We start from the raw sequence: 56,806 nt of genomic DNA on the forward strand, positions 1-56,806 counted from the left end.
CAGAAGAAGCCTCCGTGTCTGATAAGGATACGGAGGCTTTGTTCGTTTTATATACCTCTCCTCTAACATTCCGTTTCTACCGCTAATCACTATACCTTATTATATATAATTATTCATCATATATTCATCAGATTAATTCCCGAATTAAGGTGCTAAATGAATGATTAAAAACGTTTAAATCAGTATTTTATATCCTATTTCCACTTTCGTATTTCATATATTCTTCGTACCTTTACAGTGTATTAAAAGGTATAGTAAATCCTTTAATCAGTGAACAATTTAATCTTTTTACAAAAGAAAGTAACATAGCTGTAAAACAAATAAGAGAGACATCTGTTATTTATTGTAGAATCATTAGACGACATGAAAACAACTGTAAAGACATTCTGGATATGCATGCTAGTGATGTTGACTTGCAGCATTAGCGGTAAAGCCATTGACCTGGTGCAGGTGGATGACAGAATGGCCGGAACTGCTGAAGTTTCCGCTTCTTTATCTTCATGTTCTTCTACTTCCGACAATAGTATTGACAAGAAGAATTCATTGTTCACGAATACCAAGTTCGCATGGACTACGGATGTCGAACTGGGAAACAAACCGGTTTCCGAAACTTACTCTTCTCATCAACAGCGTTTGCGCAGGGTGATTGAAGACAATCTTTTCCTCAGAAACATTCTTTTGATGTTATCCAACCACGAGAATCTACTCGTGCAAGGCCGCTCTAAATTATACTACTCAGATAAAGACCCGTACTATGCATTGACGGGCAGTGATTACTATATTTATACGCTTCGGCGGATTTTGATTTAGCCAACTTTTCTTCTTATTGATTTCCCCCTTTTTCTCCTTATTGTCTTGAAGAGACTGAAGGCAGGTGACCTTTAGTGTACATATATGTTAGTTAAGGTTGCAAGGATGATTACGCCCTATCGGTTCGTAAGCGGGAAGTCGTATCCCTATGCTTTATTTTCAAAACTCTATTTAAATACCAACAATTAAACTTTTCATCATGGAAACTACTCAAAAAAAAGCAGCCTCTTTTAAAGGCATCAGATCCGCCGGTTGGGTAATCGTAATCTGTTTTATCATCGCCGTGCTTATTTTTCACTTTGTGTTGGGAAATCCCTCCAACTTTATGAACAACGACCCGAACAACCATCCGTTGCCGGGTAACTTCCTCGGTACCATCTATAAAGGTGGATTCATTGTTCCTGTAATTCAAACGCTTTTGCTGACTGTCATCGCACTGAGTATTGAACGTTATATTGCCATTGGCGCTGCCTTTGGTAAGGGGTCATTGGTGAAATTCGTAGCTAACATCAAAGCAGCCTTGGCTGAAGGTGATATGAAGAAGGCACAACAAATCTGCGATTCACAACGTGGTTCTGTAGCCAATGTGGTAAATGCCACTTTGAAGAAGTATGCCGAGATGGAGAATGACACAGAGCTGTCCAAAGACCAGAAACTGCTTGCCATCCAGAAGGAATTGGAAGAAGCCACTGCGCTGGAACTGCCGATGATGGAGCAGAATCTTCCTATTATTGGTACCATCACGACTTTAGGTACATTGATGGGATTGCTTGGTACGGTTATCGGTATGATCCGTTCATTTGCCGCTCTTGCAGCCGGAGGTTCAGCCGACTCCATGGCTCTGTCGCAAGGTATTTCCGAGGCTTTGATTAATACTGCCTTCGGTATCTTGACCGGTGCATTGGCCGTTATCTCCTACAACTATTATACAAACAAGATTGACAAGTTGACTTACAGCCTCGATGAGGTTGGTTTCTCCATCGTGCAGACTTTTGCAGCTACCCATAAATAGTTGACTGCTGATAGTTGGAGCTGCGCTGTGACGTAGGCTTCTATTATCTATTCAACGAATGAATTCTCAATTTTAATTTTCAATGAAACGATTATGGGCAGAGCGAAAATAAAAAAGAAAAGTACGTTCATCGATATGACGGCGATGAGTGACGTAACTGTACTGCTGCTGACCTTCTTCATGCTGACTTCTACGTTCGTGAAGAAAGAGCCGGTACAAGTAACGACTCCCGCCTCTGTATCCGAGATTAAGATTCCGGAGACAAATGTACTCCAGATATTGGTCGATCCGAGCGGAAAAGTATTTATGAGTCTGGACAAGCAGTCCGACTTGCGCGAAGTGCTGGAAGCTATGGGGCAGGAGTATGGAGTGACTTTCACTCCGGAGGAAACTAAAAAATTCATGCTGGCGTCTACCTTTGGTGTGCCGATGAAGAGTATGAAGAAATACCTCGACTTGCCGCAAGACCAGCAAGATGCTGTATTGAAGAATGAGGGGATACCGACAGACAGTATTGACAATCAGTTCAAGGCCTGGGTGCGCAACGCCCGTGCAGTGAACAGTGATTTGCGCATTGCCATCAAGGCAGATGCCAATACTCCTTATTCCGTAATAAAAAATGTGATGAACTCACTTCAGGACCTCAGAGAGAACCGGTACAACCTGATTACTTCTCTGAAGACCACAAGTGAGGAGTGACAAGCTACGAGTTACAAGTAGAACAAGAAAGGAAACATTATGGCTGAAATACAAGAAAGCGGCAACAAGAAAGGTGGAAAAAGCAAGCAGAAGAAAATGACTGTCAGGGTGGACTTTACACCTATGGTGGACATGAACATGTTGCTGATTACCTTCTTTATGCTTTGTACCTCACTGAGCAAACCTCAGACCATGGAGATAAGCATGCCGAGCAATGACAAGACCATCACCGAGGAGCAGCAGACCAAAGTCAAGGCTTCCCAAGCCATCACGCTGTTGCTGGGGGATGACAACAAGTTGTATTATTACGAAGGGGAGCCCAACTACAAGGACTATACTTCACTGAAGGAAACTACCTATCAGGCGGATGGTCTGCGGGCAATGCTTCTGCAACGTAATAGAGTTGCTGTGAACGAGGTGAACAGACTGAAGCAGCAGAAACTGGATCTTAAGATATCAGAGGATGACTACCGGAAACAGCTTTCCGGGATAAAAAGCGGAAAGGATACGCCGACAGTCATCATCAAGGCTACCGACAAGTCTTCGTACAAGAATCTGATTGATGCTCTCGATGAAATGCAGATATGTAATATAGGTAAGTATGTGATAACGGATATTGCCGAAGCCGACGAGTTTTTGATGAAGAACTACGAAAGCAAGGGCGAATTGTCCCAGAACATTGCTGAATGATGTGTAACACCCAAAGAAAGGAAAGAATATGGCTAAAGTAGATTTAAGCTCCCAAGCATGGTGTGACCTCGTGTTCAGTGGTAAGAACAAAGCATATGGAGCCTATAAGATGCGTGAGACCTCTCCCAGACGGCACAACATTGCCGTGATACTGGTAATTGTAATTGCATTGATAGGTTTCAGTATCCCTACGCTGATAAAGATGGCTACCCCCAAACAGAAAGAGGTGATGACCGAAGTGACTACCCTTTCGCAGCTGGAAGAACCGGAAGTGAAGCAGGAAGAGATGAAGCGGATAGAGCCCGTGGCCCCACCGCCGCCTGCATTGAAAAGCTCCATTAAGTTTACCGCTCCCGTCATCAAAAAGGATGAGGAAGTGAGGGACGAGGATGAAATAAAAAGCCAGACAGAACTGACGGAAACGAAAGTTGCCATCTCCATTGCCGACGTGAAAGGTAATGACGAGGAACACGGCAAGGACATCGCCGACTTGAAACAAGTGGTGACGCAGGCCGAACCGGAACCTGAAAAGGTTTTCGATATGGTAGAGCAGATGCCCCAGTTCCCCGGTGGTCAGGCCGAGATGATGCAGTTCATCAGCAAGAATATGAAGTATCCGACCATTGCCCAGGAAAACGGTACGCAAGGGCGTGTAACCTGCCAGTTTGTGGTAGGTGCCGACGGCAAGGTGCGTGATGTGAAAGTGCTGAGAGGTGTAGACCCCTATCTGGATAAAGAAGCTGTCCGTGTGATTATGTCCATGCCCAAATGGATTCCCGGCAAGCAGAATGGTAAGGCCGTATCGGTGAAATATACGATACCGGTGATGTTTAGATTACAATAAGTGTGTGTGTTATGAAAACGGTGAAACAACTTCAGCTTTCAGGCTTGCTGGTGCTGCTGACTCTGCTGTCTGCCTGCCAAAGCAAGCCCAAGGACGGACAAACGGATACGTATACCTCCGGTGTGATTGCAATTGCTGCGGACGAAAGTTTCCAGCCTATTGTGCAGGAAGAAATTGACGTGTTCGAAGGACTGTTCCCCTTGGCAGGAATTGTGCCCCGTTATGTGACGGAAGTCGATGCCGTCAACCTCTTGCTCAAGGACAGTCTGCGGTTGGCAATAACCAGTCGCAGACTGACTCCCGAAGAGATGAATTCCTTCAATAGCCGGAAGTTTTTTCCGCAGGAGATAAAGATTGCTACGGATGGGCTGGCATTGATAACCCATCTTGGCAATCCAGATTCATTGATTAGTGTGAAGGACATCCGCCGCATCCTGACGGGTGATGCGAAGCAGTGGAAAGATATCTATCCGGCTTCCCGTCTGGGGGATATCAGTCTTGTGTTTGACAACAAGAACTCCAGTACCGTACGTTTTGCTGTCGATTCCATCTGTAAGGGTGTACCGCTTTCCAGTCAGTTGAAAGCGTTGAAAACCAATAGGGAGGTGATTGACTACGTGGCCCGCACGCCTGATGCCATCGGTATTATCGGCGTGAACTGGCTGAGCGACCGGAATGACAGTACGGGGCTCTCTTTCAGTAAAGAGGTGCGGCTGATGTCCGTCAGTGCTGCTGACAAGGCCATGCCGGACAACAGTTACAAACCCTATCAGGCGTATTTGTATTACGGTGATTATCCGTTGGCACGCAGCATCTATGCCTTGTTGAATGATCCGCGGAGCGCACTTCCGTGGGGATTTGCCTCTTTCCTCGCTTCCGACCGGGGACAGCGGATTATATTGAAGTCGGGATTGGTCCCCGCCACCCAACCGGTGCGCGTGGTGAACGTCAAGGATGAATAACTAAAATGAATGCTAACATGAAACGTAGATTTGTATTTTGTTTGGGAGCGATGCTGTTTGCAGGTACGCTCGCCGCACAAACGCCGGTGCCCGAATGGCAGGCGGGGGTGGATAAAGTAAAAAGTCTGATAAAGACGAATCCGGAGCAGGCTTCCGACGCAGCCGGAGAACTGCTGAAGGGCAAGAACAAGAAAAATGTGGAGCTTGTGACTTCCGTGGCCCGTGCCTATCTGGATGTAGGACAGCTGAAAGAGGCGGAAACCTATCTGGAGATGGCAAGAAAGGCCGACAACAAGGCTCCGGCAGTTTCTGTACTCGAGGGTGACATCGCTTTTGCCCGAAAAGATATCGGAAAGGCATGCCAGCTTTATGAGCAAGCCATCTATTTTGATTCGAATTATAAGGATGCGTATCTGAAATATGCGCAGGCATACAAGTCTGCCAGTCCTTCGCAGGCCATAGAGAAGCTGAACCAGCTGAAGGCCATAGCTCCGGATTGCCTGGAAGCAGACAAGGAGCTGGCGGAAGTGTATTACGCCACCAACCGTTTTGGCAAGGCTGCCGACACCTATGCCAAGTTCATCGATACTCCCGTGGCTACGGAAGATGACATCCTGAAATATGCTTTTGCACTATTCCTGAACCACGACTTCGAGAAATCCTTGGCGGTGGCGCAGAAAGGTTTGCAGAAGAATGCCCGCCATGCCGCATTCAACCGGCTTGTGATGTACAACAATGTCGACCTCAAGCGTTATGACGAGGCAGAGAAGGCTGCCGATGCTTTCTTCAATGCTTCGGATAATGCCGATTATTCATGCTTGGATTACCGCTATCACGGTGCTCTGTTGAGTGCTCTGAAGAAATATGACCAGGCCATTGAGGAATATGGTAAGGCATTGGAGAAGGATGAGAGTCAGGTGGATTTGTGGCGTGAGATTGCCGATGCTTATGAATTGAAAAACGACTATACCCAAGCCATTGCTGCTTATAAAAAGTACTATGACTCGCTGGCACAAGATAAAAAGACGTCCGAAAACTTATTCCAGTTAGGGCGTCTGTACTACGGAGAGGGTACGTCCTCGGACACTCTCTCCGTTCAGTCTGCCGACCGCATGGCGGCATTGCAGGCTGCCGACTCTGTGTTCGCACTTGTTGCCGAACAAGCTCCCGACAGTTATTTGGGAGATATGTGGCGCGCCCGCACACACTCTGCCATGGACCCCGAAACTACAGAGGGATTGGCGAAACCTTATTACGAGAAGGTGGTGGACGTACTGCTTGCCAAAAACGAACCGAGGTACAACTCTGCATTGATAGAGTGTTACAGTTATCTGGGCTACTACTATCTGTTGAAGAGTGACTATGCTACTTCGAAAGAGTACTGGAATAAAATTCTGGCTATCGACCCCACCAATGCCACAGCAAACAAGGCATTGGACGGCATCAAATAGCAATAATTTTAGTTGTTTGTCGTGTCGGGAGGAGTGGAGAGTGATTCTTAGCTCCTCCTTTTTTGTTGCAGGGTCCCCCTTGGAGGCAGTGATTGCTTGCGGTAGTCCGTGGGTGAAGTGCCTAAGTGTGTCTTCACATACTTCCCGAAAAAGGAGATGTTGGGGAAATCCTGATGCTCGGAAATCTCCTTGATAGACTTATTGGAATACTTCAGAAAATATTTGATGTCTTCGACCACATAATCGTTTATCCACTCGAAGGCTGTCTTTCCGCTGACCTTTTTGCAGACGGTGGAAAGATATTTGGGAGTAACACACAGCTTACCCGCATAATAGGAAATAGAACGTTTTTTCACCTCGGTGCAGGCCAGCAGGTCGAGGAATCTCTTGAATAGAATGTTGCTCCGCTTCACCATTTGGCTTTCGGGAGGGGTGCTCAACTGGTTTAAATCTGCCAGCAGCTCATACAGCATGGTGCGTATCAGCGACCTGATGACTTCTTTGTAGTAGGGCTGCTCCGCTTGTTTCATTCGGGCACGTATCACCTTATAGTATAAATCGAACAGTTGCACTCTGTCCTTGTCAATGCGTACTACCGGATTCTGGCTGATATAGAAAGCCTTGTTCCATATGTCACTACTTTTATGAAGGTACTTCTGTGTAATCTGGGTCGACAGACAGAACATGGCGCCCTTGAAGTCGGAACTGGTTGTGCAATTGCTCAGAATCATATTGGGCATACAAATCAGCATCTCACCGGGGTAGATAGCATATTTTTGGGTATTGATGTTTATCTGCAGTCTTCCTTTTACACAGACCACATAGATGTTTGCATTCAACTTGAAATACTTGTTGAAAAGCAAGTTCTTGAAATCTCCAAGTATAGCAATATCGTTGTCGGTATAGTCCGTACTTGTATATTCTGCTATATTGTATGTGTTAAGTTGGTAAATCTTTTCTTCGTTTTTCATATTCATGTCTTTAGCTCCTTTGCAAATGTAAAGCAAGTGGCAGGAAATATAGAGTCCTAAATGGATACAGAAGTGTCCTAATCTTCTTGCGTGTGAGGCTAATTTCGAACCAAAGAATAGAATTGTTCCTTTTTCTGAGCATTTTTTTTCTTGAAACGCTTGTCGTATTGAAAAGAATGTCTACTTTTGCGGTGTACTATTATACTAATACACATAAACAATAAGATATTTAATTCATCCAAGCGTATGTTACAAGTAGAAAACATTTCATTTAGTTATCGCAAGGGGCGGAAAGAAGTCCTGAGCGATTTTTCACTTTCGCTGGAAGCCGGCCGGGTTTACGGTCTGTTGGGTAAGAACGGAGCCGGCAAGTCTACGTTGCTCTATCTGATGAGCGGTTTGTTGGCTCCCAAACGTGGGAGAGTGATGTATCATGATACCGACATGCGCCGCCGGTTGCCCGTCACGTTGCAGGACATGTTTCTGGTACCCGAGGAGTTCGAGCTGCCTCCTATTTCCTTGGTCAGCTATATTGAACTGAACAGTAAGTTCTATCCCCGTTTCAGCAAGGAAGACATGGTGAAGTACCTACATTTCTTCGAGATGGATATGGATGCTGATTTGGGAGCCTTGTCCATGGGGCAGAAAAAGAAAATCTTCATGAGTTTTGCGCTGGCCACCAATACTTCCCTGCTGCTGATGGATGAGCCTACCAATGGACTGGATATTCCGGGAAAGAGCCAGTTCCGCAAATTTCTGGCTTCGGGTATGTCGGACGACAAGACGATTGTCATTTCCACCCATCAGGTGCGTGACATTGACAAAGTACTGGACCATGTGCTGATTATGGACAACAGCCGCGTATTGCTGGACGAATCCACTGCCAGCATTTGCAGTAAGCTGTTCTTCTTGGAGAGTGACGACCGGGAGTTGGCTGCGACTGCCTTGTACACGCTTCCCTCCGTACAAGGCAATTTCTTGATGCTGCCCAATACGGAAGGTGAGGAATCGGAGATTAATCTTGAACTGCTGTTTGGCGCCGTACTTGCAGAGCCTGGGAAGATAGCGGAAATGTTTCACACTAAAACAAATGAATAATGATACGCGATACCTTTTTTAGTTTGCATCGCTTTGTGAACGTATGCCGCAAAGAGATGGTGGAGAATTGGAAGACCTATATACTCCGCTCGGTGATGGTCTACGGAATGTTGGCCATAGTCTTTGTCTGGAATGGATACTATCAGTATCACAATCTGGAAGCGGGAGCTGTGGGCATGGACCCTATCTGGGAGTTTGAGTCCAGATTCTTTCTTTGGGGACTTGTCATTTGGGGATGCATTAGCGCCTCGTTTACCATGGAAAGGATGAAAAGCAAGACGAGTCGTACCGTTGTGCTCATGACACCTGCCACCATGTTCGAGAAATTCTTTGCCCGCTGGCTGGTGGCTACCTGCGGCTTTATCTTGGTCTTTCTGATAGCTTTCAAGCTGGCGGACTTGACAAGAGTCGTCTTCTATCTTCTGGCCTACCCGGAGCTGCATGTCGTTCACTCCTTTCCGTTGTGGGAATTCTGCTGTAACACGAACTGTTTCTATGAGACGATAGGAAGCGGACCGGCTGTGGTGGGGATATTCCTGAGCTGCTACTTTTTCCTACAGTCTTTCTTCCTGCTGGGTAGTACGGTCTGGCCCAAAAATGCACTTATCAAGACTTTTGCGGCCGGTGTCTGCATCTTCGTTTCATATATCCTGATAGCTGTATTGTGCCTGAAGGCCATTCTGCCTAATAACTTCTTCATGACTGAGCCCTATATTGACAGAGAGGCATCGGGCGGCTGGCTGATTTTTATAACTTCGTTTTTCGCCCTTTTCAACTGGGTGCTTGCCTATTTCCGTTTCAAGGAGTCCGAAATCATTAATCGTTGGTAACTATGAACTTTAAGGAAAGTAAAGCCATCTACCTGCAAATAGCAGACCGCATTTGCGACGAGGTACTTCTCGGGCAATATCAGGAGGAAGAACGTATTCCTTCGGTACGGGAATATGCGGCTGTGGTAGAGGTCAACGCCAATACGGTGATGCGTTCGTACGACTACTTGCAGACGCAAGGAGTGATTTACAACAAGCGGGGTATCGGCTATTTTGTGTCGGTAGGTGCACGTAAGCTGATTCTTTCGTTGAGGAAAGAGTATTTTCTGAAGGAGGAAGTGGATTATTTCTTCAAGCAGATTTTCACGCTGGGCATCTCTGCCGAGGAGTTGTCCGGGATGTATCAGGAGTTTATCAAGAAACAAAAATAAAAGAAGACAGTTATGAAACGAACGACTTATATAATGATAGGAATGCTGGTTACCGGTGTGGCAATGGTATGCGGACTCATGTTCTATGTGGTGGACCGCAATGTCACTCAGAAAGATAATTTTATGGAAATCGGCGGAGAACGGAAAACGGTGCAGCTGCCCTCGTGCAGGGTGTTGAAGCTGACACAGCCTCCGGTGGTGTGGAAACAGAAAAAAGAAGGTATTGTGGAGGCAGAGCGTATGTTCTCGTTCGGGGAAGTGCCGTTGGAGGTAACTGCCGGAGACTCTTTGCAGCAGGGCAGTTTCTCCTATGCAGGGGATATGGAGGCTTTTATGTCGATGACTTCCGTTGGCGATACCCTGCTCGTCACCTTTGACTTTCCGGAGGATAAGCTGGAACAGCATCTTCAGAATGACATTTGGATAAGGGTTCGTTCAGAAGGGATGGAATTGCGGTTGCCTGCGGAGGTACAAGCGGTTGTGGTAGATGTGGAAGATATGGAAGCCAATTTCTACGGACTCCGTTGCGATACGCTCTCTTTCCGCACGCGATACCTTGCCCGGCTGGAAGATTGCCATGTCACTGCGCTTGCGGCGCAGGCGCAGAGCTTGCATCTCAACAGCGGCACAGTGCGCAACCTTTATCTGAATCTGGACGAGATAGCCGACTGGGATGTCAATACCGGTTCCTTCCATATCGATACGGAGCATCTGTCCGGCAGTCGCTATCATCGTTGTCTTTTGCAGAAGAATGAATGCCGCCGGGTGTTCTGGACACCGTTAAAGGATGATGCCTCTTTGAGTGTGGAGTTAAAACAAGCAGTTAAAATAGAAGTAGGTGAGTAGCCATAATACGAAATGACTTATCTTTGCACATGAATCAAAAAGTGTAGAGTATATGGCCTTGCAATTGGCATTCGTATTGGTAGCTATCATTATAGGCGCCCGCTTGGGCGGCATTGGACTGGGTGTAATGGGAGGGATAGGTCTGGCAATTCTGACGTTTGGTTTCGGATTGCAGCCTACATCACCTCCCATTGACGTTATGTTGATGATAGCCGCCGTCATTTCTGCCGCATCCTGCATGCAGGCGGCTGGCGGACTGGATTATATGGTAAAGCTGGCAGAACGGTTGTTGCGGAAGAATCCTTCGCAGGTCACCATCTTGAGCCCTATTGTGACCTATTTGTTTACTTTTGTTGCCGGCACGGGACATGTGGCATATTCGGTGCTTCCCGTGATTGCCGAGGTTGCCACGGAGACCAAGATTCGTCCCGAGAGGCCACTGGGCATTGCGGTGATTGCTTCGCAGCAGGCTATTACGGCAAGTCCCATTTCGGCTGCCACCGTCGCACTGCTTGGGTTGCTGGCGGGATTTGATGTCACCTTGTTCGATATTCTGAAAATAACGATTCCTGCTACCATTATCGGGGTACTTGTGGGCGCCTTGTTCTCCATGAAGGTGGGCAAGGAGCTGGCAGACGACCCGGAGTACAGAAAGAGGTTGACCGAAGGCTATCTTGATGTCAAGAAGGTGGAGATAAAGGATATACACAATAAACGGCATGCCGTCTTGTCCGTGCTTATCTTTATCCTTGCCACTGTTTTTATCGTGTTCTTTGGTTCGTTCGACAGTTTGCGTCCTGCCTTCGTGATAGACGGCGAGACGGTGAGACTCGGCATGTCCGCCATTATCGAAATCGTGATGCTCTCTGCCGCCGCCCTCATCTTGCTGCTGACTCGCACCGACGGCATGAAGGCAACGCAAGGTTCCGTCTTCCCGGCAGGCATGCAGGCGGTGATTGCCATATTCGGCATTGCCTGGATGGGAGATACTTTTCTTCAGGGAAACATGCTTCAGTTGACCCAGTCCATCGAGGGAGTGGTGAGGCAAATGCCGTGGCTGTTCGGGATAGCCTTGTTTGCCATGTCGATTCTGCTTTATAGCCAGGCCGCCACTGTGCGCGCACTGATGCCTTTGGGCATCGCTTTGGGCATTTCGCCTATGATACTGGTTGCTCTGTTCCCGGCCGTAAACGGTTACTTCTTTATTCCCAACTATCCCACCGTAGTAGCGGCCATTAATTTCGACCGTACCGGAACTACCCGTATCGGCAAGTATGTGCTGAATCACTCGTTCATGCTTCCCGGACTTGTTTCGACTGGCGTTGCCATCGGGCTGGGGTTGCTTTTCATCAGGATATTCTAAGGGAAACCGCTGCTTTCAATCCGTTGTATATAGGGCTTTGTTTACTTGTGTATAGGGGAGTGTTCCCTTTTACTCATTGCCTTATCAGCGCCTAATGGTCGTGCGGCGATCTGCTGACGGCTGTTAAGCGGGTTGTTGATGGCCGTTAGGCGATTGCATCATGGCCGTTGCATACTGTTGATTCCTTATGTCCGACGTAATAAATACCTTCATTCTCTGAATAAAGCACAGAGGAAAACAGTATTGAAGTCTTGGCTTTGTGTGGCTGTACGCATTTGTTCTGATTGCATTTGAAGGGGGAGGAGATGGAATTAATACCGTGTTTGCAGGATATTGATTTCGTGCAGGTACGATATAAATAAGATGTGATACAAGAAATTAATAACTTGTGTTACTTCATGTTAGCTTCTTGTGTGTCAGTATTTCTGTTTGTGAAACGGTGTGGAAGCAAATTTTGCTTCCACACTTTTGAGTTGCTTCCACCGCATCTGTAATGCCGATGAATAAAGGGATGTGGAGAGGAGGTGGAAGTGTGGAAGCAATTTGCACAAACATTATTTGCGCAAACATTTTTTTCTGTCCTTGATGGGAATTAAAAAAATGAGGATAAAACGGTTTATAAAACCTTTTATCCTCATTGTAGTTGCGGAGATCCGACTCGAACGAATGACCTTTGGGTTATGAGCCCAACGAGCTACCAACTGCTCCACTCCGCGATGTTATCGTTTTGTGGGTGCAAAGGTACGGCTTTTTATTTAATATGCAAATAAAATGCATGATATTTTTTAGTATAACTCTGATGAAATATTTAAAATATTGATAATGAGTGTGTTTTCTCCTTTTTTTTTGACTGTTTATTAATTCCTATCATTAGTGTCCCGTTAAAATGGGACGAGTTAAACAATTAATCAAAAAGCCCCGGAATCAGGGGATCATTTAGATCTTTGACATCATTGAAATTAGTCTTATCGAACAGGTCACGCAAGTGGGTTTTGTCAGTCAATGATATGCTGAGAATTTGCAAAACTTCATAGGTTAAACGTTTCAACTTCATATCATGTTGGACAATAGCCACAAGACAGTACGTGATAATAGCCACACTGATTTGTATGCGAACAGCATTCTCTGTTGTGCCCCAGAATTTCTTTATCTTGAGATGCTGCTTGAGCCATTTGAAGAATAGCTCGATTAACCATCTTTTCTTATAAAGATTGGCGACATCCAGTGCAGAAAGTTGTTTTGCATTCGTCAAGAAAGTGAACTCACGGTCATCCTCTTCGTCGTAATATCGGACGAGTCTGAATGACTCAGGATATTTTTTCTCGGAGAGATATCCGGTCAGTTTCACTTCCGCATCTGTCATTATATTCTTTGGCATTCTTCGCTTCCATTTGACTGTCTTATACTTTAAGTTCGTCTTGGCTCTGACAACAAAGAAAGAGCCTGTAAGATGTATCCTATAGAGTTCTTTAAAGGAGTCATAAGCCCTGTCGAATATATAATAAGCATTTGGTTCATAATGGATTGAAGACATTGCTGTGGAATCGTGCTTTGATGCAGTGGTTACAGTATAGAAGGCAGGAACTTGTGCTTCAATGTCGTATAAGACATGAGCTTTCACCCCTCCTTTCTTGCTTCGGAACTTTGCCCATGGGAATGTTGCAAGACACAACGGAATCGTTGTTGAATCAAACGCATATTTCTTTCCGGAAATGTCAAGGATGTTGGTCGTCCGCTTCTCGCAGGCTTCCTTCATCATATAGAATGCAAAGTCCTCGAAGATTCTGTAATCACGGTTCTGGTTGGCTGTCGCAAGAGTTGTCTTGGCTATCGGTTCACGGCCTAAACCAAGATGATATTGCTTGGCTCTATGCGCCTCGAAAGCAACGAGTAAGTCTCGCAGGCTCTCACGGTTACTCAGTTGTCCAAACATCATCGCGAGCATCTGATTCCAGCAAGTGAAATGTTTCACATATCTGTTGCCATCATACTTGCGAACATAGTTGTTGAACTGAGTCCTGTTCAGAAAAGCGGTTAATTGAGAGAATACGTATTTGTCTTGGAACATAGCAGCCATTTGTATTAGACTGCAAAGTTGCAAAATCAAGTCCGTTTCATTTCAAAAAACCATGTAATTGACTATATTTCAATAATTTCAAAGAACTTTTTATCCACTTTTACGGGACAGTAGTGAATTCCTATTTCTTATTAATAATGGCTCAAGCTTATCTGCTATCATGCGATAGGCTTCCGGAGTGATATGTAATCGGTCTTTTAGATAGAGTTCTTCTCTAAGTTTGCCATTAGTTCCATACATCATAGAAGTAATATCAAGAAGAGTGACGTTGGAACTGTTAAAAGAGAAAAATCATTTCATATTCTTCATGTTGTTAAATTGTGTAACCTATGGTAAAAATCTTTCTGTTGATTTGTATTATATCACTGTTTTGCGGGAGTATTTAATATCCGTTTTATCTGTTGGTGTAATATATAGAAAGCAGGTTCACCCATAGGACCATGCCCATGCCCGCCGATTTCATAAAGATAAGTGTCTTCATGCCCGACAAGTTTCATCATCCGCCACATGTAAGCGTTTTCCTCATAACGTCCAAAAAGCTCTAACTCCCGATCACCGGTTATAAGTATCAAGGGGGGGGCATCTTTTCTGACATGAAATAATGGGGCGAATTCATCGATAGTAGGTTGTAGATTATCAATACCGTTCATTTTACGATAGGAAAAATGACTAATGACTTGGCCGCTAAAGGGAATCAGACCTGCAAGGGAATCTGCATCTATACTGTACTCTTTTAACCATTTTTTGTCTAATCCAATCATTGCAGTGAGGTAGCCGCCTGCCGAATGGCCGGAAACAAATATTTTCTTTTTGTTTCCTCCGTATTTTTCTACTTCTTTAAAAGTCCAGGCTATGGCTGCTGCCGCATCGCCTAAACATTCCGAGATTGTTACTTTGGGAAGTAAACGGTAGTTTACAGCTATCACTATCATGCCACTTTTCTTTAATTTGGTTGGAATGGACTTATTGCCACTAGTCAATCCTCCTCCATGAAACCATATTACAGTTGGGCAATCCTTTAGATTTTCAGGATAATAGATGTCTAACTTGCACCGTTCTTGAGCATATGCATCTTGCGATGTTGCATAGGTTAAATTTTCAATTGTCTTGTAGACGGTTTCCTGAGCGTTGGTAAAGGTGCATATGAGAACGCTCAAACATAAAAGTATTCTTTTCATTTTAATAAATAAAATATTGTATGTGATTATTAATCAGGGTTATTTGTTATTAATGAGATAAGGTTCTATTATTTTGGCAAATTCTTTATAAGCAAGTACGCTGGGATGAAGCCTGTCACTAATATAGAACTTTTCAGGTAAAGCTCCATTCTTGTCATATAGACGTGATGTTATATCAACGTAGGTAACTTGGTGGCTGTCTTTGAAGTAGTCTTGTATCAGTTTGTTCACCTCTCTTTCCTTTGGAATCCAGTCGGGCATAGAAGGGGATGGATGAAAAGAAAGGAGAATAACCGGAACGCCAGGAAGATGAATATCCAATAAACGGCAGAAGCACTTAATGTCTTCGAAAACACGTTCGATGGATACGCCATTATAAAGATCATTCGCACCGCATAACAACACTATCTGTGCCGGTTTGTAGGCTACTACCAGGCGTTGATAGTGGTATAAATAGTCGCTGATCCATGAACCGCCATATGCACGATTTAAAACCCTATGATTGGGGAAATAACTGCCGGTATTTTTCCACATGCCCAATGAGGAACTGCCGATAAAAAGAATGCTTCCTGGTTTAGGAAAATCTTTCTCGTCCATGCTGTAATAATTGTCCAGCTGTTCTTTATAGGCGTTTGCTCTGAAATACAAAGAATCTTGAGCGTTTGCTATGCTATACACAAACAGCAGAAAATAAATGATTGATATATTCTTTTTCATTCTCTTTAGCTTTTTGTAAATATTGGTAGCTCATCTAAGAATCTTCCAATGTTATTATTCTGTTCTTTTTAAAAGAAGTTGTTACGAATCTCTTTAGCAATGTAACGTCCTATCAATCGTTGCCCTTCTATATCCGGATGTACTCCATCCTTTAGATAGCGCCCACGGGTGTTGGAATTTTCGAAAAACTGACTAATACCGCTTTCGCCGTAACAATCAATAACCTGAACGGATAAAGCTTGACTGACTTGGCGCAACACTTCATTTCGTTTCCGATGCATTTCATTTTTTGCCTTGTCCCCGGTCTGTATAGGCAACCATACGAATACACGGCATTCCGGGAAGTTCTCAAGTATAGTTTGAATTGCCCATCTTGCCCCTCCTGCCATGGTCGTCACATTAACATCGTCCAGCGTTCTTGCTGATAATGCTTCTGCAACTCCATCAAGTTTTGTATCATTTGAGCCCATTGCAAAAACGAAAACATCGGGTGCGGGATAAACACCGTCCTTTACTTCTGAGATAAATTTCTGAATATGTACTTTGGATACATTATTATGTCTCATTTGCAATTCTTTCTTATCTTTTGTAGGCTTCCATCCATCTGAAATTCCGGCAAAGTTGTCACTGTTGTAATCTTGTGTATCAGGATGGCATGCAAAGGTAGACGAACCAACTGCAACATTATGGTGTGATGCAAATCCCAATAAATCGACTACGGTCTTTGACCATTGGTTGCCAGAGGTAGTGCTGCTGCCATCACAACCAAAGTTCAATTTGCTAAAATTTGTTGTTTGTGCTTGGACTATCAGGCATAGTCCCCATCCTAACATTAGAAATATAATTCTTTTCATGTTTTGTTTCTCTTAATAACCGTAATTATTAGCTCCTATTAATTTGTTCTCAGCAATTTCTGCAGTCGGAATTGCATATAGTAAGTTCTTTTTTGAGCGAATGGTAGAGCGGTTGGCTGAGCCGCAGACAATGAATTGTGTGTCGTTCATAACGTCTAAATATAGTCCCCACCGTAAAAGGTCAAATTTCCTATTGAATTCTTGGCAAAATTCCAAAGCACGTTCTTTCAGGACTAGACTTCTTGCCTCTATCTTATCGGTCACCTTATTTGTATATAAGGTTGTAGCTTTTGCCCGTTTTCTTATGACATCAATATCTTTCATTGCAGCTGTTATATCCCCCAATTCTACTTCTGCTTCAGCTCTGAGCAGGAATGCTTCTGCATAGCGAATTAAAATTACATCTTGTTCTGATTGTGACGCTTCTTTCTGTTTAAAGAAGGTTGGATTAGAGATATCACCTTTATACCATTTAGTCAGACATGGCACTCCGTATTTATATTCCGCGTTAAAATCAGGAACAAAAGCTTTTAGATTGTCCGGTAGACTCTCTGCATTATATTCGTCCGAGAGAGAGGGAAAAGAAACCCATTTTGTGGAGGTGTAGCTTGTTAGGAAGTAATGCCATACACCGTGCACAATACGGTCATCCTCTTTGTCAAATTGGGTATATAGATTAGGGGCCATATATATCCATGCGCCACTGCCACCGTAAGGAGCCGGAGTGTAATAGCTATGTAAACCTGATGTTTGAAAGTCTACGTCACTTACACTGGTTGCTCCCCATACAAATTCTTTGTTTTTCCTATTGTTACCACCCCAAAGGTTTAGATACCCTTCTACTAAATCAAAATCAACACCTCTTCGTGCAATGACCATGTCGCAAAGCTCTTTTGCACGTTGATAACACTGCTGGGCATCTATGTTTTCAGCTCCTTCAACTGCATTGCAGGTATATTTTTTATCCACTCCCTTGATATCTACAATTATTTCTGTATTTCCTTTGCAGGTTAATGCGCTGGAACCCATAGTGCAATATACGCGTGCCAGTAATAGTGCTGCAGCAGTTTTATCTGCATGCCCCCAAGCGCCGACATTGCCTTCTGATGTATAATACATGTATTCTAAGCAAGTTTCCAGGTCATTGACAATTGTGTTGTAGACTGCTTCTACGGAAGCTCTGGGACAATCTGTCTCTGCTTCCGAAGATAATCTCAATGGGACGGCACCATACATTCTTACCAGATGGAAATAAGCGAATGCCCGTAGAAAAAGCGTTTCACCATACAACTGCCTGACAGCGGATTCTGTCTGATAAGAATCTGTAGATTCCAGAGCTTCTTTAGCTTTGTTTGCCCGACTGATCATTCTATAAAAGACACTCCACAAATCATTGTTTGTATTATAGGCATAGTGTCCGGTGATATCGCCGCTACCTGCAGAACTGAGTACCCAAGCTGGAGCCCCACAATGATCGTTGTCGTAGTCCATCCAGGCCATATACGTCTGTTCCATACACCAGTTATCCCAAAAAGTCGCATAGATACCGGTTACTAGTTGTTCTGCTCCTTCTTCAGTCTGACCTAATTTCTCTGATGTGATAGAATAAGGGGTTTCTTCCAATGAACAGCTTGTTGCAAATGCTGCCATCGAGCATATCATTATCAATAGTATTTTCTTCATGATTCGTTTTTATTAATTAAAAAATAACATTAAGTCCCAAAGTAAAGCTTCTCTGCTGGGGATAGGCTCCAGAATCAATACCCCTTAAAGAAGGCGTGGAGCCAAAAGAATTAACCTCAGGGTCATATCCGCGGTATTTGGTGAAGGTCAACAAGTTATTGGCAACCACGTTGAACCGTACGCTATTTATGAACTGAAATGGTTTTCTAATTGTATATCCTATGGATAGAGTGCGTAATTTTAAATAAGAGCCGTCTTCTAGATATAATCTGGAAAAACGAATGTCACGTCCTGAATAATTGAATATCTTAGGGGCAATTCCGCTATTGGGATTTATGCTCCATGATTGTTCATATACGTAGTATGGAACGTTCTGGGTCTGTCCCAGGTTATAAAAACGTAATGAGTTCATATTGAATACGTCATTTCCTTCCACACCCTGAAAAAGAATGCTGAAATCGAAATTCTTCCAGGTCAGGTCCATATTGAATCCATAAAAATACTTGGGATTTGCATCTCCAATCCATGTTTGATCCTGGTCTGTGATAAAACCGTCTTCATCAAGATCTTTATATTTAAGTTCACCGATCCAGTCTCTACGAATTATTTCTTCTGTAGCCGCATCAGAACCGTTCACTGTGTAATCTGGATATTGGGTTTGGAATTGCTTACTATTAATGACTTCCTCGCGTGAGTTCCAGATACCGTCTGTGACAAAACCATAAAATGAACCGATAGAATGACCATCAGCAATAGCATACGGGCGCAAGCTGTTATAGATAGAGTTGGGGAACATCGGGTCTTTGCCAAAATCGCAAATCTCATTCTTGTTAAATGATATGTTGCCACCGAATGACAATGAAAAGTCTTTGTTTTGAATTGCTCTTACATTTAAGCTGGCTTCAAGTCCGCGATTGATAACAGAACCGCTATTGGAAAGTATCTGTAAGATGCCGGTGCTTGGGGGAACTTGCTTGTATTGCAACAGATCCGTGGTCTTTTTATAATAATAATCTACTTCCAATGATATCCGCTTTAATATATCCAATTCAATGCCTGCATCATGCTGCCAAGTAGTTTCCCATGTTAAATCCTTATTTCCTGGATTATATACATTCGTTGCATATCCATTTTCAACCGATGTGCCGAATGGATAATTGGCTGCAGCCATAATGGCAAAAGTTTGGTAAGAGCTGATGGCCTGGTTGCCGGAAGCTCCGTAGCTATAGCGAAGTTTTATATTATCAAAGATATGAGATACTCCTTTCATGAATTTCTCTTCTGACAGCCGATATGAGAAGCCGACAGAGGGGAAAAAGGCTGCGCGCTTGCCTTTGGCAAATTTACTGGAGACGTCATCACGTGCGGTAAAAGTCAGATAATATTTGCCTGCATAATTATAGGCAAGCCGTCCGATCAGTGAAAATAAACGTGAGTCCCCCTTGCCAGAGGTGGCTGATAACATCTCACTTGCATCTTGAAGCAGCCAACCATTGGTAGCATCCGTACCGAAGCCTTGTACTGTAACTACTTTGTTATAGTTGCTGGACGCTTCCCAGGAGGTTCCTGCGGTTGCGCTTACATTATGTTTACCCCAAGTTTGGTTGAACATTAACAAATTGTCGAACACCAATGATGACCGCCAATTATCTCCACCGTATGATTTTCCGTTCACATATTTACCTTCGGCCATAGTTCTCGGCCAGTATTTATTGGCATCATTATGAGTATAGTTATATCCAAGAACAGTTCTGAAAATCAAGCCTTTTGTTAGCGTTATATTTAAATAGTTGGAAGTCCTAAAAGATATGTTTCGATTCTCGTTCAACGCATCAGCGTATCGAGTAGGCACTGCTACCATGCTATATTCATTATCCAAATCGTCTTGGGTTTGTGTTGCTGGATAAGTCAATGCTGAGCGGATAATGCCTTCCGTTCCGTTATTTTGGTTGTTTGTAGCAGTCTTGACAATACTTGAATTTGCAAATGAACCCGATATGGATGTACCTACTTTCAGCCAATCTTTCACTTGTCTATTCAAGTTTAGCTTTATGGTATAGCGTGTATAGTCCGAACCTTCAACGATACCTTCTTGGTTCAGATATCCTCCACTTATAGCATAATCGTATCCTTTGGTCTGTCCTGCAATATTTAAGTTGAGGTCATGTGTCACTCCTGTACGGAAAATCTGATCTTGCCAATAGTACGGATCGTTACTGAAGTCGTCAGGTCCTTGCAAATAAGTGCCTTCTGCATTCTCAACTCCGGGGAAAGGCAGGTCGGTTTGTTCCCAAGGGAAATTGGAAACTTCTTGGGTGTTGATGTAAGATTGATTCCTGTATGTTGCATAATCACGTGCTCCAAGTACCTTTATCTTTTTCACAGGATTGCTAATTGTTGTTTTATATGAAAATGAAATTTGGTCTTTAACATCTAGTCCGGTACCGCTTTTGGTGGTAATCAGGACTACGCCGTTGGCACCGCGAGAACCGTAAATGGCTGTTGACGAGGCATCCTTCAAGATTTCAATAGATGCGATGTCGCTAGGATTAAGCGAGGACAAGGCATTATTGTAAGTGGGCGAGCTCGAGTCAAAATTGATTGTGTCATCATTGCTGTCTGCGATGGGTACTCCGTCGATTACATACAAAGGTTCAGTAGAACCTTGAAATGAATTTGTACCTCGAATCTGGATGCTGATTCCTCCACCGGGAGCTCCATCGTTTGAAACCACGTTCACACCGGTCAGGCGCCCTTGTAGCCCCTTTTCTAGACTTACTGGGGAACTTTTTAGTAAATCTCCACTTTTTACTTGTGCCACAGCCCCGGTAAGATCGCTTTTTTTTACATAGCCATAACCAACGACAACTACTTCATCCAGCGTTTTGCTATCTTCATGCAAAACAATTTTCATATTTACAGTTGCCTTTACTGTTTGTTGCAAGAATCCGATGTAAGATATCGTCAGTGGAGTTCCTATTGGACAATTCAGTATAAACTGACCGTTGATATCGGTAATTGTACCATTACTGGTGCCTTTCTGTAATATATTGGCTCCAATTATGGGTTCTCCATTCTGGTCAACCACTACTCCTGCTATTTTTTGTTTTTGTTGTACTGTTTCTACAGTATGGGAGGAAGTTGCCCACGACAAAGAAGGGCTTCCGCAGAATAAAAGAGTTATAAAAACTCCTGCCATGAATACATTCTTCATATTTCTCAGATAATTTATTAGATTTATAAAGTTATTAAAAGTAAAACGTTGTTGTTTTAAAGAGAGTAAAATCTCTTTTTGCTCCATATCCTATCCATTCTCCATAACTAAAATCAATTTAAAGGTTGACACTCCATTTTATTTTTCGTAGCTCAAAACACTGGCGGGTATTGTTACCAACCTTTATACCCGCCACATGTTTGAATCTAAGAAAAACAGCACGAATTACAAATCCGCCGTTCTGTGGACAAAAGTAAGGAAACAATAACCTGAAGTACTCCTAATTTGTTTCTCAGTCTGTCCGGTTCGTATTTTTACCCAAACGGGAAGCGTTTTTACCCAAATGGGAAGTAGTTGTACTGTATGTATTTAAAGCAATTTCCTATCTTTGCATACAAACATATTCATCTTATTACCATATGAAGCATTTACTGACAGTCATATTTTGTATGATAGTCTATATCACACAGATTAATGCCCGGCTAACTTTTCAAACATTTGATGTAAAGTCTGGAATTTCAGATAACTATGTTATAGCTATGTTACGTGACCAATACGGGTTTATGTGGTTTGCGACACTTAATGGCTTAAATCGTTATGATGGCTATCAATGCAAGCAATATTGGGTTACTGATTCTGATACTTATAGTAATTGTTTTAATAATATATCGGAGGACGCATCAGGTACTATTTGGGTACGTACTCCCGATCAATATTTCTACTACAATAGAGAGTTGGATAAATTGGAAAGTAACATAGAAAAGCGGTTGAGACCACTGGGAATAAATGATAAAATAGAAATGATACATGTTGACTATGAGCAGAATTTATGGTGCATGACTGGGAATAAGCTATATTATTATGATTTTCAGGATAAAAAACTTCAGGAATTATCTTTTCCAGATAAAGAACTATCGCATATAGTTTCCAGACAATCGTATTCTTGCTTGTTATTTTCTAATGGAGAAATCGCACAAGTGGACTGGGAAACAAAAACTGTTCGGAAAATTGTTCAATTAGAACTTCCTCGCTCTGGAGAACATCGTATATATATGGATACCCGGCTTAGATTATGGATTTATACAATATATACCTCCAATCTACAGTGTTATGATATTCAAAATAGAAAGATGTTTGAGTTTCCTGGCAAAGAGACTATACAATCGGATATTGTAAAAGCTATCATAGATGATGGGAATGGTAATATCTGGATAGGTACCAATAGTAAAGGCATATACATCTTGAATGAACAGGCCGATAATCTCATGCACATTCATAGAGATTCAGGAACTCCTTTTTCCTTGTCGAGCAATCACATTAATAGTTTCTATAAAGATAATCAGGATATTCTGTGGGTTGGAACGACGAAGCAGGGGGTTGCGTTTACTGATTTGAATAATACCGCCTTTGAAATATGTAAAACTCCTGAGCAGGAAGATATCAGTTGTTTTCAAGAAGATAGGAATGGGAAACTGTGGCTTGGATTTGATGGAAAGGGATTGGCTTGCTATGACAGCAAACAAATAAACTATAAGTTGTTTAATACTCATAATAGTAATATTCCCTCTAATCTTATTATAGGTTCATATCTTGATTCCAAAGGCAAGATGTGGTTCGGTAGTTATGGGGGTGGCATATTTTATGAACAGAATGGAATCTTTTTCCCTTTTAAACAGACTTTGGAACCAATAGAGTATGTCCGGCATATTGCTGATGACAAATATGGGAATTTATGGGTTGGAACGTTTATGCACGGTCTGTATTGTATAGATAACGGAGGGAAAATAACGTCTTATACAAAAGAGAATTCATGTTTATACACCAATACTATTACAGACTTGGTCTATTCAAGTGACCATGCGATGTTATATATTGGTACTAGTACGGGATTATATGAGTTGAATACTCAAACACAGCAACTTGCTCCAGTGAAAGGGAATGATAATGAAGTGTCATTGATAAAAATGCATATTAGTTGCTTATACCGTGATCAACGGGGATTGTTGTGGATTGGAACCAGACATGGAATTCGAATTTATGATGAAAAAAGTAGAACGCTTACTCGTCTTTCTACAAATGATGGTGTATCTCATCCTTATATACGTGGTATTGTAGAAGACCATAATAAAAATATGTGGATAGCTACAGATTGTGGCATTACTCACATTATTGTGGTTGATGACCCTACTGCCCAAGAGCTGCAATATCGGTGTTATTCCTATTTTAATGAAGATGGTATTGGGGATATTACATTTAACAACTACTCAATTTATTGTAACCGGAAAGGCGAAGTTTTAATGGGAGGTACGGGAAAATATTTAAAGATAGACCCTAATCAGGCTTTGTATCATCCCAACCAACATAAAGTTATTTTTACCGGATTATATTTAGCCAATCAGCGTGTAGACGTAGAGAAAAAAATGCATGACGGGCGAATCTTGTTACAAAAGAATATTCAGTTGCTTGATGAAATTACAATGGATTATTCTGATAGTAATTTTGCATTGGAAATTTCTGCAATGGATTATGGAACACAGCATAAGCTTCAATTTGCATATCGGATGGATGCTAAAGAGGAATGGGTCAGCTTTGAAGGAAATAGAATCCATTTCAACAAACTGTCTCCAGGGATATACAATCTGCAAGTGAAAGTTAATGAACTGCACGGTAGTAGGAATCCAATATCTTATATGACAATTCTGGTACGTCCACCCTTTTGGCTGTCTCCGGTAGCCTATGTTATTTATATGGTACTGTTCTTGTCAGGAGGTGTAGTTTTGCTTAGGCGCCTACGTTCTAGGCATCAACGGATTCTGGTACAACAAAAATGGGAACTTGAAGTAGCCCAGCAGCATGAAATGGATGAAGCAAAGATACGTTTCTTTACAAATATAAGCCATGATTTAAGGACTCCATTGTCACTTATCATAACTCCCTTGGAGAAGTTGATACATTCGGAAAAAGCCGGTCCAATCAAGGACGATTTGGACTTGATGTATCGAAATGCTTCTACTCTGCTTGATGAGGTAAATCAGTTGTTGGATTTTCGTAAACTTGATCAGCAAAAGGTACAATTATCCTTGTCTTACGGAGACATAACTGAGTTTATTGCCGAAACATGCAAGTCTTTCAAGGCGTTATCGCAAAAGCATAATATTGAGTTGAAAGTTTGTATCAACACTTCAAAAATAGAAATGGATTTTGACCGTAACAAAGTGCAGCGAATCATATCCAACCTTCTGTCAAATGCCATCAAGTACAATCATGATAATGGTAGTGTGATAGTTGCTATTGACAAGATATTGGCCGGTGATGGGGAACAGATACATATTCAAATAAGTGACACCGGTATCGGTATCAAAAATGAGAATAAGGATAAGATTTTCGACCGTTTCTTTCAGGAACAGCACATTTCTACTACTTATATTGGGAGTGGTATCGGTCTGCATATTGTGAAAGAATATGTTACTCTCCACGGTGGTGAGATAAAAGTAGAGGATAATCATCCCCAAGGGACTATTTTTACAGTTATCCTACCGATTGCCAAGACATTAAAACTGAATTGTACAGAAGATACATCAGCATTTGATGTGGAAGAACAGTTTCATGCTGATATGTCTTCAGTGGACAGAGAAAAGAACTCTTTACTGATAGTAGAGGACAATGATGACTTTCGTAGTTTTCTTGTCGGTTGTTTGCAAGAATATTATCAGGTATATGAAGCGTCTGATGGAAAGAAAGCTCTCACAGTACTTGCGCAACAATCAATCCATGTGATAATCAGTGATATAATGATGCCAGTAATGGACGGAATGGAATTATGCCGCAAAATAAAGACTGATATCCGCTATTCTCATATTCCAATTATTTTACTTACGGCCCGTACGGCTGAAGAACATATTCTTAGTGGTTTGAAGGAGGGAGCTGATGAATACATTACAAAGCCGTTTAACTTGGAAATACTTTTATTACGTATAAGAAAGTTGTTGATGTGGACTTTGAAGAACCATGATAAATTTAAAACGAGGGACATCTCTCCATCGGAAATAACCATTAGTTCTTTAGATGAACAACTGATAGAGAAAGCCATTCGTATAGTCGAGGAGAATATGGATAATTCAGAATTCTCAGTAGAGGAACTTAGTGCTCAAATAGGAATGAGTCGTAGTGGGTTATATAAAAAGTTAATGCAAATTACAGGAAAATCTCCTTTGGAATTCATGCGGATACTGCGCTTGAAAAGAGGTAGAAAACTTTTGGAAGGAAGTCAAATGAATATTTCACAAATATCTTATCAAGTAGGGCTTTCGCCCAAACAATTTGCCAAGTTTTTTAAAGAGGAGTTTGGATATTTGCCATCCGAATATAAGAAAAAAGAAGAAAAATGAACTTCTCAATAGCTTGGAGTATATTCATTAAGATATTCTTTGTCATTGGTAGCTTCTTATAAGTGAGTAAGAACTACTTGTGGCACTGATTTTTACTCTTGTAGGTCAAGGGAAGAATTTGTAGGAAAATGCTGTTAGATGAAAAAGAATTGTTATCTTTGTCGTGCTCAACTTAAAATAAATAAGTATGAATTGAAACGTTATAATTTGTAAGTGTTTGATATTCAGAACGAAAATAAATAAGCTTTTTTGCTCAAATAATAAAGCAATGTGCAATTAATCTATGACCGTATCGAAGACAAAAGCTAAATTAGTGGACGTTGCCCGTCAGCTGTTTGCAAAGATGGGTGTTGAAAATACCACGATGAATGATATTGCCCTCGCTTCAAAGAAAGGTAGGAGAACGCTCTATACCTATTTTAAGAGCAAGGAAGATATCTACTTGGCTGTTGTCGAGTCGGAGCTGGATATTCTTTCGGATATGATGAAGCACGTGGTAGAGAAAGATATTCAGCCGGACGAGAAACTGATGGAAATGATTTACACTCATCTGGATGCGGTAAAAGAGGTTGTCTTTCGGAATGGTACTCTTCGTGCCAATTTCTTTCGGGATATTTGGAGAGTGGAGAAAGTGCGCAAACGTTTCGATGCTACAGAGACCCAGCTTTTCAAGGAGGTTCTGCGTGAAGGTATGGAGAAGGGTGTTTTCCAGATAGATGACTTGGATATGACTGCCGAGATTGTGCATTACAGTGTCAAAGGTATTGAAACACCTTATATTCGCGGTCATATAGGGGCCAATCTGGACGACGCGGTACGCGATGCCTACGTGACCCGTCTGGTACTTGGTGCATTGGGAAAGAAGTAAGATACATTTTATAAATAATTTTTAAATAATATGGGATTATTAGATGGAAAAACAGCCATTGTGACAGGTGCTGCACGCGGCATCGGCAAGGCTATCGCTTTGAAGTTCGCTCAAGAAGGAGCAAACATCGCATTCACTGACTTGGTGATTGATGAAAATGCCGAGGCTACGGCAAAAGAATTGGAAGCTTTGGGAGTAAAGGCAAAAGCTTATGCCTCCAATGCAGCAAACTTTGAAGACACTGCCAATGTAGTGGCAGAAATCCATAAGGACTTTGGACGTATTGATATTCTGGTAAACAATGCCGGTATCACACGTGACGGTCTGATGATGCGTATGAGCGAACAGCAATGGGATATGGTTATCAATGTCAACCTGAAATCGGCATTTAACTTTATCCATGCCTGCACACCCATCATGATGCGCCAGAAGGCGGGTAGCATTATCAATATGGCATCTGTGGTAGGTGTTCACGGCAATGCCGGCCAGGCCAACTATTCTGCTTCCAAAGCAGGTATGATTGCTTTGGCCAAGTCTATCGCTCAGGAGCTGGGCTCTCGCGGCATCCGTGCCAATGCCATTGCTCCGGGGTTCATCATGACAGCCATGACCGACGCCTTGTCTGAAGAGGTGAAGGCTGAATGGTGCAAGAAGATTCCTTTGCGCCGTGGCGGCACACCCGAAGACGTGGCAAATATCGCTACTTTCCTGGCTTCTGATATGTCTTCTTATGTATCCGGTCAGGTTATTCAGGTAGATGGTGGGATGAATATGTAATTTAATGATTAATGAGAAGTTGGGTGTTAGTCATTAATCACTAATCATTAAACATTAACAACCGATGACTGTCGTATACGAAGACAATCATATCATTATAGTCAACAAGACCGCTTCCGAGATAGTTCAGGGAGACAAAACGGGTGATACACCGCTTTCGGAAACTGTAAAGCAGTACCTGAAAGAGAAGTACAGCAAGCCTGGAAATGTCTTTATCGGTGTCGCCCACCGGCTGGACCGCCCCGTGAGCGGTCTTGTTGTTTTTGCCAAGACCAGTAAGGCACTGTCGCGTCTGAACGAGATGTTCAAGAATAGCGAGGTGAAGAAGACTTACTGGGCAGTAGTGAAGAACTTACCCCGCGAGGAAGAGGGGGAATTGGTGAACTATCTGGTGCGAAATGAGAAACAGAACAAGAGTTATGCATACGACAAGGAGGTGCCGGGCAGCAAGAAAGCGATTTTGCATTACCGGCTCATCGGGCGGTCGCAGAACTATTATCTGTTGGAAATAGATTTGAAAACCGGACGCCATCACCAGATACGTTGTCAGTTGGCAAAGATGGGCTGTCCCATCAAGGGAGATTTGAAGTATGGTTCGCCCCGCTCCAATCCTGACGGCAGCATCTGTCTGCATGCGCGGTATATCCGTTTTGTGCATCCGGTGTCCAAAGAACTGATAGAAGTGGAGGCGCCCGTTCCTCCCGGAAATTTATGGAATGGTTTTGAAACGATTTAATCTTACAGTAATGAAGAAAATCACAGTTTTGTCGGGTTTGCTGCTCCTTGCGGGATTGGCTGCCCAAGCTCAGGAAAGAGTTGCTGAGTATAACGTGCGTCCGGCCGTTACGGTGCGCACTCCCCTCCAGGGCGATAGTATCAACTTCAAGGGAGACAAGTTTACTACCGGCAATCTTCTGAAGACGAAGGTCAGTCTCGACTTCGACGGAGGTCGGTATGAACGTATGGTTGCTGATACGGCTGGATATGTAACTGTGGCAAAGGCGGACAAGGACAATCTGTTCTATCTGTTTGCTACCAATCTGCGTGCGGAGCGTTTCATGAAGGGCAAGCTGAATGTATATTCTCCTGCCCGTTTTGAGGTGTTTGTAAACGGTGAATCCAAGCAAGTCAAGGAGACAGCGGAGGACAGCTTGTCGCAGGTCCGTCCTACGGCTGTCAGTCTGCGTATGGACCCCGAAGCGGATTATGAAATAGTCATCAAGTTGCTTTCAAGTGCGGACGACAAGATGCAGCCGATGCTGAAGTGCGAATTTGAAAAGGAAAAGGATTTTGCCGATGTAGCCTGCCGGATGGCGCCGGACATGAAGAGACGTTTCTCTTTGTTCAACACCAATTTCGGCTCCCGTGTGAGCAGGGTTTCTCTCTCGCCCAACGGCAAGTACCTGCTGACCCGCTATTCGGACAATTACGACGTGAAGCGTTCCAGGACCCGTTGTGAGCTGACCGAGGTAAAGACCGGCCGGGTGATATTGCCCAATGCCAATGAAAAGATGAACTGGATGCCCAACAGCAACAAGCTCTACTATACGGTTGTGGGCAAGGAGCAGAACGACCTGGTTGTGTTCGATCCCGCCACGATGCGTGAGGAAGTGCTGCTGAAGAACGTTCCCGAAGGATATTTCAGCTGGTCTCCTACGGAAGACTACCTTATCTATATGCTCACGGACGAGGGCGAAAAGGTGAGTGGCCCGTTGAAACGTCTCTTGCATCCGGACGACCGTATCCCCAATTCTCGTGACCGCTATTATCTCATGAAATACGATGTGGCGACGGGACTTTCCGAGCGCCTGACCTACGGTAGCCACAATGTCTACCTGAACGATATTTCTCCGGATGGCAAGAAACTGTTGTGCAGCACTTCCAAGCCGGACATCACTCGATGCCCTTTCTCCCTCTCTTCTCTGTTCGAAATTGATTTGGCCACCTTGCAGGCAGATACACTGGCCGCCTGGGATGCTTATCTGGGAAGTGCTTCTTACTCTCCGGATGGGAAGCAGCTTCTGGTGACGGGCAGTCCGTCTGCTTTCGGAGGCATTGGCAAGAATTGCGGTGAACATCCCATAGCCAATGACTTTGATACCCAAGCATTCATTATGGATTTGGCTACAAAGAAAGTGCAGGCTATCACGCGCGATTTCAATCCTACAGTGTCTCCCGTGCAGTGGAACCGTGTGGACGGATGTATCTATTTCGATACGACTGATGGGGATTGCAGGCATATATACCGTTATGTTCCGAAGACGGGCGGCTTTGAAATGCTTCCGCTTGAAGAAGATGTGATTACTTCCTTCACGCTGGCCAATGACAATCCGGTTGTGGCTGCCTATGTGGGTGGAGGAAACACCAGTACGGGCGTAGCCTATACGTACGACACGAAGAAAAAAGTTTCTACCCTGCTTGCCAACCCCATGAAGCCCGTCCTCGACAAGATTGAGCTGGGACAGATGGAAGAGTGGAACTTTACAGCTTCGGACGGTACGGAGATAAAGGGAATGATTTGCCTTCCGCCGTCTTTCGACCCGAACAAGAAGTATCCGCTTATCGTGTACTATTATGGAGGAACGACTCCTACGACTCGCGGTATAACTTCCCCGTACTGTGCACAGTTGTTTGCGTCACGTGACTATGTGGTTTATGTTATCCAGCCCAGTGGTGCCATCGGGTACGGCCAGGAGTTCTCTGCACGCCATGTCAATGCATGGGGTGAGCGTACGGCCGATGAGATCATTGAAGGTACGAAGAAATTCTGTGCAGCCCATCCGTTTGTCAACGATAAACGTATCGGATGCCTGGGTGCCTCTTATGGAGGATTCATGACGATGTATCTGCAGACTAAGACGGACATGTTTGCTGCCGCTGCCTCGCATGCTGGCATCAGCAATGTAACGAGCTATTGGGGCGAGGGTTATTGGGGATATTCCTATAACTCTGTTGCGGCAGCCGATAGCTATCCTTGGAATAATCCCGATTTGTTTACGAAGCATGGAGCATTGTTCAATGCGGACAAGATTAATACCCCTCTGTTGTTGCTGCATGGCACGGTAGATACAAACGTGCCTATCGGTGAAAGTATCCAGTTGTATAATGCGCTGAAGATATTGGGCAAGCCGGTGGAATTTATTACCGTGGACGGTGAAAACCATTTTGTACTTGATTATGCAAAACGTGAATTGTGGCACAATTCAATTATGGCTTGGTTTGCCCGTTGGCTGCAGGATAGTCCGGCATGGTGGAATGACCTTTATCCGGAAAGACATTGGTGATGTTTTAATTAACAATTGATAATTAAAAAAGCCGTTTCCCAGAATAGACAAGGAGGAAACGGCTTTTTTGTTGTAGTGTGCTTACTGTTATTGGGCCACTTTTGCTGTGTCTTGGACGTTCTCGGCTTTCTGCAAAGTATCCGTTACCACAGTGTCGTTAGACAAGGTTGTTGTCTTACTCGGCTGTTCTACCGGAGCCTTAGCTTGAGCCAAGAACGTTCCGCCACAAACAAACATAAACAGGGCTGCTACTAATACTAATTTTTTCATAATTCATTTGCTTTTAGGTTGGTATATCTTATTGTTAAGTCTAAGTGCTTGCTTGTTGTAGCGCTTGTTGCTTACGTCTAATATAGGTCAAATGGTGTGCCAGAAAGAGTGTGTGTTGGATAATGTTCTGATAGTTAGTGATATATGTTTCTATGCAAAGTGTGGCATAGTGTGGAAAAGTGTGGAATGTGTGGAGGGGAGTGTGGAATAATTCCACACCTTTTAGTCGGATATGTTATAAAGCTTCAACTTGTTGTACAGCGTTTTGCGGTCAATGCCCAACAGTTGTGCAGCGCGGCTCTTGTTGTTTCCCGTCTGCCGCAAGGCTTCGATGATTTGATGCTTCTCTGCCTCCTCATTGCGGAGAGGGATACCGATGATGGCCGGTGCGGGTTCTTTCAGTTCATTCAGTTCGTTGATAGTAATGAATTTGCCTTGTGCCAGCAAGGTTGCACGGCGTACCATATTCTTCATTTGGCGTAGATTGCCGGGCCAGGGATATTCCAATAGGGCGCGGGATGCCTTGTCATCAAAGCCGGTCAGTTGCTTGTCCATTTCGCGGTTGGCCTGGTCCAGAAAGAAATTGGCAAAGAGCAGGATGTCTTCACGGCGGTCTTTGAGTTGCGGCATGCGTAGGGTGAATTCATTGATACGGTGATATAAATCTTCACGGAACGCCCCTTTTTCGATGGCTTGCTCCAGATTTTCGTTGGTGGCGGATACCAGACGTATGTCCACGCTTATCTCTTTGTTTGAACCTACCGGACGTATCTTGCGCTCTTGCAAAGCACGCAGCAACTGTATTTGCACTTCATAGCTCAGATTACCTATCTCATCCAGGAAGATGGTACCGCCGTTGGCTTCGACGAAAGCGCCCGTTTTGTCGGTCAGTGCGCCGGTAAAGGCGCCCTTTATGTGCCCGAAGAACTCCGAAGCGGCCAATTCTTTGGGAATAGAACCGCAATCGATGGCTACAAACGGCTGGTCGGCACGCTTGCTGAGCTGGTGGATGCGGTGAGCTACGTATTCTTTGCCCGTTCCGCTGGCACCATTGATGAGTACAGACATATTGGTAGGTGAAACCAGTTTCACATAATTGTAGAGTTGTTTGGCTGCGTCGCTCTCTCCCTCAAGGAAGTCGGAGGAGGACAATGAGCCTTCTGCACCCTTCAGAGGCTGATTTTTCATCTTGTCGGAATGCATCGTCTGTTTGGGTGAAACGGATGGTCTGTTTGGGGTAAACGCATCATCTGTTCGGGACGAATGCATCATCTGTTTCAAAGCGGAGGATGATGCATTCAAGGCTTCGCCTATTTTTTTCAGTAATTCGTCCGGGTTCACAGGCTTGGCAATGTAATCGCAGGCTCCCAGTTTCATGGTTTGGACGGCCGACTGTATGTCAGCGTATCCTGTCATGATGATAAGCGGTATTTGCAGGCCGTGTTCGCCCAGCCATTTCAATAAGTCAATGCCATCCTTGTCGGGCAGGCGCAGGTCAGACAATATCAAATCTACGGTTTCCGACTCAATATGTTTTTGAGCACGGGCAATGCTGCTGGCGGAGGTTACTTGGAAACCTTTTTTGCCGAGCCATGTTTTTAGCATCATGCCGTAAGTAATATCATCTTCTACAATTAATATGGATGTCATTGCTTTAGCCTTTTATCTCTTTTATGTAGGCAAAGGTAAGTGCTTTTGTCTGATTTTAGTATATTTGCAAACTTAAATTAAATAAAAAACAAAATGAAAAGAAATCTTATTGTATTATTAACTATACTGGTTTGCGGTCTGGCTGCTTGCAAGCCGGGACAAAAGAAAGAGGAAGATATGGAAAAAGAAACGAAGCTGAAGATTGAAACAAGTGCGGGTGACATCACCGTGAAACTGTATAATGAAACCCCGAAACACCGTGATAACTTTATCAAGCTGGTGGAAGACGGCACGTATGAAGGTACGCTGTTCCACCGTGTCATCAAGGACTTTATGATACAAGCAGGTGACCCGGAATCGAAGAAGGCTCCGAAAGGCAAGATGCTGGGGGCAGGCGACGTGGGTTATACCGTTCCTGCCGAATTTGTTTATCCGAAGTATTTTCACAAAAAAGGTGCTTTGTCGGCTGCACGCCAGGGTGATGAGGTGAACCCCGACAAGGCATCATCCGGCTGCCAGTTCTACATTGTGACCGGAAAAGTGTATAATGACTCTACCTTGCTGGGGATGGAACAGCAGATGAATCAGATGCGCCTGAACAATGCTTTCAACGCGTTGGCGCAGAAGCATATGAAGGAAATCTACAAGATGCGTAAGAATAATGACCAGGACGGTCTGATGGATTTGCAAGATTCCTTGATTGCGCAGGCAGAGGCTCAGGTTGCCAAGGAACCGGAGTTCAAGTTTACCCCCGAGCAGGTGAAGGCTTATACTACCGTGGGCGGTACTCCGCATTTGGACGGTGCATATACCGTGTTCGGTGAAGTGCTGGAAGGTATGGATATTGTTGATAAAATACAGAAGGTCAAGACTGACCGTAACGACCGGCCCGAAGAGGATGTGGTTATTAAAAAAGTGACAGTGATAGATTGATGATAGATTCTGTCATTCCATTTTATGAAGATAAACAAAAAGATATTTGACAACGGTCTGCGGTTGGTGCACAATGAGGACACCAGCACGCAGATGGTTGCCTTGAATATTGTTTATGATGTGGGTGCCCGTGACGAACATCCCGAGCATACGGGTTTTGCCCATCTGTTCGAGCATCTGATGTTCGGAGGTTCGGTGCATATTCCTGATTATGACGCTCCTTTGCAATTGGCAGGCGGGGAGAATAATGCATGGACCAATAATGATATTACCAATTACTACCTGACGGTTCCAAAATCGAATGTGGAAATCGGCTTCTGGCTGGAGTCCGACCGCATGCTGGAACTGGCATTCAGTGAGCAAAGTCTTGAAGTGCAGCGTGCGGTGGTGATGGAGGAATTTAAACAACGTTGCTTGAACCAGCCGTATGGTGATGTGGGACATCTGCTTCGTCCTTTGGCTTATCAAACGCATCCTTATCGCTGGCCTACTATCGGGAAAGACCTCTCTCACATTGCCAATGCCACGCTGGATGAGGTAAAGGAATTCTTTTTTCGTTTTTATGCACCTAATAATGCAGTGCTGGCCGTTACCGGAAATATTTCGTGGGAAGAAACGGTTAGGCTGACAGAAAAATGGTTTGCTCCCATTCCCCGTAGGAATGTGCCCGTAAGGCAATTACCGCAAGAAGTTGTACAGACGGCAGAACGCCGGCAGACGGTGGAACGGAATGTTCCTCTGGATGCTTTGTTCATGGCTTATCACATGTGTAGCCGTGAGGATGCCGATTATTATGCCTTCGATATTCTGTCGGATATTCTGAGCAATGGACGTTCCAGTCGCTTGACCCGCAGGCTGGTGCAGGAGCAGAAGTTCTTTTCCAGTCTCGATGCCTATATCTCCGGTACACGGGATGCCGGCCTGCTGCATATCAGTGGAAAACCATCTGCAGGCGTATCTTTGGAACAAGCCGAGGCTGCTGTCCGGAAAGAGTTGGAAGAGTTGAAATCCGGGTTTGTTGGAGAGCAGGAATTGGAGAAAGTAAAGAACAAGTTTGAGTCTACACAGATATTCGGCAACATCAATTATCTGAATGTTGCCACGAATCTTGCCTGGTTTGAACTGACCGGGCAGGCGGAAGACATAGACCGTGAAGTGGACAATTACCGCTCTGTGACGGCAGAACAGCTTCATAGGGTCGCCCAACAGACCTTCCGCGATGAAAACGGGATTGTGCTTTATTACCAAAAAGAAAACCTTTAGTATGAAAAAATTATTTGATACGTATAAGCAGCACTATAAAGCATTGCTTCTCCTGGGGCTACCCATTGTGGTGGGGCAGTTGGGAGTCATTGTGCTTGGTTTTGCCGATACGCTGATGATTGGGCATCACAGCACGGAGGAACTGGGTGCCGCTTCTTTCGTAAACAATCTGTTTACTCTTTGCATTATTTTCAGTACGGGCTTCAGCTACGGGCTGACACCGGTTGTAGGGGGCTTCTACGGTAACCGCCGCTTTGCCGAGGCAGGGCAGGCGTTGCGGTGTAGCCTGGTTGCCAATGTGCTGGTGGCTTTGTTGCTGACTCTTGTCATGGCTGTTCTCTATTTCAATGTGGAGCGGCTGGGACAGCCCGGAGAATTGTTGCCTCTAATCAAGCCTTACTATCTGGTGTTGCTTGCTTCACTGGTCTTTGTCATGCTGTTCAACGGTTTCAAACAGTTTACGGACGGCATCACCGATACCAAGACGGCCATGTGGATTCTGCTCGGAGGGAATGCGCTTAACATCGTAGGAAACTATATACTTATCAATGGAAAGCTGGGCTTTCCGGAGATGGGACTGCTTGGTGCGGGTATCAGCACTTTGTTCTCCCGCATTGTGATGGTGGTGGTCTTTGCGGCGATTGTGCTTCGCGGCCGCCGGTTTATCCGTTACAGGCTCGGCTTCATGCGGCTGGGGTGGTCGATGCCGATGTTCAGGAAGCTCAATGCACTGGGCTGGCCCGTGGGTATGCAGATGGGTATGGAGACCGCTTCCTTCAGTCTGAGCGTCGTCATGGTGGGCTGGCTGGGGACACTTGCCCTAGCATCGCATCAGATAATGCTTACTATCTCTCAGTTCACCTTCATGATGTATTATGGCATGGGCGCTGCGGTTGCCGTGCGTGTCAGCAACTTCAAGGGGCAGGGAGACGGGCAGAATGTGCGCCGCTCGGCGTATGCCGGCCTTCACATCATCCTGTGTATGGAGGTGGTGTTGCTGGGTATCGTCTTTGCGCTTCGCGGTCAGGTAGGGGGATGGTTTACGGACAATGCGGAAGTGTCCGGCATGGTTGCCGCTCTCTTCTTCCCGTTCTTGATTTACCAGTTCGGCGATGGGTTGCAGATTAACTTTGCCAATGCCCTGCGCGGCATCTCGGATGTGAAACCGATGATGATTATTGCATTTATATCCTATTTTATTATATCTTTGCCCGTAGGGTACCTTTGCGGTTTCGTTTTCGGTTGGGGGCTGACGGGAGTCTGGATGGCTTTCCCGTTCGGACTGACCAGTGCGGGAGTGATGCTGTGGTTGAGGTTCCGTAAACAGACCAGGGAAAGGATTTGATAGTATGAATAATGTCTCCAAAGTAAAGATTGCCGTAGGCTACACTTTGTTGCTGGCGGTATTGTTTTTTTCCTTGTTTTTCGTACACCGGGAAATGGAGAACCTTATTCTTACTGATGACCGCGATGTACAATGGACAGACAGCGTGCTTGCTTTGATACGCGAGAAGGATACCAATACGATAAAAATGCTGCGCACGCTGAGTGAGGCGAATGACAGCATGGTATCCACCAGTGACATTGAGCAGATAATTGCCCAGCAGGACTCGGTAGTGACCCAGCAGCGTGTGCAGCACCGTATCATTACACATCGGGATACCGTCGTGACACGCCCTCGGAAGAAGGGGTTTTTCCGTCGTTTGGGTGAAGTGTTTGTCCCCCCAAAGAAAGATACGGCTATCCAGGTAAAGACCTCCCTTGAATTTGCAACGGATACGGTGATTGAACCCTATAATCCGGCCGATTCTTTGCATGAGAAACTGCGTGCCGTGGCCCAGCAGAAAAAAGCTGTAAACACTGTTATACAGCGACGTAAACGCTATCTGCAACGCTTGGACCATATGCTGACCGCTCGTATTGACAGCTTGCTGAAAGATTACGAGACGGAAACTCTGCTGCGTGCACGGACGGAAGCCGAGTATCAACAAGCGGTCCGACGCCGTTCGGCCAAGATTATCAGTGGCATTGCCGTAGGTGCGGTGTTGCTTTCCGCTTTTTTTCTTATTATCATCGGCCGCGACATAACCCGAAGCAACCGTTACCGTCGTGAGTTGGAAGAGGCCCGTCGTCGTGCCGAGGATTTACTCGCTGTCCGTGAAAAACTGATGCTTGCCATTACCCATGATTTCAAAGCCCCGCTCGGTTCTATTATGGGCTATGCCGACTTGCTTTCCCGTCTGACGGTGGATGAGCGTCAGCGGTTCTATCTGGACAATATGAAAACCTCATCGGAACATCTGCTGAAGCTGGTCGTTGATTTGCTCGACTTCCATCGTCTTGATTTGAACAAGGCCGAAATCAACCGGGTCACCTTTCATCCTTCCCGCCTGCTTGAAGAGATACACGTCAGTTTTGAACCACTTACGGCTGCCAAAGGACTGGCGCTTCATTGCGACATTGCCCCGGAGCTGGGCGGTACCTATATTTGCGACCCCTTGCGTCTGCGCCAGATTATCAACAATTTGCTGTCCAATGCCGTGAAGTTTACGGACCAAGGCAGTGTTACCATGACTGCCCGTTACGAGGACCGTCGACTGGTAGTTGCCATTGCTGATACCGGTAAAGGTATGGAACCTGCCGACCGGGAACGTATCTTCCAGGAGTTTACCCGCTTACCGGGTGCTCAGGGTAAAGAGGGGTTTGGACTTGGACTTTCCATTGTCCGTATGCTGGTACAGTTGCTTGAAGGCACGATTGATGTAGACAGTGTGCCAGGCAAGGGAAGCACTTTCACCATATATATTCCTATCTATCCCGTAAGGAGTGAAGGACGGAGAATGAAGGATGAAGAATCGGGATGTGCTGCCACGCCGAATGGCAATTCTTCATTCCCCGTTCCTCATTCTTCACTGAAGAATGTCCTCCTTATCGATGATGACCGTATTCAGCTTACCCTTACTGCCGCCATGCTTCAGCAGAGTGGTATAAATTCTGTCTCTTGTTTACAACTGGATGAACTGCTGGATGCCTTGCGCACTGCAACCTTTGATGTTCTGCTTACTGATGTGCAGATGCCTGCTATTAATGGTTTTGATTTACTGAAACTGCTTCGTGCTTCGAACATACCGCAGGCACAGTCTGTTCCGGTGATTGCTGTCACTGCCCGCAGTGACATGCAGCGTGAGGAATTTACGGTGCATGGATTTGCCGGATGCCTGCATAAGCCGTTTACCGTCAGTGAATTGCTACATGAATTGAATATGGAGGACAAAGGGATGGAGGTTATGGAAGTTTCGGAAACTTCGGCTTGCCCGGGGTATAAATTCTCTTCGCTCACTGCTTTTTCGGTCGATGACCCCGAGGCGGCAAAGTCCATTCTGGAAAGTTTTGTGGCTGAAACCCGCCTCAATGCGGAGCGTTTGCAGAAGGCTGTGGAGAATGAGGATGTGGACGAGATGGCTGCTGTCTCCCACAAAATGATTCCCCTCTTTACTTTAATTGGAGCAGCGGAACTGGTTGCATTGCTGAAACTGTTGGAAACTTCTCATGGAGTGCCTTTTACCGGAGAGTTGAAAGAACACGCCCTTGCCGCCCTCGTTTTGATAGAGGATGTCATTACTCAGGCAACAGCTTTTCCGTAATGGGGGAACAGAGAAGAATACGTGATTTTTCTCTGTCGGGAACCAAATGTCGAAAGAAATTGTTTACTTTGTAGGACTTTTAAATACGATGAAAGATTGACGTTCCGATGAGAAGAAAATGGTTGAGAACAGCACTGTGGGTGTTGCTTACTCCTATTATACTGTTTATAATATTGATGATATTGCTTTATGTGCCTCCCGTACAGAATTTGATACGGAAGCAGGCTACGGCAATTGCATCAGGTGCTACGGGTATGGACATATCCGTGGAGCGGATTGACCTTCGCTTTCCTTTGAATTTGTTGGTCCGCGGTGTATTGGTGGTACAGCCTGCCGACAGTGCTGTTGATGTGCAGCATCCCGATACCTTGCTGAATCTTGGAAGTTTGAACGTACGGGTACAGGCATGGCCTTTACTCAAAGGGAAAGTGGAGGTGGATGACATTACCTTGAAACAAGTTGCTGTCAACTCCTCCAATTTAATGGAAGGTATGTGCATCAAAGGAGTACTGGGGCATTTCTTTTTCGAAAGCCATGGCATAGACCTTACAAAAGAAGATGCCATCCTCAATAATATAGAATTGAGCGATACCCATGTGCAGGTGATGCTTGCAGATACCACTGAGACTCCCAAGGACACTACTGACACTGCGTTAAACTGGAAAGTCACACTCCATACTCTGAAGTTGAAGAACGTCTCGGTCGATTTACAGATGCCATTGGACTCCATGGGGCTGAAAGCCCATATAGGAGATGCTGAGATTGCGGACGCTGCTGCCGACTTGAAACACCAGTTCTATGGCTGGAGAAAATTCCTGCTGACTGGAACTTCTGTCAATTATGATACCGCTGGCCCGGGGAGTGCGATAGGCTTCGACCCCTCGCACATTGCTCTTCGCGACATTCGCCTGGGCATTGATTCTGTGATGTACTACGGCAGAGATATGAATGCCGTTATCCGGGAATTTTCCATGTATGAGCGTTCCGGTTTGAGCGTCACCTCCCTGACCGGGCGGTTGTTTGCCGATTCTACCGTTATCCGTATCCCTTCTTTGAAGTTGCTGACACCTCATAGTGAGATGAACCTTACGGCACAGACTTACTGGGAACTGATAAATATACCTACCACCGGCCGTCTGACAGCCCGTTTCAATGCCCGTATCGGCAAACAGGATGTACTGCTTTTTGCCGGTGGCTTGCCGGAAGCTTTCAAGGAAGCCTATCCGTTCCGTCCGTTGGTGATTCATGCCGGTACGGAAGGAAACCTGAAGCAGATGCAGATTTCCCGTTTTACGGCTGAGCTGCCCGGAGCCTTTTCGTTGAGTGGGGGAGGAGAATTCTGGAGCTTGACCGACAGTGTGAAACGCAATGGAAGCATGGACTTCGAAATGCATACGCAGAACTTGAACTTCCTGACCGGACTAGCTGACATTGCTCCCGATGGCTCCATCATTGTGCCGGACAGTATGCACCTTGCGGCACGTCTCGGTATGGAGGGGGCGCAGTGCACTGCCGCCCTGAAACTGAAGGAGAAGGAAGGCGCCTTGAATTTGGACGCCGCCTATAATCTTGCTACGGAAGCCTACCATGCCGACCTTGCCATCAACAACTTGCAGGTGCATCACTTCCTGCCCAAGGACTCTATCTATACTCTTACGGCAAAGATGTCCGCTAAGGGGCAAGGGGTGGATGTGGCATCACGAAAAACTGTGGCCGCTTTGAATGCCTCCTTGGAAAAACTACAGTATGGCCATTGGGACATTTCCGGTGTAGATGTGCATGCCGGACTCAAGTCATCCGTTGCTACCGTCCGTCTTGCCAGCGATAATGTCCTTCTCAAGATGCAGGGAAATGCGGATATGCGTCTTGACCGCAGCTATCTGGATGGCGCTTTGGATTTAAATGTGGAAGAGGTGAATCTGCATAAGCTGGGTTTGGTGCCCCGACCATTGAAACACCCGTTTGCCTTTACAATGGGAGCGGAGGCACGTCATGATTCTCTCAAGTTGAGGCTTGATGCCGGTGACTTGAATCTGCGTTTCCGCGCTCACAGCACGTTGAAGAAGTTGATGGAACAGTCGGATAAATTTGTCTCTATCCTGACAAAGCAGATTGATGAACGGCGTTTGGACCATGCCGCTTTGCGCCAAGTCCTTCCTTCAGCGGGCATGCATCTGGAAGCCGGTAACCAGAATCCCGTCAGCTATTTCCTGGCTGCAAAGGGTATTTCCTATAATGATTTCAAACTGAGCTTCGGATTTACTCCGCAAGTCGGCATCAATGGACGTACAGCTGTTCACGGATTGCGCATGGACTCCTTGCAGCTCGATACGATATTTTTTACAGTAAAGCAGGATACTGCCCGCATGAAGTTGCAAGGTGGTGTCATAAACGGTCCCAAGAACCCGCAGTTTGTGTTCCGTAGCACACTGACGGGTGAAGTCCGTAATGAAGATGCGGAACTGACTGTGGATTATGTGAATGGAAAAGGGCAGACCGGTGTTCTATTCGGTATTAATGCCCGTCCGTTGACCGAAGGACACGGTCGCGGTAATGGTGTGCTGCTGAACCTTATTCCTGCCGAGCCGATTATCGCTTTCCGTAAATTCCACTTTGCGGACAATAGTAACTGGATTTATCTGCATAAGAATATGCGCGTCTATGCCAATATTGATATGGACAGCGACGATGGTCTGTGTTTCCGTATGCAATCCGACAAGAATGATACCCTTTCCTTGCAGAATATAAACGTAGAACTGAGCCGATTGCGCTTGGATGAACTTACGGAGGTACTTCCTTATATGCCCCGGCTTACGGGATTGTTCTCCGCCGAAGCAAATTATATACAGACTGCCACTTCCCTGCAGGTGTCCGCCGAAGCCAATGTAGAGAAACTGACCTACGAACGCCAACCGGTTGGAGACATCGGCCTGGGGGCTACCTGGTTGCCGGGCGACAAGAATACGCACTATCTGAATACCTATTTTACATATGATAATGAAGAAGTGATGACCGCCGACGGTATCTTGACGCAGAAGAACGGAAAGGATACCCTGGAAGTGTCCACCCGTTTCGAGCATTTTCCATTGAAGATGGCCAATGCATTCATCCCTGACCAAACGGTGGCCTTTACCGGAGATATTGATGGAGGGCTTTATATTTATGGTTCGCTGGACAAGCCTCAAATGCATGGTGATATTGTTTTGGACAGTGTGTCTGTCTATGCACGCCAGGCGGGAGCACGTTACTGGTTCGACAACCGTCCGGTACAGATAAAGGACAATCAGTTGATATTTGATAAGTTTGCCATTTATACCACCAGCAAGAATCCGTTTACGATTGACGGTAAGGTTGATTTCCGGAATATGGAGCGTCCTACTGCCAACCTCAATCTGCTGGCAGAGAACTATACGTTGCTGGATGCACCGCGTACTCGCGAAAGTCTGGTGTATGGAAAGGTGTTCGTCGACTTGCATGCCACGGTGAAGGGGCCGCTTGACGGGCTCACGATGCGTGGAAACATGAATTTGCTGGGCAATACCAACGTAACCTACGTGTTGACCGATTCCCCTTTAACGGTGGAAGACCGTCTCAGTGGGCTGGTTACCTTTACCTCGTTCACCGATACGACGTCGGTAAAAGCAGATGAGGTTCCTGCCATGTCTTTGGGAGGATTGGAAATGTATATGTCCGTCCATATTGACGATGCTGTCCGTCTTCGTGCCGACTTGAGTCCCGACCGTAGCAAATACATCGAACTGGAAGGTGGCGGTGATTTGAATATGCAGTATACTCCCCAAGGGGATATGAGCCTTACCGGACGCTATACCCTTTCGGGTGGCGTCATGAAATATTCGCTGCCTATCATCCCGTTGAAGGAGTTCCAGTTCAATCCCGGCAGTTATGTGGATTGGCGGGGGAATATTATGAATCCTACGCTGAGCCTGAAGGCTACGGAACGTATGCGTGCTTCTGTGGCCGATGGTGACGGGGACGGTTCGCGCATGGTGAACTTCGATGTTTCCATTTCCATCAAGAACAGGCTTGACGCTCCCGATTTGATATTCGATATTTCGGCGCCCGAAGATGCCGCAGTAGAGAATGAGCTGCAGGCAATGGGTGCAGAAGAGCGTAGCAAGCAGGCCATTGCCATGCTTGCCACGGGTATTTACCTGAACAGTGGTGCCAAAGGAGGAGGTTTGTCAATGGGAGCCGCCTTGAACTCAGTACTTCAGAGCCAGATAAACTCCTTGGCGGGAGGTATAAAAGGGGCCAATATCAGTGTAGGTGTGGAAGACCGTACCTCTGCTGAAACGGGTGACACGCAGAAAGACTTCAGTTTTCGTTATTCCCAGCGTTTCTTCAACGACCGCGTACAGATAGTCATCGGTGGAAAAGTGTCCACCGGGGCCAATGCCACGAACGATGCGGAATCATTCATTGACAATATATCGCTGGAATACCGTCTTGATGCGTCGGGTACTCGATATGTCCGTGTATTCCATAATAAAAACTACGAAAGCATACTCGACGGTGAGATAACCGAAACGGGTGTCGGCCTTGTGCTGCGCCGGAAGATGGACCGATTGAGTGAACTCTTCATCTTCAGGAAGAAAAAGATAAAACCGGAGGCTGAAAATAGCGATATGAAAAAGTAGGAATGTGATATGAAACGACTGATATTATATATTGCAGGATTGATATTTCTGGCAGGTTGCTCCACCACGAAGCACTTGCCCGAGGGGGAGATACTCTATACCGGCCAAAAGCCGATGATTGTATTGAACCGCAGTGAAACGTCTGTTGGTGAGATTGCTATGGAAGAGGTGGAAGCCGCCCTTGCTACGGCACCGAACAATTCGTTGCTGGGAAGCTCTACTATCCGCTATCCCTTTCCTTTCGGACTGTGGATTTACAATGGTTTCCAGAAGTATGAGAAGGGATTCGGAAAGTGGATATTCAATAAATTTGCCGCCACTCCGGTGCTTATGTCTACGGTGAATCCCGATATACGCCAGAAGGCGGCGGTTAACTTGTTGCGCGATTATGGCTATTTCAACGGAAGCGTCAGCTACAAGACATTTATCGACCCGAAGGACTCGCTGAAGGCAAAGTCGCAATATACGGTGAACATGCGTAACCCCTACTTTATAGATACGGTATATTATCGTGGTTTCAGCGAGCGTACCACTCGCATTATGGAGCTGGGACGCCGACGTTCCCTTATCAGTTCGGGAGAACAATTCAATGTGGCTGATTTGGATGGGGAGCGTACCCGTATCAGTACCCTGCTGCGTAATGTGGGCTGTTATTATTTCCGTCCCGACTACCTGACCTATCAGGCCGATACCATGATGGTTCCCAATGGGCATGTCCAGATGCGCTTGATTCCCGTTCCCGGTATGCCAAAGGTAGCCGAGAAGCAGTTCCGTGTGGGGCGTAAATCCGTCTATCTTCTTGGAAAGCAGGGGCAGGAACCCAATGACAGCATGGATTACAAAGGCTTGACCATACATTACTACAACAAACCACCGGTACGTCCCAACATGCTTTACCGTTGGTTGAACTATCAAGGTTATCGGCGGAAACGTCAGATACAGGACAGCGCAGGTATTGCCCGCCAGCGTTCTATGCAGAGTTTGTATAGTTTGTACCGTCAGACCCGTATTCAGGAGCGTCTGGCAAGCGTCGGTATTTTCCGTTATGCGGAGATGCAGTATATACCGCGTGATACGGCGTTTGTGTCTGATACATTGGATGTGAGGGTCATTGCCGCGCTCGATAAACCCTACGATGCGGAGTTGGATTTTAATGTCACCATGAAGAGCAATAACCAGACGGGACCGGGTGCCGCTTTTACGGTGACGAAGAACAATGTCTTCGGTGGCGGTGAAAGCTGGAATGTGAAGTTGAACGGTTCGTACGAATGGCAGACGGGCAAGGCAAGTTCTTCCTTGATGAACAGTTATGAACTGGGTATCTCCACTTCGCTTATCTTTCCGCGCGTGGTGTTTCCTAGGATGGGCGACCGTGAGTATGACTTCCCGGCTACAACGACTTTCCGTTTATATGCCGACCAGATGAACCGTGCCAAGTATTATAAGCTGTTGGCTTTTGGCGGTAATGTCACTTATGACTTCCAGCCCAAATCGACTTCCAGGCACAGTATAACTCCTTTCCGGTTGACATTCAATGTACTGCGCAATCCTACTGCCGCTTTCGATACGTTGCGTGCCGAGAATCCGGCACTCTACGTTAGTTTGCGCGACCAGTTCATTCCTGCCATGGAGTACACCTATACTTATGACAACGCTTCCGTGCGCGGCAAGCGTAACCCCATCTGGTGGCAGACCACCGTTGCGTCGGCCGGTAACCTGACTTCTGCCGTCTACCGTATTTTCGGCAAGCCGTTCAGTGAGGAAGGAAAGAAGCTTTTCGGGGTACCTTTTGCACAGTTCCTGAAGCTGAACTCGGAATTCAGGTACCATTACCGGATAGACAAGAATCAGATGATAGCCTCGCGTATTGCCGGAGGGGTGATATGGTCGTATGGCAACGCTACGACCGCACCTTATACGGAACAGTTCTATATCGGCGGTGCCAACAGTGTGCGCGCCTTTTCTGCACGCAGTATAGGTCCGGGCGGCTATCCTCCCGAGACGGATAGGAAATATACCTATATCAACCACGTGGGTGATATTCGCATAGAAGCCAATATCGAGTATCGCTTCCGTATGATTGCCGACTTGCATGGAGCGGTGTTTCTGGATGCCGGCAATGTATGGCTGATGCGTAAGGACGAAAATCGCCCGAACGGTGAGTTCACCTTGAAGAATTTCCCGAAACAGATTGCTTTGGGTACGGGATTCGGCTTACGCTATGACCTGGACTTCCTTGTTTTCCGTCTGGATTTGGGTATCGGGCTTCACGACCCGTATGATACCGGAAAGTCGGGATATTACAATATTCCTAAGTTCAAGGATAGTATGGCACTGCATTTTGCCATCGGTTATCCGTTCTAAATGTACGTTTTTGAACGGATAGTGGTAAAGAATGAACTAAAACTCCCTTCTGTCAGCCATAAATTTTTGTACATTTGCAACCGTTATCAACTGTGATACACTAACCTTTTTAAATAATAACTAATATGAAACCAACTTTATTCTTATTGGCAGCCGGTATGGGCAGCCGTTATGGTGGCTTGAAACAATTGGACGGATTGGGACCGAATGGCGAAACTATCATGGATTATTCTATTTACGATGCCATCAATGCCGGTTTTGGCAAGCTCGTTTTCGTAATCCGTAAAGATTTTGAACAGGACTTCCGCGACAAGATTATTTCCAAATACGAAGGCCATATTCCCTGCGAACTGGTATTCCAGTCCATAGATGACCTTCCTGAAGGCTTCACCTGCCCCGAAGGCCGTACCAAACCTTGGGGAACCAACCATGCTGTAATGATGGGTGCCGATGTAATAAAGGAACCGTTTGCTGTTATCAATTGCGACGATTTCTACGGTCGTGACTCCTTCCAGGTAATGGGCAAATTCCTTGCAGCCCTTCCCGAAGGCTCCAAAAACGTATATTCCATGGTAGGCTTCCGCATCGGCAATACGTTGAGCGAGAGCGGTACCGTATCCCGTGGATTGTGTGGAACGGATGCGAACAACCTGCTGACTTCCGTAGTGGAACGTACCAAGATTCAGCGCATGGACGGTGAGGTGAAGTACATCGACGATAACGGTGAATGGACTGCCACTCCCGAGACGACTCCGGTCAGCATGAACTTCTGGGGTTTCACTCCCGATTATTTTGCTTACAGTGCAGAGTTTTTCAAGAGTTTCTTGAGCGACCCGAAGAATATGGAGAACCTGAAAAGCGAATTCTTCATCCCGCTGATGGTGGATAAGCTGATTAACGATGGCACTGCTACCTGCGAAGTGCTTGATACAACCAGCAAGTGGTTCGGTGTGACTTATCCCGAAGACCGTCAGAGTGTAGTCGACAAGATTCAGGCTTTGGTGGATGCGGGCGAGTATCCTGCGAAGCTGTTCTGAGTTTGTTAACCAAAGGCAGATACCCGTTGGGGCTTATTCTCTGATTATAATCGGACAATAGATTCGCATGCCTCCGCTACTGCCGGATGGTGGGTGACGAAGATACATGTTTTGCCTGCGCAGTCTCTGCGCAGGTTTTTTATTAACAGCCGTTCCGTGTCGGGGTCGAGGGCAGAAGTGGCTTCATCTAAAAGAAGAATGTTTCCGGGGCGTAGCAGAGCGCGGGCAATGGCGATGCGTTGGGCTTGTCCTTCACTGAGTCCACCACCTCGTTCGCTGAGTGGGGAGTCTACGCCGTCGGGAAGGTGGAAGACGAAGTCGGCGGTGGCGGTTTGCAGGGCTTGATATATGGCTTCTTGAGAAGCTTGTGGGTTTCCCATCAGCAGGTTGTCACGGATAGTTCCGCTGAAAAGGGTATTGCCTTGCGGGACATATACGAAGTTCTTGCGGGTTTGCGGAGAGACGGTATGATTGGTTTCAAGTGGATGTTTGGCGGGTATCAAGAGTATCTGTCCCTCTTGTGGCGTTGCCAGTGCCAACAATAGCCGGATGAGCGTTGTCTTTCCTTTTCCTGTTTCTCCGACTATAGCTATGCAGCTACCGGCGGGGAAACGGCAGGAGAAGCGGCTGAATACCGGACGGTCATCGGGAGTGTAGCGAAAAGTCACGTCTTTCAGTTCCAGTTCCGGGGTAGAGGCGAGGAATATGCTGTCACCATCCGCTTCTGCCGGCAGTCTTTCCAATTCCAATAGCCGGTCTATGGCGGTAAGGGCATTGACTACGGAAGGTATCAGGCGTGAGAGGTCGAACACGGGACGCTGGACTTTTCCTACCAATTGCAAAAAGGCGGTCATCGTTCCGAAGGTGATACAGCCTGCGCTGAGGTGAACGGCTCCCCAAAGAAAAGCCGTGAGGTATCCGCCGGAAAAGGCAAGGGCCACTAACATGTGGGCAGAAAGCGAGAAACGGGTACGTCCCATGACTTGGCTGTGGAGCATGTCTTGCAAGTCATCGAGTTTGTCCAGATGCCGTTCGCCTTGTTCCAATGTTTTAATCACTATGCGATGTTGCAGGCTCTCTTGTATGACGGACTGGATGCGACCGTCACTGTTCCGAATATCATGTGTATAGCGTTTCATTCGTCGCATATAGAAACGGCTGCCTGATAGAAAGACGGGCAGGATGGCAACAATCAGCCATGGCAGTGAAGGGTCTAAAAAGTAGAAGAATAGAAAGGCTGCCAGCAGTTGTATACTCGTGACGATGAATGCCGGGACAGAAGAGGTGAGCAATGTGACGATGGCGGTGGTGTCTTGTTCTACCCGGTTCACTACGTCTCCGGTATGGAAACGCTCCAATTCGTTCCAGCGGCTTTGCAGTAAGCGCGAGAAGAGGCGGTGGCGAAGGGCGTTGCCCGTCTCTATCTGCATACGGGTACTTATCCAAGTGTCAGCAGCTCCGCACAGTAATTGGGCAGTCAGCAGGACAACGGTGAGAACGGCGATATGCGTCAGGTTGTCGTCTGTTATTCCGGTAGCGGTGTCTATCACCCGTTTGGTTGCATAGATAAAGGCTAGGGCAAAGGCCACGCCCAGAATGCCGGTGAGGCAACTTAGCAGGATACGTCCGCGTTGTTCGGCAGATACCTCTCGAATATACCTAAGTTTTTCACGTCTGTCCTTTTTCACTTTTTTGTCCTTCTGTTGCTTTTTCATTCCTTTTATTTTCCGGGTTCTTTTATTTCTTTGTCCTTGCTTTCTTGTCTTTTACTCCTTTTGATCGGTTTATTTGTATAGCTATCGTTCCCCCTATCAGAGTCACGGGATACCAGAGTGCTTCGTACGGTGCAAATTGACGCAGTTCGTTGCAGCGTCGGGTGGCGCGGCAGAAGGTGTACCACTTTCCTGCCCAATATCCTTTGGGGCGTGGCTTGATGCGGTTATCATGTTGCCCGAAGTTACCGGTAGACAGGATGTCTTCCAATAATTGTTCTCCTATCTGCTTGGTGCCTTCCAAGGGGAAAGGAAGCCGGTTAGCGGGCAATCCCAGTCGGGTGACGGCAATGTAGCCGAATGCTTGTGCGGCATGCAATAGTCCGAGGTCCTGCAACTGGCGAAGCAGGGTGGTGGCATCTATTTCTTTGTGGCGATTGGCAAGCAGACAAGTCCAGTCGCATAGCTGGCGCAGGCCGATTCCGCTGTTCAGGAAATGTACAAAGGCATGCAGGAAGATATAAAGTGCATTGAAGGTGGCCGGAGGTATGGCGATACTGACGGCCTTCGAGTCCTCTTTCCCGGTTTCGGAGAATAGGGCATAGTCTGTTTCCTGCGGGTACCATTTTCTGATAATCTGCTGAAAGTACCGGTTGGCAAGCGGACTGTTCAGCCGGAGGATGATGCGGTGGTTCTCGATGTGTACTCCTTTCAAACTGTAGCTAGCATGCTTGTCGGACGCTTCTCCCTCGACTATGGCGCCTTGTTGCAGCAGGAGGCGGTTGGCTATGGGTTGCCCTTGTTTTCCTAAATAGATGTCGATGTCTCCGCATTGCCGGTGCAAGGGAGTGCGGTAGTTGGTGCCGATGCCTTGCCCTTTCAGCAGTACGGGATGCAGCCCGGCTTCCCGGTAAAGGGTATTGAGTTCGGGCAGAAGCTGGTTGAGGCGTTTGTTGGCTTGTTCTATCTGTGCAGTCCGGGCAGCCCATTTCAGATAGAGGACGCGTGGAGGGCGCAGTTCGGCCGGCAGACTGCTTATGCCGTCAAAAGTCAGTGCAAGCAGGGCTTGTGAGTTTGCCATGCGGTACACGGTTTCCCAGTCGTCCGGCGAGACCGACCGGAAGAGTTGTCGGTCTGCCGGAGTGCCCCACAGGCCGGAGCGTACCAATGAAAAGAAAGCGTGTTGCATATCCGTCCTTATTCTATGATTCCTTCGCGGTCGAGGGAGTCGATAAACTTCTGCGCATCGCGACGGGCCGATTCGTTATCTACATCATAGCGGCTGGTCAGGGCTTCTGTCACGCTGTCTGTATCGAACTCTTTGTTTTCTATCTCTTGCCAAAGCATGGCGGAAGTTTGGTTCAGGCTGATGACTTTGCTGAAGTCCACGTTCGACGAGCCGTCTTGCATGATGATGTAGTCATCGCCTATCCGGTGCAGGATAAATCCTTGTTTGATTTTCATGGTTATTTTGTTTTATATTCTTCTGAACAGGGCGAGCAGCCAGCGGCGAGCGGGGTTTAGCTTCATCCACCAGTAGGAGTAGAGCTTCCAGACTTTGCCGTCGGCGGTGTACCGTTTGTCTTTTCGCATGGCTTCGGTCATGACGCCCATTACCCGTCCGATGTCGGTTTCTTCGGTCTGGGCGAGGTTGCCGTCGCCTTGCAGGATGAGTATGTCTCCGTTCCGACGGATGATGCGGTGAAAGACGATGCGTTCCGTCAGGTCGCGTGCCAGTACGGTGACGCCCGGTTGCAGCTGTTCTGTGGTGAAATCGCCCAGTGTCACCCGGTCACGGCGGTCCACTAAGAAAGGATTCATGCTGTTGCCCCGCACGGTGATGGTTACTGTATGTCCCTCTTTGATGAGACGCGCCACTTCGGGAAGCAATATCTCGTTGGGAATGCTTTTCTTCATCGGCTGTTCAGTTCATCATTCATAACTTATCCTTCTACCGTCTTTCTGCAAAGTTCCGTCGCTTCACGGTCGGGCAGGCATTTCAGATGATAGACGGGTGCCAGCGTGGCAAGTTCCGTCACAGTGGCGACAATGGCGTTATAGATTTCCTTGTTCTGCTTCAGGCAAGAGCAGGAGGGGAGGAGGGTGGCGAAAGCATGTGCTGCTCTCTCTTGCTCTATTTCATTCTGCGGTGCTTGTTCCAAGCGGACGAAGGCGCCTACGGTCATGGATTCTTTCCGATAGCAAGGTGTCTTTCCGCTCCACGGAGAACCGAAAACAGTGGCTTGCTTGCCGAGGCTGTCCACATGTACTATCGGATTGTCATCGTTCAGTAGATGGCAGTCCGAGAACTGTTGCAGCCAGAGCCCGGTGTGCGTACTTTTGCCCGTGCCGCTTTTCCCTAAGAAGAGGTAGCCTTTGCCTGTTTCAGTAGCGACAACCGAGGCATGCATCAGCAGTGTATGGTGGCGGGCGGCATTGAAGGCATAGAGCATCATCAAGAAGTTGTTCAGTACGAAGTTCGTTTCGTTTTCCGGAGCCGGTGTTTCTGTCCTGCAGGCCGGTAGGTGGATGAAGCATTGCCTGAAGTTATCGTTGCACTCCATCCAATAGTTTTTCCCGCTTTTCCGTGGGGTGATGGATACAAGGTGTGAGCTGTGGGGCAAAGGGCGAATGATGCAATCGGCATCTTCCCAGTTGAAACATATATCATCGGGAGTTTTCGCTATGGTTCGTTTTGTCGTTGTTTCGTCATCGTCTATCTCTGTTTCAAAGATTACTTTTTGCGTCGTGTCTATTGTCGTGATGAACGGAATCAGTGAAGGCAGCGCCTTGAATATATTGAAGTCGGAAGGTTTCACCATGCGAAAGGTGTGCGGTCCTACTTGATAATCCAATATCTGTATTCTCATATGTTTTGATTGTTAGTTGTTATTCATGATACTTTGGGCTACTCAGAAAAATAATGAATGTTTGTGTGAATGAGGAAGATTTGAGAGATTTTTCAACTGTCTTGTTGTCATTCTTTAGACGCGGAGGACGCAGATCTATAAAAGAAAATCCGCTGTCCGCCGCATCTAAAAGATAGTAATAAGGCGATTCCGATATCTCTTCGTTTGGTTTGCGAGGATATATTGCTTCCTTTCTTAGAATTTGGCTTATCGGTTCTCCTGACTTGTTTGGCCAACAATATATTCTTTCCTCCCATCACCGACTTTGTGGGCTGCTGTATATACACTGCCGTCACGGGTAACCTCGTAGCCTGTTACCAAATAGGACTCATTGTCGTCCATATTCGGATTTGCCGGGTTGAAATTGATGAACGTTCCACCGGACACCTGGATGCTGGCAGTGTTCTTGTCTGTATTCTTTAAGTTCAGTACCCAGTATCTGCCATCCGTGTCGTTGTTGGGTGTACCATATTTGCCGGATTCAAATGTTCCTCCATAGATATTGATTTTCCCATTCTCTCTTGCATAAATCAGGTCTATCTGGGTGTTCAGTTTCTGGGTGTTATAGTAAGAACCGCCATGAATATTTACTGTCCCGTATCCTCGGGCTTCAATTACCATGCGATAACCATCGTCTTTCGCTGTAGCAGATGCATCGCACTTCACATTGCCGTTGCCTGAAATGTTTAGTGTTCCGTTCTGTACAGTAAAGATTTGTGTGAAAGGAGTGGCATCAGCTGTTTCTGAGGAATTGATGATGTCGTGGCCATTCAGGTTTAAGTTTGCCGTTGCGTTTGCAGCATTCAATATGTAGCCTGTGGCAAGCTCCGTCTTGGCGATGTTGATATTTGAGAGAAGTTTTATATCCACAGTTGCGTTGGTTGCCATGTACTTCAGTACGCTTGGGTCGGAGAATGTACCTCCGGAAACAGAGATGATACTTTGGGCATTTTCGGTTCCCACGGATGTATCTACCTTTAAGTCACCGTTGAAAGTACCGCTTGTGATATTCAGCTTCATAAGTTCGGTATTTCCTGCACTCTTGGAAATTTCCACTTTTCCATTGATGACGCTCGTACCGCTTACCGTAACCGTGACTCCAGCAGTGTACTTTGCATAGCCGCATACGTCGAATGCAAATTGATTCGCATTGCTTCCTGCGTTGATAGTGGTATTGTTGATGCTTATGTTGCCACAATTGTTGCTTACTACGTATTGGGCATTTGTGTCTTCTACTGTCATATTATCTAATGTCAGGTTGCAGTAGTTCTGAATCATGATTTTGTTGTTGTCACTCTTCAGCGTTCCGTTCTTGAAAGTAACGTTTGAACCTTCGAGTAATTGACAGCTGTTCGTTTCGGTGCCGGTGGAACCTACGGTCGGGTCAGCAAGTGTAAGAATCTTGCCGCCTAAGTCCATCGTCAAGGTTTGTCCGCTTGTGGTCTTGAATCCCGGGCAGGTCTTGTCGGCGGTCAACTTTATGTTCACATTTGCATTTGCCTTCATGTACTTCAGCGCGCTTGGGTCGGAGAATGTACCGCCGGTAACGTTGATGACCGGTGTATAAGTGGTGCCTTCTGTGATGAGTGACTTTGCTTCGGCAATCAGTGTACCGCCTTTGATGTTTACTGTGGCAATGCCATATGCTCCACTTACGTTGATGGCGGCGCAGTCCAGTCCTCCGGTACCGTCGCCCCAGTTGCCGGTGCTACCTGTGCCTTTACTGGTAATCAAGGCTGTACCTTCCACATTCAGAGTGCCTCGTTGGATGCATACACCTCCTGCGGCACCATAAACCTTGCCGCCACTGATGGTCGTTGTGCCGGATTGGGGCAGATAGACTGCATAGTCAGCAGTAGAAATGAGTTCTCCGTCTGTGATGTTGATGATGGAGTTCTGCGTCTTGTAATTGCCGTTGCCTGCCACTGCAAACCATCCGGCTTCTATCTTGCCGCCTGTCATGGTGAAGTCTCCACCGTCCGTCACTCCGACGCCATATTGGCCGTTACTGTCCGGAGTCTCTCTGACTGCACTGATGTTGCCGCTTTCCATGGTCATGGAGGCATCTTCACCGGCTATTTCAATCAGACTGCCATTATAAGAAGCCGCTGTATAATCCTGGCTGGCAACTATCTTGCCTTTCTTCTCGGTAGAGCTGTCCTTCAGTGTCATCTTGCCCAAGACGATGATTTTGCCTGTTGCGCTGTTGTCGGCAGTCAGTGTATATCCGTTCAAGTCAAGAACCACGGACTTTCCGGCGGGTACACTGACGCTTTGCCCTGTGATGTCGGCATCGGCGGACAATTTAAAATCTTCGCCGTTGGCGAAAGCGGTCTTTAGGACTGCCACGTCGGATTGAACTACAAATTTGCTGTCGATTGTTGCCGGAAGTGATGCTTTAGTTCCTTTTATTATATAGATTGTGGTATCGCCGGCATCGTGTACCAATTGTTCTACCTTTCCATATATCTTCAAGTTACCGCCTTTTACGGTCAGCTTCTTTACGGTGACGCCTGCATTGATAATCAATGTCTGCTGGGCGGTAGTGGCAGTCACTTCATTGTAAGTGGCTTTATTGCCTACTGCTGCCAATGTAACGGTGGTGCTTGGCATGGTGATGGCTACAGAAGGAGCTTCTTGCTCTGCTGTGGTTTCCGGCACAGCCAAGGATACACTGTTGGTGGCAGTGGCGGCGGGAGTACTTACGCTGGTATTGGTCTTGTCGGTCAGCTTTAACGGGGCAGAAGTGCTGGTTGTCGGGGCTGTATTGAACGCCAGGTTGATGTCCGAGTTCTGTAAAACCGGGATGGCGATGCCGTCGTTGCTGCCAGAAGTGGTATTGAAGCTGCCGCTGACTGCAATGTCGGTTACGGTTGCTGCTGTCGGTGCTTCTTGTGGGAGATTTTTTGAATCAGCTAAAGCTGTACTAAGCGTACTGGGGGTTGTAGCCTCTACCACAACGCAATCCAAAGGAGGTACTACCAATATGTCTCTTCTCCCTAAGATTTTGTCATTAAGCGTCTTGGTAAAATATACCTTGTCGCTTCCATTCGTCAGTTGGGCAGTGATGGAACTATAAGTACCTGTGGGCAAAGGAATGTAGAAGTTGCGAGACTTTATATCAGCTGAAGCAGTGAAGGAGGCAGTGATTTCCTTGCTTCCATTGCTTGCTACCGTCAGTATCGGGTCTGCTGCGGTTAAGTCTACCGTACAAGTACCTGCAATGTTATTGGAGGCAATAATCTTGAAAGTAGTGGCCTCTGCCGGAATCTTGTTGACGGTCAGTTTTATCATGGCTGCCATGTGCTTGAAGGACAGAGCGCTCAGATTGTCGGGATTTGTCACCTTGGCATACATCGGGCCATTGCTGCTGCCGTTATAATTTGTAAGCGTGGCAGGTAGAGTCATGGTCAATGTATTGCCGCTTACGCTCATGTTTTGTTGGTAAGGATAGATGGAGAATACAGCCGTTTCTCCGCTTGGCTTGCTGCCGTTGAAAGTGGCGGAAGTTTGACCAGCACCGCTTGCATATTCTAATTTTGTATTGCTATAATTACTTTCTGCATTACTACAGAACAACCCTAGGGCATCGGTATCTTGCCATAGAATCTTGTATTTATCGTTTACGGTAGTACGGGTGTCGGTACCTGCGCCTTCAAACGTTGCGTTAACGGTGATGTTTCCTTTCCACCCGCTGTTTTCAAATTCCTCTTGGCTGCAACTGAATGCGGTCAAGGCAGCAGTTGCCATGCAGGCAACTTGCATAAGGTTTCTTAATTTCATCATAATGAAGTCCCCCTTAGTTTTCTACGGTTAAGATGTCATTGATTAGGTCTTCCAAGTCGCTGCTGGATGCCGAATTGTAGCTATGGGTAGAGGTGCTGCCCGAATAGGAGCGCGTAATGGGATGGTAAGGTTCGCCGCTTGTTGCAATGACTCCTTCATTCTCCATTTTGATAACTTCGATAGACGGAGTGATGTATGCTTCTCTACCGTCTGGTGTGTTCTGTTTCATATACACAAATTATTTAAAGGTTAAACAATAAAAAAAACGTGAGTAACTATGTTTGTATATCCTTTATTCAGGCCTTCGCATTGCCCTACAGATGAATATACAACAGTCACCCACGTCGTTTGTGTATATACCATCCCCCTGATGGGAGAAAACCATATAAACATAGACGTGAGCATCCTTGTTGTTATCTTCATCTGTAATTTTCAAAGTTGCGAAGTTTGAATAAAGAAGATAATTTCAATAATGCTCTTACTAATATGTAAATAAACCCACTACGCTATAGCGGATTTGTGACAAAGATAATTGTTTTTTGTTTAAGTGTATCTATGTTTCTCTATTTTTTTTGGGGAAAGGCTCACGTCTCTTTCATTTATAGGAGTTAGGAGAGTTATCACTTCTAACTCCCGATAACTCCTTCAAATATTTAGTAACTGTCTGCATTGTCTTTGAGGATGTTTTTCTGAGGAGCATAGCGGCTATGTGGCGAATAAAGAGAGGAAGACAGACCGAAAAGAAGCTGAATAAAATCTTTTTAAGCAAAATTAAAACAGAGATTTGATATACTTTAAACAGAACACCCTGCAAACTCCGGCTTACTCTGTCCGGCAGTTTGCAGGGTGTCTGCTTGGTTTTCTCGCGTGTACGTAGCTCCTTACGCCACGAACGGAAGTCGATGCCATAGCAATTTTTCATAATAAGACTTTCCATATTTTTGCAAATGTCCGTACTGCCTTTGGCTGAAACAATTTATATAAGTAATTGAAGTTTCGTAAGTGAGTATGCCTGCTGATAAATGGGAATTTATCGCACAGAGCGCGAAGCCTGCTCTCATAACCTATGGAGAGCACGAGTGAAAGCTTGTGGATTTTTATCTAAAACATAGGTATTCCTTTGCTCTTCTCCCTTTGTTTGTCTGCTGTGGCATAGGGAATTTATGACGCCTAACGGCCATGAACAACCCTGCTTTCGGCCATAAAGCGATCGCTTGACGACCGTAAGCAGGGTTGTTCATGGCCGTTAGGCGTCACTAACTCCAGAGCTATTGCGGATGAAGTACGTAGCCCGAACCTATTGCGCACAAGGCGCAAACGTATTATACAACGGTGTAAAAGACATTAGAGTGCATTATTCATAGTCGGCCTTTGACTCCCGATAACTCCTACTATGCCCCTACAGTCCAACTCCATATCTGTTGACTTCACAGTAAGGACAAGCCCGAAAATGCAGGAAAACCGAACCTGCCGATTCATGTAATCTGCATGCAGTATTATGGTAGGGGATAGCAGCTTACTGCAAAACTCAGGCGTTTCAGGCAGGTGGAAGCAAATTTTGCTTCCACCTTTTCAGGTTGCTTCCACCGCAGG

The 56,806-nt window shown here is 45.8% G+C and carries 40 protein-coding genes and 1 tRNA gene; 24 read left to right on the forward strand and 17 right to left on the reverse strand.

Going from position 1 to position 56,806, the window contains the following annotated elements; all coding sequences use genetic code 11:
- Positions 1–363 precede the first annotated feature (363 nt).
- The 7 genes from DW947_RS19050 (at position 364) to DW947_RS19080 (ending at position 6,468) form a co-directional block, all read left to right on the forward strand.
- Entirely contained in the window at positions 364–810 is a 447-nt protein-coding gene (locus DW947_RS19050; protein WP_117963532.1) for a hypothetical protein, read from the forward strand.
- A 199-nt stretch (positions 811–1,009) separates the two neighbouring features.
- Positions 1,010–1,822: a MotA/TolQ/ExbB proton channel family protein gene (locus tag DW947_RS19055; protein ID WP_005828650.1), complete on the forward strand. Its 813-nt coding sequence runs from the start codon at positions 1,010–1,012 to the stop codon at positions 1,820–1,822.
- A 93-nt stretch (positions 1,823–1,915) separates the two neighbouring features.
- A complete protein-coding gene (locus DW947_RS19060) occupies positions 1,916–2,521 on the forward strand; it encodes an ExbD/TolR family protein (RefSeq protein ID WP_005828648.1) in 606 nt (201 codons plus the stop codon).
- 39 nt (positions 2,522–2,560) lie between these two features.
- Positions 2,561–3,211: an ExbD/TolR family protein gene (locus DW947_RS19065; RefSeq protein ID WP_008665926.1), complete on the forward strand. Its 651-nt coding sequence runs from the start codon at positions 2,561–2,563 to the stop codon at positions 3,209–3,211.
- Between the two features lie 28 nt (positions 3,212–3,239).
- Positions 3,240–4,055, forward strand: coding sequence for an energy transducer TonB (locus tag DW947_RS19070; RefSeq protein ID WP_005828639.1), 816 nt, complete (start codon positions 3,240–3,242; stop codon positions 4,053–4,055).
- Between the two features lie 11 nt (positions 4,056–4,066).
- Positions 4,067–5,017: a PstS family phosphate ABC transporter substrate-binding protein gene (locus DW947_RS19075; RefSeq protein WP_005828635.1), complete on the forward strand. Its 951-nt coding sequence runs from the start codon at positions 4,067–4,069 to the stop codon at positions 5,015–5,017.
- A 5-nt stretch (positions 5,018–5,022) separates the two neighbouring features.
- The gene (locus tag DW947_RS19080; protein WP_009037282.1) at positions 5,023–6,468 is read left to right on the forward strand and encodes a tetratricopeptide repeat protein; all 1,446 of its coding nucleotides are present in this window, start codon (positions 5,023–5,025) and stop codon (positions 6,466–6,468) included.
- 47 nt (positions 6,469–6,515) lie between these two features.
- Here the strand turns inward: DW947_RS19080 and DW947_RS19085 are convergent, their stop codons facing one another.
- On the reverse strand, positions 6,516–7,439 hold the full coding sequence (locus DW947_RS19085) for a helix-turn-helix domain-containing protein (protein WP_008665930.1): 924 nt from the start codon (positions 7,437–7,439) through the stop codon (positions 6,516–6,518).
- A 246-nt stretch (positions 7,440–7,685) separates the two neighbouring features.
- Between DW947_RS19085 and DW947_RS19090 the strand changes: the two genes are divergently transcribed.
- Genes DW947_RS19090 through DW947_RS19110 form a run of 5 tightly spaced genes read left to right on the forward strand, consistent with a single transcriptional unit; the run spans position 7,686 to position 11,947 of the window.
- The gene (locus DW947_RS19090; protein ID WP_005828621.1) at positions 7,686–8,537 is read left to right on the forward strand and encodes an ATP-binding cassette domain-containing protein; all 852 of its coding nucleotides are present in this window, start codon (positions 7,686–7,688) and stop codon (positions 8,535–8,537) included.
- Positions 8,537–9,367 carry a hypothetical protein gene (locus DW947_RS19095; RefSeq protein WP_035450294.1) on the forward strand — a complete coding sequence of 277 codons (831 nt, stop codon included), beginning with the start codon at positions 8,537–8,539 and terminating at the stop codon, positions 9,365–9,367. Before DW947_RS19090 ends, DW947_RS19095 begins: the two co-directional genes overlap by 1 nt.
- 2 nt (positions 9,368–9,369) lie before the next feature.
- Complete coding sequence (locus tag DW947_RS19100) at positions 9,370–9,738, forward strand: GntR family transcriptional regulator (RefSeq protein WP_005828614.1); 369 nt, start codon at positions 9,370–9,372, stop codon at positions 9,736–9,738.
- A gap of 12 nt (positions 9,739–9,750) precedes the next feature.
- Positions 9,751–10,584 carry a hypothetical protein gene (locus DW947_RS19105; RefSeq protein ID WP_035450293.1) on the forward strand — a complete coding sequence of 278 codons (834 nt, stop codon included), beginning with the start codon at positions 9,751–9,753 and terminating at the stop codon, positions 10,582–10,584.
- 52 nt (positions 10,585–10,636) lie between these two features.
- Positions 10,637–11,947, forward strand: coding sequence for an anaerobic C4-dicarboxylate transporter family protein (locus DW947_RS19110; protein WP_008665936.1), 1,311 nt, complete (start codon positions 10,637–10,639; stop codon positions 11,945–11,947).
- 643 nt (positions 11,948–12,590) lie between these two features.
- On the opposite strand, the gene DW947_RS19115 is transcribed toward DW947_RS19110, so the two are convergent.
- From DW947_RS19115 to DW947_RS19145, 7 genes are all read right to left on the reverse strand, one after another.
- Positions 12,591–12,663 (reverse strand) — tRNA-Met (locus DW947_RS19115).
- Between the two features lie 188 nt (positions 12,664–12,851).
- A complete protein-coding gene (locus DW947_RS19120) occupies positions 12,852–14,015 on the reverse strand; it encodes an IS4 family transposase (RefSeq protein ID WP_117963534.1) in 1,164 nt (387 codons plus the stop codon).
- 371 nt (positions 14,016–14,386) lie between these two features.
- Entirely contained in the window at positions 14,387–15,202 is an 816-nt protein-coding gene (locus DW947_RS19125) for an alpha/beta hydrolase (protein WP_035458100.1), read from the reverse strand.
- Positions 15,203–15,241: 39 nt separating this feature from the next.
- Complete coding sequence (locus DW947_RS19130) at positions 15,242–15,919, reverse strand: GDSL-type esterase/lipase family protein (protein WP_117878701.1); 678 nt, start codon at positions 15,917–15,919, stop codon at positions 15,242–15,244.
- A 68-nt stretch (positions 15,920–15,987) separates the two neighbouring features.
- Complete coding sequence (locus DW947_RS19135; protein ID WP_005834898.1) at positions 15,988–16,773, reverse strand: SGNH/GDSL hydrolase family protein; 786 nt, start codon at positions 16,771–16,773, stop codon at positions 15,988–15,990.
- A gap of 12 nt (positions 16,774–16,785) precedes the next feature.
- Positions 16,786–18,456: a RagB/SusD family nutrient uptake outer membrane protein gene (locus tag DW947_RS19140; protein WP_016274244.1), complete on the reverse strand. Its 1,671-nt coding sequence runs from the start codon at positions 18,454–18,456 to the stop codon at positions 16,786–16,788.
- Between the two features lie 16 nt (positions 18,457–18,472).
- On the reverse strand, positions 18,473–21,757 hold the full coding sequence (locus DW947_RS19145; RefSeq protein WP_227212851.1) for a SusC/RagA family TonB-linked outer membrane protein: 3,285 nt from the start codon (positions 21,755–21,757) through the stop codon (positions 18,473–18,475).
- Positions 21,758–22,119: 362 nt separating this feature from the next.
- Here DW947_RS19145 and DW947_RS19150 point away from each other — a divergent pair, with 362 nt between their 5' ends.
- The 5 genes from DW947_RS19150 to DW947_RS19170 all read left to right on the forward strand — a co-directional run bounded on the left by DW947_RS19150 (position 22,120) and on the right by DW947_RS19170 (position 30,987).
- Positions 22,120–26,058: a two-component regulator propeller domain-containing protein gene (locus tag DW947_RS19150; RefSeq protein ID WP_259321231.1), complete on the forward strand. Its 3,939-nt coding sequence runs from the start codon at positions 22,120–22,122 to the stop codon at positions 26,056–26,058.
- Positions 26,059–26,341: 283 nt separating this feature from the next.
- A complete protein-coding gene (locus tag DW947_RS19155; RefSeq protein WP_044469214.1) occupies positions 26,342–26,926 on the forward strand; it encodes a TetR/AcrR family transcriptional regulator in 585 nt (194 codons plus the stop codon).
- A 30-nt stretch (positions 26,927–26,956) separates the two neighbouring features.
- Positions 26,957–27,703, forward strand: a complete 747-nt coding sequence (gene fabG / locus DW947_RS19160) for a 3-oxoacyl-[acyl-carrier-protein] reductase (RefSeq protein ID WP_005828602.1) — start codon at positions 26,957–26,959, stop codon at positions 27,701–27,703.
- Between the two features lie 64 nt (positions 27,704–27,767).
- A complete protein-coding gene (locus DW947_RS19165; protein WP_005828600.1) occupies positions 27,768–28,439 on the forward strand; it encodes an RluA family pseudouridine synthase in 672 nt (223 codons plus the stop codon).
- Between the two features lie 10 nt (positions 28,440–28,449).
- The gene (locus tag DW947_RS19170; protein WP_117866639.1) at positions 28,450–30,987 is read left to right on the forward strand and encodes a prolyl oligopeptidase family serine peptidase; all 2,538 of its coding nucleotides are present in this window, start codon (positions 28,450–28,452) and stop codon (positions 30,985–30,987) included.
- Between the two features lie 87 nt (positions 30,988–31,074).
- Here DW947_RS19170 and DW947_RS19175 read toward each other — a convergent pair whose 3' ends face one another.
- Entirely contained in the window at positions 31,075–31,257 is a 183-nt protein-coding gene (locus DW947_RS19175) for a hypothetical protein (protein WP_005828596.1), read from the reverse strand.
- A gap of 222 nt (positions 31,258–31,479) precedes the next feature.
- Positions 31,480–32,907, reverse strand: coding sequence for a sigma-54-dependent transcriptional regulator (locus DW947_RS19180; RefSeq protein ID WP_005834908.1), 1,428 nt, complete (start codon positions 32,905–32,907; stop codon positions 31,480–31,482).
- Between the two features lie 93 nt (positions 32,908–33,000).
- Here DW947_RS19180 and DW947_RS19185 point away from each other — a divergent pair, with 93 nt between their 5' ends.
- The 7 genes from DW947_RS19185 to DW947_RS19215 all read left to right on the forward strand — a co-directional run bounded on the left by DW947_RS19185 (position 33,001) and on the right by DW947_RS19215 (position 46,806).
- A complete protein-coding gene (locus DW947_RS19185) occupies positions 33,001–33,840 on the forward strand; it encodes a peptidylprolyl isomerase (RefSeq protein ID WP_117866638.1) in 840 nt (279 codons plus the stop codon).
- Positions 33,841–33,864: 24 nt separating this feature from the next.
- The gene (locus DW947_RS19190; RefSeq protein WP_005834912.1) at positions 33,865–35,103 is read left to right on the forward strand and encodes a M16 family metallopeptidase; all 1,239 of its coding nucleotides are present in this window, start codon (positions 33,865–33,867) and stop codon (positions 35,101–35,103) included.
- Between the two features lies 1 nt (position 35,104).
- Positions 35,105–36,448 (forward strand): MATE family efflux transporter, encoded by a 1,344-nt coding sequence (locus tag DW947_RS19195; RefSeq protein ID WP_008665947.1) that lies wholly within the window; start codon positions 35,105–35,107, stop codon positions 36,446–36,448.
- 4 nt (positions 36,449–36,452) lie between these two features.
- Positions 36,453–38,747: a hybrid sensor histidine kinase/response regulator gene (locus DW947_RS19200; protein ID WP_005828587.1), complete on the forward strand. Its 2,295-nt coding sequence runs from the start codon at positions 36,453–36,455 to the stop codon at positions 38,745–38,747.
- A 107-nt stretch (positions 38,748–38,854) separates the two neighbouring features.
- Positions 38,855–43,405, forward strand: a complete 4,551-nt coding sequence (locus tag DW947_RS19205; protein ID WP_117866636.1) for a translocation/assembly module TamB domain-containing protein — start codon at positions 38,855–38,857, stop codon at positions 43,403–43,405.
- Positions 43,406–43,414: 9 nt separating this feature from the next.
- A complete protein-coding gene (locus DW947_RS19210; protein ID WP_117963530.1) occupies positions 43,415–45,769 on the forward strand; it encodes a BamA/TamA family outer membrane protein in 2,355 nt (784 codons plus the stop codon).
- Between the two features lie 125 nt (positions 45,770–45,894).
- Positions 45,895–46,806, forward strand: a complete 912-nt coding sequence (locus tag DW947_RS19215; protein WP_005834919.1) for an NDP-sugar synthase — start codon at positions 45,895–45,897, stop codon at positions 46,804–46,806.
- A 44-nt stretch (positions 46,807–46,850) separates the two neighbouring features.
- Here the strand turns inward: DW947_RS19215 and DW947_RS19220 are convergent, their stop codons facing one another.
- The 7 genes from DW947_RS19220 to DW947_RS19250 all read right to left on the reverse strand — a co-directional run bounded on the left by DW947_RS19220 (position 46,851) and on the right by DW947_RS19250 (position 55,442).
- Positions 46,851–48,521, reverse strand: a complete 1,671-nt coding sequence (locus DW947_RS19220; protein ID WP_016274229.1) for an ABC transporter ATP-binding protein — start codon at positions 48,519–48,521, stop codon at positions 46,851–46,853.
- 22 nt (positions 48,522–48,543) lie between these two features.
- Positions 48,544–49,707, reverse strand: a complete 1,164-nt coding sequence (locus DW947_RS19225; protein WP_016274228.1) for a nucleotidyltransferase family protein — start codon at positions 49,705–49,707, stop codon at positions 48,544–48,546.
- 8 nt (positions 49,708–49,715) lie between these two features.
- Positions 49,716–49,982, reverse strand: a complete 267-nt coding sequence (locus DW947_RS19230) for a PqqD family protein (RefSeq protein ID WP_005834925.1) — start codon at positions 49,980–49,982, stop codon at positions 49,716–49,718.
- A 12-nt stretch (positions 49,983–49,994) separates the two neighbouring features.
- Entirely contained in the window at positions 49,995–50,435 is a 441-nt protein-coding gene (locus DW947_RS19235) for a S24/S26 family peptidase (protein WP_016274227.1), read from the reverse strand.
- A gap of 26 nt (positions 50,436–50,461) precedes the next feature.
- Entirely contained in the window at positions 50,462–51,388 is a 927-nt protein-coding gene (locus tag DW947_RS19240) for a hypothetical protein (protein WP_016274226.1), read from the reverse strand.
- Between the two features lie 246 nt (positions 51,389–51,634).
- Positions 51,635–55,213 carry a fimbrillin family protein gene (locus tag DW947_RS19245; protein ID WP_119958605.1) on the reverse strand — a complete coding sequence of 1,193 codons (3,579 nt, stop codon included), beginning with the start codon at positions 55,211–55,213 and terminating at the stop codon, positions 51,635–51,637.
- Between the two features lie 13 nt (positions 55,214–55,226).
- Positions 55,227–55,442: a hypothetical protein gene (locus tag DW947_RS19250; RefSeq protein ID WP_016274224.1), complete on the reverse strand. Its 216-nt coding sequence runs from the start codon at positions 55,440–55,442 to the stop codon at positions 55,227–55,229.
- Positions 55,443–56,806: the final 1,364 nt, after the last annotated feature.

The sequence above is a fragment of the Bacteroides sp. AM44-19 genome (assembly GCF_003603395.1).
GTDB lineage: Bacteria > Bacteroidota > Bacteroidia > Bacteroidales > Bacteroidaceae > Bacteroides > Bacteroides uniformis.

Coding starts and splice junctions, on each gene's coding strand:
- DW947_RS19155 (WP_044469214.1), top strand. CDS start 26,342: ATGACCGTATCGAAGACAAAAGCTAAATTAGTGGACGTTGCCCGTCAG.
- DW947_RS19065 (WP_008665926.1), top strand. CDS start 2,561: ATGGCTGAAATACAAGAAAGCGGCAACAAGAAAGGTGGAAAAAGCAAG.
- DW947_RS19050 (WP_117963532.1), top strand. CDS start 364: ATGAAAACAACTGTAAAGACATTCTGGATATGCATGCTAGTGATGTTG.
- DW947_RS19090 (WP_005828621.1), top strand. CDS start 7,686: ATGTTACAAGTAGAAAACATTTCATTTAGTTATCGCAAGGGGCGGAAA.
- DW947_RS19080 (WP_009037282.1), top strand. CDS start 5,023: ATGAATGCTAACATGAAACGTAGATTTGTATTTTGTTTGGGAGCGATG.
- DW947_RS19110 (WP_008665936.1), top strand. CDS start 10,637: ATGGCCTTGCAATTGGCATTCGTATTGGTAGCTATCATTATAGGCGCC.
- DW947_RS19150 (WP_259321231.1), top strand. CDS start 22,120: ATGATAGTCTATATCACACAGATTAATGCCCGGCTAACTTTTCAAACA.
- DW947_RS19105 (WP_035450293.1), top strand. CDS start 9,751: ATGAAACGAACGACTTATATAATGATAGGAATGCTGGTTACCGGTGTG.
- DW947_RS19095 (WP_035450294.1), top strand. CDS start 8,537: ATGATACGCGATACCTTTTTTAGTTTGCATCGCTTTGTGAACGTATGC.
- DW947_RS19120 (WP_117963534.1), bottom strand. CDS start 14,015: ATGTTCCAAGACAAATACGTATTCTCTCAATTAACCGCTTTTCTGAAC.
- DW947_RS19230 (WP_005834925.1), bottom strand. CDS start 49,982: ATGAAAATCAAACAAGGATTTATCCTGCACCGGATAGGCGATGACTAC.
- DW947_RS19185 (WP_117866638.1), top strand. CDS start 33,001: ATGAAAAGAAATCTTATTGTATTATTAACTATACTGGTTTGCGGTCTG.
- DW947_RS19125 (WP_035458100.1), bottom strand. CDS start 15,202: ATGAAAAGAATACTTTTATGTTTGAGCGTTCTCATATGCACCTTTACC.
- DW947_RS19075 (WP_005828635.1), top strand. CDS start 4,067: ATGAAAACGGTGAAACAACTTCAGCTTTCAGGCTTGCTGGTGCTGCTG.
- DW947_RS19235 (WP_016274227.1), bottom strand. CDS start 50,435: ATGAAGAAAAGCATTCCCAACGAGATATTGCTTCCCGAAGTGGCGCGT.
- DW947_RS19060 (WP_005828648.1), top strand. CDS start 1,916: ATGGGCAGAGCGAAAATAAAAAAGAAAAGTACGTTCATCGATATGACG.
- DW947_RS19215 (WP_005834919.1), top strand. CDS start 45,895: ATGAAACCAACTTTATTCTTATTGGCAGCCGGTATGGGCAGCCGTTAT.
- DW947_RS19220 (WP_016274229.1), bottom strand. CDS start 48,521: ATGAAAAAGCAACAGAAGGACAAAAAAGTGAAAAAGGACAGACGTGAA.
- DW947_RS19245 (WP_119958605.1), bottom strand. CDS start 55,213: ATGATGAAATTAAGAAACCTTATGCAAGTTGCCTGCATGGCAACTGCT.
- DW947_RS19195 (WP_008665947.1), top strand. CDS start 35,105: ATGAAAAAATTATTTGATACGTATAAGCAGCACTATAAAGCATTGCTT.
- DW947_RS19210 (WP_117963530.1), top strand. CDS start 43,415: ATGAAACGACTGATATTATATATTGCAGGATTGATATTTCTGGCAGGT.
- DW947_RS19180 (WP_005834908.1), bottom strand. CDS start 32,907: ATGACATCCATATTAATTGTAGAAGATGATATTACTTACGGCATGATG.
- DW947_RS19190 (WP_005834912.1), top strand. CDS start 33,865: ATGAAGATAAACAAAAAGATATTTGACAACGGTCTGCGGTTGGTGCAC.
- DW947_RS19240 (WP_016274226.1), bottom strand. CDS start 51,388: ATGAGAATACAGATATTGGATTATCAAGTAGGACCGCACACCTTTCGC.
- DW947_RS19175 (WP_005828596.1), bottom strand. CDS start 31,257: ATGAAAAAATTAGTATTAGTAGCAGCCCTGTTTATGTTTGTTTGTGGC.
- DW947_RS19225 (WP_016274228.1), bottom strand. CDS start 49,707: ATGCAACACGCTTTCTTTTCATTGGTACGCTCCGGCCTGTGGGGCACT.
- DW947_RS19145 (WP_227212851.1), bottom strand. CDS start 21,757: ATGGAGCAAAAAGAGATTTTACTCTCTTTAAAACAACAACGTTTTACT.
- DW947_RS19140 (WP_016274244.1), bottom strand. CDS start 18,456: ATGAAGAAAATACTATTGATAATGATATGCTCGATGGCAGCATTTGCA.
- DW947_RS19135 (WP_005834898.1), bottom strand. CDS start 16,773: ATGAAAAGAATTATATTTCTAATGTTAGGATGGGGACTATGCCTGATA.
- fabG (WP_005828602.1), top strand. CDS start 26,957: ATGGGATTATTAGATGGAAAAACAGCCATTGTGACAGGTGCTGCACGC.
- DW947_RS19170 (WP_117866639.1), top strand. CDS start 28,450: ATGAAGAAAATCACAGTTTTGTCGGGTTTGCTGCTCCTTGCGGGATTG.
- DW947_RS19130 (WP_117878701.1), bottom strand. CDS start 15,919: ATGAAAAAGAATATATCAATCATTTATTTTCTGCTGTTTGTGTATAGC.
- DW947_RS19085 (WP_008665930.1), bottom strand. CDS start 7,439: ATGAAAAACGAAGAAAAGATTTACCAACTTAACACATACAATATAGCA.
- DW947_RS19100 (WP_005828614.1), top strand. CDS start 9,370: ATGAACTTTAAGGAAAGTAAAGCCATCTACCTGCAAATAGCAGACCGC.
- DW947_RS19205 (WP_117866636.1), top strand. CDS start 38,855: ATGAGAAGAAAATGGTTGAGAACAGCACTGTGGGTGTTGCTTACTCCT.
- DW947_RS19070 (WP_005828639.1), top strand. CDS start 3,240: ATGGCTAAAGTAGATTTAAGCTCCCAAGCATGGTGTGACCTCGTGTTC.
- DW947_RS19200 (WP_005828587.1), top strand. CDS start 36,453: ATGAATAATGTCTCCAAAGTAAAGATTGCCGTAGGCTACACTTTGTTG.
- DW947_RS19250 (WP_016274224.1), bottom strand. CDS start 55,442: ATGAAACAGAACACACCAGACGGTAGAGAAGCATACATCACTCCGTCT.
- DW947_RS19055 (WP_005828650.1), top strand. CDS start 1,010: ATGGAAACTACTCAAAAAAAAGCAGCCTCTTTTAAAGGCATCAGATCC.
- DW947_RS19165 (WP_005828600.1), top strand. CDS start 27,768: ATGACTGTCGTATACGAAGACAATCATATCATTATAGTCAACAAGACC.